Source organism: Flavobacterium sp. GSP27 (assembly GCF_003970395.1).
In the GTDB taxonomy this organism is placed as follows: domain Bacteria; phylum Bacteroidota; class Bacteroidia; order Flavobacteriales; family Flavobacteriaceae; genus Flavobacterium.
The window spans coordinates 1-57,671 of the sequence record NZ_RYDP01000004.1; the positions used below are offsets into that span (position 1 = coordinate 1).

Annotated in this window: 52 protein-coding genes, 2 tRNA genes and 1 pseudogene (1 of these 55 running past the window's edge); 24 read left to right on the top strand and 31 right to left on the bottom strand. The window is 35.7% G+C overall.

Annotated elements, in window-relative coordinates; translation table 11 throughout:
- On the top strand, positions 1–612 hold a 612-nt coding region (locus tag EKM05_RS14355), incomplete at its 5' end, for a hypothetical protein (RefSeq protein ID WP_158614843.1).
- 2 nt (positions 613–614) lie between these two features.
- Positions 615–950: a DUF1493 family protein gene (locus tag EKM05_RS04710; RefSeq protein ID WP_126553834.1), complete on the top strand. Its 336-nt coding sequence runs from the start codon at positions 615–617 to the stop codon at positions 948–950.
- A 41-nt stretch (positions 951–991) separates the two neighbouring features.
- Here the strand turns inward: EKM05_RS04710 and EKM05_RS04715 are convergent, their stop codons facing one another.
- From EKM05_RS04715 to EKM05_RS04725, 3 genes are all read right to left on the bottom strand, one after another.
- Positions 992–1,198: a hypothetical protein gene (locus EKM05_RS04715; protein WP_199736775.1), complete on the bottom strand. Its 207-nt coding sequence runs from the start codon at positions 1,196–1,198 to the stop codon at positions 992–994.
- A 156-nt stretch (positions 1,199–1,354) separates the two neighbouring features.
- Positions 1,355–2,425, bottom strand: coding sequence for a Fic family protein (locus EKM05_RS04720; RefSeq protein ID WP_126553836.1), 1,071 nt, complete (start codon positions 2,423–2,425; stop codon positions 1,355–1,357).
- 464 nt (positions 2,426–2,889) lie between these two features.
- Positions 2,890–2,971 (bottom strand) — tRNA-Leu (locus tag EKM05_RS04725).
- Positions 2,972–3,078: 107 nt separating this feature from the next.
- Between EKM05_RS04725 and EKM05_RS04730 the strand changes: the two genes are divergently transcribed.
- From EKM05_RS04730 to EKM05_RS04745, 4 genes are all read left to right on the top strand, one after another.
- Positions 3,079–4,467, top strand: coding sequence for a dipeptidase (locus EKM05_RS04730; RefSeq protein WP_126553838.1), 1,389 nt, complete (start codon positions 3,079–3,081; stop codon positions 4,465–4,467).
- A 376-nt stretch (positions 4,468–4,843) separates the two neighbouring features.
- Positions 4,844–5,194 (top strand): hypothetical protein, encoded by a 351-nt coding sequence (locus EKM05_RS04735; RefSeq protein WP_233584084.1) that lies wholly within the window; start codon positions 4,844–4,846, stop codon positions 5,192–5,194.
- Position 5,195: 1 nt separating this feature from the next.
- Positions 5,196–5,570 carry a BlaI/MecI/CopY family transcriptional regulator gene (locus tag EKM05_RS04740; RefSeq protein WP_126553842.1) on the top strand — a complete coding sequence of 125 codons (375 nt, stop codon included), beginning with the start codon at positions 5,196–5,198 and terminating at the stop codon, positions 5,568–5,570.
- Positions 5,567–7,027, top strand: a complete 1,461-nt coding sequence (locus EKM05_RS04745; RefSeq protein WP_126553844.1) for a M56 family metallopeptidase — start codon at positions 5,567–5,569, stop codon at positions 7,025–7,027. The genes EKM05_RS04740 and EKM05_RS04745 overlap by 4 nt, the downstream gene beginning before the upstream one ends.
- A gap of 68 nt (positions 7,028–7,095) precedes the next feature.
- Here the strand turns inward: EKM05_RS04745 and EKM05_RS04750 are convergent, their stop codons facing one another.
- Positions 7,096–8,466: a saccharopine dehydrogenase family protein gene (locus EKM05_RS04750; RefSeq protein ID WP_126553846.1), complete on the bottom strand. Its 1,371-nt coding sequence runs from the start codon at positions 8,464–8,466 to the stop codon at positions 7,096–7,098.
- Positions 8,467–8,693: 227 nt separating this feature from the next.
- On the opposite strand from EKM05_RS04750, the gene EKM05_RS04755 reads away from it, so the two are divergent.
- The 3 genes and pseudogenes from EKM05_RS04755 (at position 8,694) to EKM05_RS04765 (ending at position 11,799) form a co-directional block, all read left to right on the top strand.
- On the top strand, positions 8,694–9,086 hold the full coding sequence (locus EKM05_RS04755; RefSeq protein ID WP_126457494.1) for a DUF423 domain-containing protein: 393 nt from the start codon (positions 8,694–8,696) through the stop codon (positions 9,084–9,086).
- A gap of 74 nt (positions 9,087–9,160) precedes the next feature.
- On the top strand, positions 9,161–10,762 hold the full coding sequence (gene pckA, locus EKM05_RS04760) for a phosphoenolpyruvate carboxykinase (ATP) (RefSeq protein WP_126553848.1): 1,602 nt from the start codon (positions 9,161–9,163) through the stop codon (positions 10,760–10,762).
- Between the two features lie 195 nt (positions 10,763–10,957).
- Positions 10,958–11,799: pseudogene (locus EKM05_RS04765) on the top strand (DUF4407 domain-containing protein).
- 75 nt (positions 11,800–11,874) lie between these two features.
- On the opposite strand, the gene EKM05_RS04770 reads toward EKM05_RS04765, so the two are convergent.
- The 6 genes from EKM05_RS04770 to ruvC form a co-directional block, all read right to left on the bottom strand.
- On the bottom strand, positions 11,875–12,585 hold the full coding sequence (locus tag EKM05_RS04770) for a PH domain-containing protein (RefSeq protein WP_126553851.1): 711 nt from the start codon (positions 12,583–12,585) through the stop codon (positions 11,875–11,877).
- A gap of 67 nt (positions 12,586–12,652) precedes the next feature.
- Entirely contained in the window at positions 12,653–13,024 is a 372-nt protein-coding gene (locus EKM05_RS04775) for an MmcQ/YjbR family DNA-binding protein (protein WP_126553853.1), read from the bottom strand.
- 20 nt (positions 13,025–13,044) lie between these two features.
- The gene (locus EKM05_RS04780; RefSeq protein WP_126553855.1) at positions 13,045–13,833 is read right to left on the bottom strand and encodes a cyclase family protein; all 789 of its coding nucleotides are present in this window, start codon (positions 13,831–13,833) and stop codon (positions 13,045–13,047) included.
- A 422-nt stretch (positions 13,834–14,255) separates the two neighbouring features.
- Positions 14,256–15,383: a radical SAM family heme chaperone HemW gene (gene hemW, locus EKM05_RS04785; protein ID WP_126553857.1), complete on the bottom strand. Its 1,128-nt coding sequence runs from the start codon at positions 15,381–15,383 to the stop codon at positions 14,256–14,258.
- A 127-nt stretch (positions 15,384–15,510) separates the two neighbouring features.
- A complete protein-coding gene (locus tag EKM05_RS04790; protein WP_126553859.1) occupies positions 15,511–15,843 on the bottom strand; it encodes a four helix bundle protein in 333 nt (110 codons plus the stop codon).
- 105 nt (positions 15,844–15,948) lie between these two features.
- Positions 15,949–16,503: a crossover junction endodeoxyribonuclease RuvC gene (gene ruvC, locus EKM05_RS04795; protein ID WP_091203117.1), complete on the bottom strand. Its 555-nt coding sequence runs from the start codon at positions 16,501–16,503 to the stop codon at positions 15,949–15,951.
- Between the two features lie 163 nt (positions 16,504–16,666).
- Between ruvC and EKM05_RS04800 the strand changes: the two genes are divergently transcribed.
- The gene (locus tag EKM05_RS04800) at positions 16,667–17,653 is read left to right on the top strand and encodes a lysylphosphatidylglycerol synthase domain-containing protein (protein ID WP_126553862.1); all 987 of its coding nucleotides are present in this window, start codon (positions 16,667–16,669) and stop codon (positions 17,651–17,653) included.
- 7 nt (positions 17,654–17,660) lie between these two features.
- Positions 17,661–18,761 (top strand): glycosyltransferase, encoded by a 1,101-nt coding sequence (locus tag EKM05_RS04805; RefSeq protein WP_126553864.1) that lies wholly within the window; start codon positions 17,661–17,663, stop codon positions 18,759–18,761.
- Positions 18,762–18,845: 84 nt separating this feature from the next.
- Here EKM05_RS04805 and EKM05_RS04810 read toward each other — a convergent pair whose 3' ends face one another.
- Entirely contained in the window at positions 18,846–19,322 is a 477-nt protein-coding gene (locus EKM05_RS04810) for a hypothetical protein (RefSeq protein WP_126457504.1), read from the bottom strand.
- Between the two features lie 320 nt (positions 19,323–19,642).
- Here EKM05_RS04810 and EKM05_RS04815 point away from each other — a divergent pair, with 320 nt between their 5' ends.
- Positions 19,643–20,143: a DUF456 domain-containing protein gene (locus tag EKM05_RS04815; protein ID WP_126553866.1), complete on the top strand. Its 501-nt coding sequence runs from the start codon at positions 19,643–19,645 to the stop codon at positions 20,141–20,143.
- A 218-nt stretch (positions 20,144–20,361) separates the two neighbouring features.
- Here EKM05_RS04815 and EKM05_RS04820 read toward each other — a convergent pair.
- From EKM05_RS04820 to dnaE, 5 genes are all read right to left on the bottom strand, one after another.
- Positions 20,362–20,435: transfer RNA gene (locus EKM05_RS04820), tRNA-Asp, on the bottom strand.
- Positions 20,436–20,521: 86 nt separating this feature from the next.
- A complete protein-coding gene (locus EKM05_RS04825) occupies positions 20,522–21,448 on the bottom strand; it encodes a DUF58 domain-containing protein (RefSeq protein WP_126553868.1) in 927 nt (308 codons plus the stop codon).
- 163 nt (positions 21,449–21,611) lie between these two features.
- Complete coding sequence (gene trxA / locus EKM05_RS04830; protein ID WP_126454285.1) at positions 21,612–21,929, bottom strand: thioredoxin; 318 nt, start codon at positions 21,927–21,929, stop codon at positions 21,612–21,614.
- 352 nt (positions 21,930–22,281) lie between these two features.
- Entirely contained in the window at positions 22,282–23,145 is an 864-nt protein-coding gene (locus EKM05_RS04835) for an outer membrane beta-barrel protein (RefSeq protein ID WP_126553870.1), read from the bottom strand.
- Between the two features lie 177 nt (positions 23,146–23,322).
- Positions 23,323–27,858, bottom strand: a complete 4,536-nt coding sequence (gene dnaE, locus EKM05_RS04840; RefSeq protein WP_126553872.1) for a DNA polymerase III subunit alpha — start codon at positions 27,856–27,858, stop codon at positions 23,323–23,325.
- Between the two features lie 639 nt (positions 27,859–28,497).
- On the opposite strand from dnaE, the gene leuC reads away from it, so the two are divergent.
- The 4 genes from leuC to leuB all read left to right on the top strand — a co-directional run bounded on the left by leuC (position 28,498) and on the right by leuB (position 33,537).
- Positions 28,498–29,892, top strand: coding sequence for a 3-isopropylmalate dehydratase large subunit (gene leuC, locus EKM05_RS04845; protein ID WP_126553873.1), 1,395 nt, complete (start codon positions 28,498–28,500; stop codon positions 29,890–29,892).
- Positions 29,893–30,072: 180 nt separating this feature from the next.
- Positions 30,073–30,669, top strand: a complete 597-nt coding sequence (leuD, locus tag EKM05_RS04850; RefSeq protein ID WP_126516528.1) for a 3-isopropylmalate dehydratase small subunit — start codon at positions 30,073–30,075, stop codon at positions 30,667–30,669.
- 129 nt (positions 30,670–30,798) lie between these two features.
- Entirely contained in the window at positions 30,799–32,379 is a 1,581-nt protein-coding gene (locus EKM05_RS04855; protein ID WP_233590876.1) for an alpha-isopropylmalate synthase regulatory domain-containing protein, read from the top strand.
- 96 nt (positions 32,380–32,475) lie between these two features.
- A complete protein-coding gene (leuB, locus tag EKM05_RS04860; RefSeq protein ID WP_126553875.1) occupies positions 32,476–33,537 on the top strand; it encodes a 3-isopropylmalate dehydrogenase in 1,062 nt (353 codons plus the stop codon).
- A 99-nt stretch (positions 33,538–33,636) separates the two neighbouring features.
- On the opposite strand, the gene EKM05_RS04865 is transcribed toward leuB, so the two are convergent.
- Entirely contained in the window at positions 33,637–33,999 is a 363-nt protein-coding gene (locus EKM05_RS04865; protein ID WP_126454296.1) for an RNA-binding protein, read from the bottom strand.
- Between the two features lie 154 nt (positions 34,000–34,153).
- On the bottom strand, positions 34,154–34,630 hold the full coding sequence (locus EKM05_RS04870; RefSeq protein WP_126457514.1) for a DUF6252 family protein: 477 nt from the start codon (positions 34,628–34,630) through the stop codon (positions 34,154–34,156).
- Positions 34,631–34,830: 200 nt separating this feature from the next.
- Between EKM05_RS04870 and EKM05_RS04875 the strand changes: the two genes are divergently transcribed.
- From EKM05_RS04875 to EKM05_RS04895, 5 genes are all read left to right on the top strand, one after another.
- The gene (locus EKM05_RS04875; RefSeq protein ID WP_126454300.1) at positions 34,831–35,385 is read left to right on the top strand and encodes a 30S ribosomal protein S16; all 555 of its coding nucleotides are present in this window, start codon (positions 34,831–34,833) and stop codon (positions 35,383–35,385) included.
- Between the two features lie 15 nt (positions 35,386–35,400).
- Positions 35,401–35,925, top strand: coding sequence for a ribosome maturation factor RimM (rimM, locus tag EKM05_RS04880; protein WP_126457515.1), 525 nt, complete (start codon positions 35,401–35,403; stop codon positions 35,923–35,925).
- A gap of 77 nt (positions 35,926–36,002) precedes the next feature.
- Positions 36,003–36,710, top strand: a complete 708-nt coding sequence (locus EKM05_RS04885; RefSeq protein ID WP_126454304.1) for a tRNA1(Val) (adenine(37)-N6)-methyltransferase — start codon at positions 36,003–36,005, stop codon at positions 36,708–36,710.
- Between the two features lie 372 nt (positions 36,711–37,082).
- Positions 37,083–38,261 (top strand): acyl-CoA dehydrogenase family protein, encoded by a 1,179-nt coding sequence (locus EKM05_RS04890; protein ID WP_126553877.1) that lies wholly within the window; start codon positions 37,083–37,085, stop codon positions 38,259–38,261.
- Positions 38,262–38,352: 91 nt separating this feature from the next.
- Complete coding sequence (locus tag EKM05_RS04895; RefSeq protein ID WP_126457517.1) at positions 38,353–39,135, top strand: DUF3050 domain-containing protein; 783 nt, start codon at positions 38,353–38,355, stop codon at positions 39,133–39,135.
- Between the two features lie 85 nt (positions 39,136–39,220).
- Here EKM05_RS04895 and EKM05_RS04900 read toward each other — a convergent pair whose 3' ends face one another.
- The 7 genes from EKM05_RS04900 to EKM05_RS04930 all read right to left on the bottom strand — a co-directional run bounded on the left by EKM05_RS04900 (position 39,221) and on the right by EKM05_RS04930 (position 43,975).
- Entirely contained in the window at positions 39,221–39,538 is a 318-nt protein-coding gene (locus EKM05_RS04900; RefSeq protein WP_039110363.1) for a 2Fe-2S iron-sulfur cluster-binding protein, read from the bottom strand.
- Positions 39,539–39,712: 174 nt separating this feature from the next.
- Positions 39,713–39,952 carry a NifU family protein gene (locus EKM05_RS04905; protein ID WP_126454312.1) on the bottom strand — a complete coding sequence of 80 codons (240 nt, stop codon included), beginning with the start codon at positions 39,950–39,952 and terminating at the stop codon, positions 39,713–39,715.
- Between the two features lie 71 nt (positions 39,953–40,023).
- Positions 40,024–41,178 (bottom strand): Mrp/NBP35 family ATP-binding protein, encoded by a 1,155-nt coding sequence (locus tag EKM05_RS04910; RefSeq protein WP_126553879.1) that lies wholly within the window; start codon positions 41,176–41,178, stop codon positions 40,024–40,026.
- Positions 41,179–41,368: 190 nt separating this feature from the next.
- Positions 41,369–41,698 (bottom strand): MGMT family protein, encoded by a 330-nt coding sequence (locus tag EKM05_RS04915; RefSeq protein ID WP_126457518.1) that lies wholly within the window; start codon positions 41,696–41,698, stop codon positions 41,369–41,371.
- A 49-nt stretch (positions 41,699–41,747) separates the two neighbouring features.
- Positions 41,748–42,383 (bottom strand): LysE family transporter, encoded by a 636-nt coding sequence (locus EKM05_RS04920; protein ID WP_126553881.1) that lies wholly within the window; start codon positions 42,381–42,383, stop codon positions 41,748–41,750.
- A 45-nt stretch (positions 42,384–42,428) separates the two neighbouring features.
- Entirely contained in the window at positions 42,429–43,106 is a 678-nt protein-coding gene (gene trmB / locus EKM05_RS04925; protein WP_126459008.1) for a tRNA (guanosine(46)-N7)-methyltransferase TrmB, read from the bottom strand.
- 359 nt (positions 43,107–43,465) lie between these two features.
- Positions 43,466–43,975 carry a nuclear transport factor 2 family protein gene (locus tag EKM05_RS04930; RefSeq protein WP_126553883.1) on the bottom strand — a complete coding sequence of 170 codons (510 nt, stop codon included), beginning with the start codon at positions 43,973–43,975 and terminating at the stop codon, positions 43,466–43,468.
- Between the two features lie 595 nt (positions 43,976–44,570).
- Between EKM05_RS04930 and EKM05_RS04935 the strand changes: the two genes are divergently transcribed.
- A complete protein-coding gene (locus EKM05_RS04935; protein WP_126553885.1) occupies positions 44,571–46,148 on the top strand; it encodes a murein L,D-transpeptidase in 1,578 nt (525 codons plus the stop codon).
- A 192-nt stretch (positions 46,149–46,340) separates the two neighbouring features.
- On the opposite strand, the gene EKM05_RS04940 is transcribed toward EKM05_RS04935, so the two are convergent.
- Together EKM05_RS04940 and EKM05_RS04945 are read right to left on the bottom strand one after the other, a co-directional pair.
- Entirely contained in the window at positions 46,341–47,165 is an 825-nt protein-coding gene (locus EKM05_RS04940) for a Bro-N domain-containing protein (protein WP_126553887.1), read from the bottom strand.
- Between the two features lie 189 nt (positions 47,166–47,354).
- A complete protein-coding gene (locus EKM05_RS04945) occupies positions 47,355–47,672 on the bottom strand; it encodes an HPF/RaiA family ribosome-associated protein (RefSeq protein WP_126454329.1) in 318 nt (105 codons plus the stop codon).
- Positions 47,673–48,193: 521 nt separating this feature from the next.
- Here EKM05_RS04945 and EKM05_RS04950 point away from each other — a divergent pair.
- Positions 48,194–48,586 (top strand): (deoxy)nucleoside triphosphate pyrophosphohydrolase, encoded by a 393-nt coding sequence (locus tag EKM05_RS04950; RefSeq protein WP_126553889.1) that lies wholly within the window; start codon positions 48,194–48,196, stop codon positions 48,584–48,586.
- Position 48,587: 1 nt separating this feature from the next.
- A complete protein-coding gene (locus EKM05_RS04955) occupies positions 48,588–52,055 on the top strand; it encodes a DUF3427 domain-containing protein (RefSeq protein WP_126553891.1) in 3,468 nt (1,155 codons plus the stop codon).
- Between the two features lie 225 nt (positions 52,056–52,280).
- On the opposite strand, the gene EKM05_RS04960 is transcribed toward EKM05_RS04955, so the two are convergent.
- The 4 genes from EKM05_RS04960 to EKM05_RS04975 form a co-directional block, all read right to left on the bottom strand.
- On the bottom strand, positions 52,281–54,386 hold the full coding sequence (locus tag EKM05_RS04960; RefSeq protein ID WP_233590881.1) for a prolyl oligopeptidase family protein: 2,106 nt from the start codon (positions 54,384–54,386) through the stop codon (positions 52,281–52,283).
- Between the two features lie 468 nt (positions 54,387–54,854).
- Positions 54,855–57,062 (bottom strand): TonB-dependent receptor, encoded by a 2,208-nt coding sequence (locus tag EKM05_RS04965; RefSeq protein ID WP_126553895.1) that lies wholly within the window; start codon positions 57,060–57,062, stop codon positions 54,855–54,857.
- 128 nt (positions 57,063–57,190) lie between these two features.
- The gene (locus EKM05_RS04970) at positions 57,191–57,544 is read right to left on the bottom strand and encodes a hypothetical protein (RefSeq protein WP_126553897.1); all 354 of its coding nucleotides are present in this window, start codon (positions 57,542–57,544) and stop codon (positions 57,191–57,193) included.
- 100 nt (positions 57,545–57,644) lie between these two features.
- On the bottom strand, positions 57,645–57,671 hold the end of the coding sequence (locus EKM05_RS04975) for an aspartate-semialdehyde dehydrogenase (protein WP_126457529.1). 963 nt of this gene lie beyond the right edge of the window; 27 of the gene's 990 nt are visible here — the last part of the coding sequence; its start codon lies beyond the right edge, outside the window — the gene reads right to left on this strand; its stop codon occupies positions 57,645–57,647.

The following is a 57,671-nucleotide window of genomic DNA, read 5'->3' on the forward strand; positions in this document are numbered from 1 at the left end:
GCTGGTGCAGCATTAACTGGAGGAAACTTTTGGCAAGGCGCAGTTACGGGTTTAGTGGTTAGTGGACTCAATCATGCAATGCATCAGATGGATAGTCCAGATGACGATGTGCGAATTAACACTAAAAATAAAACGGCAGAAGTTACAAGAACAGGCGATGGTCACGACAGAATTTTTGTTGATGGTGTTGAAGTTATGGCTACTCCTAGAGGCGCATTAGGTCCAGAGTTAAGAGATAATGGATATTCAATATCAATGAAAGGTCCGCAAGGAGTTGGAATGGGATTAACTGATTTAGTACTAGACGCATTCAATTTAATAACTGGAGCAGGTGAATTAAAAATGGGTGTTACGATGCTGTCGAAATCTTCGTTAGGTTTAAAGGTTTTAGGAGGAGCTTCAAAAGGAACTTTAAAATCGTCAGTTTTTTATAAATCAGTTTATGGTAATGCTAAAATCAGCTTATTTGGAGGAGCTGTTACAAGACTTCCTTATGTTTCTCCTTTCGGAGTTGGTATGGTAAGAAATTGGTCTTCGTTTTATGGTAGAAACGCAGCGCTTTTTGGAGGAACAAGAGCAACAGCAGGTGCAGCAGGATTAACAAATAATTAGATATGGAATTTTTGGAGACTAAAGTTTGTGATTTTTTTAATGAATGGTTATTTAGTAAAAAAGAGTATAATCTAAATACAATTATAAATACGATAGATTTAGACAAAGAAGATGCAATAATGATTTTTGAAGAGTTTTTAAATAAGTTTGAGATAGAATCAGGGTATTCTAATTTTGATACAAATAAATATTTTTACAAACTAAATTTTTTAGATGCTTTATTAATTAATATTTTTAGAAAAAAAATTGAAAAAAAATATGTCAAAAAACCATCTATCACCATTGCTCATATGGTAATGGTAGCTAAAAGAAAAGAGTGGTTTGATCCATTATCATAATATTTAAAAAAAAGCCGAGCAAATGCTCGGCTTTCTTCCCTTTATAAAGTCGCTACATTTTTAGCGAAGAAATCTTTAAATTTTTTATTGGTAAGCATTTTATCAATAAGTTTAAAGATGGTTTGTTTGTCATCATCTTCTAGCTGTTGTATGAGTCTCATTTGCTCAACGGCTGTTTTATCTTCCATTACAACTTCGGTTGGAATTTTGCCGTCGTAATTAATAATTTGATCAGTAGTTAAATTCAAAAGTAATGTTACATTTTAGTCGTTTTCCTAACACGACTTTCTAACGTGTTAAATTTTTTCAATTTTTCTAACACGTTTACATAACGTGGTAAGTTTTTAGCATTTTTCTAACACGTTGTTTTTATGCGGTAAATTTTCAATGGTTTTTTACCATATTTAACTATTCATTAAAACGTTTATCAATTCGGTATTCATATAATAGTTAGATTTTCCGACTTTGGTTTTTTCTAAAAATCCTATTTCTGAAATTTTATCTAAATAAATTGAAGCCGTTTGGCGCGTAATATTCAATTCTTTTTCCAAAAACTCAATTTTAGTGTAAGGATTTCTAAACAAAATATTTATCAAATCTTGACTGTATATTTTAGGTAATTCAGTTCGCATTTTACCTTTATAATCTGCCATTAAATCCCGAATTTTAGTAATCAGAACAATAGTTTGCTCTGCAGTTACCTCAACGCCTTTTAACATATACAACACCATCGCTTCCCAGTCGTTAGTTTCTCTAACGCCCTGCAAAACTTTGTAGTAATTGGCTTTGTTTTGGGTAATGTAACGGCTTAAATACAAAATAGGAATATCTAACAATCCCGATAAAACCAAATAGAGAATGTTGATAATACGCCCCGTCCGTCCGTTACCATCATAAAATGGGTGGATACTTTCAAACTGATAATGTATAATTGCCATTTTTATAAGTGGGTCAATATCCGAAAAATCATTGTCGTTTATAAACTTTTCTAGGTTGCCCATTAAGTCCAAAACTTCATTGGCCCTTTGTGGTGGAGTATAGACCGTTTGCCCTAGCGAGTTTACTAATTTTGTTCCCGCTTGCGTTCTAAATCCAGCATTGTTTTGTAACAGCTCCTTTTGAATGGTTAAGATATGTTTGTTTAAAAGTAATTTCTCTTTTCGCACAATTTCAAAACCAAGTTTCAAACCTTGTGCGTAATTAAAAACTTCTTTACTGGCGTGTTTCTTGGTGTCAATCAATACATTTTCTTTGTATAAATCGTCGTGAGTAGTGATGATGTTTTCAATCTCACTACTGTCTTTTGCTTCCTGGAGTGTAAGCGTATTAATCAAAATACTTTCGTTTGGAATAGTCTTTGCCGTGCCTTTGAGTTCAGCTAAATACCGATGCGATTTTGCCAATTGCTTCAATATAGCAATCGATTCTGTAAAGTCTTTAGGCGGTAAGGATTGCAAAGTAAAATTTTCTGTCATTGTATGTGATTGATTCACAAAGTTAGAAAACTTATTTTGATATTGTAGTGATTTCAAAAAATACAATTTCTTGAAAAAAATTAAATTCATACCCCCCACAAGAACCACCAAAAAGAAAAGTTACGGAGGTAAAATATTTTTTTTGAGGTACTCCCCATCTTTTATTTAAGAACGGAAACCACCATAATAAAGTGATTTACACAGAAAACGAAACTAAGACATTTATTTAAGGACAAAAAACCAAACAGCTAAACTTTTATTATTCCAAGTTAAGACTATAGAAACAGATAAACGATGTTATAAAGATACTGTTTAACAGTTTTTAACTTATTGTATCAATCTAATTATATTACATTAAAATAGGTTCATTTTAGTTTCACAACACGAAACGGAGTTGTTATTAGGTCAAGTTTAAAAAACAAAAAACCCAAAACACTAATAATTAGTACTTTGGGTTTTAAAAGTGCGGATAATAGGACTCGAACCTACACGCCTTGCGGCACCAGATCCTAAGTCTGGCATGTCTACCAATTTCACCATATCCGCGAAATTCTGAGTGCAAATATAAGCATTACTTCTTAAGTTCAAAGGAATTTCTTAAAAAATTATTTACTCAGTTTTTTGTACTTTTGAGATTATAAAATTATTAAATAATGGAAAATATTAAAGCATACATTCAAGAACACAAAGACCGCTTTATCAACGAGTTAATCGAATTATTAAAAATGCCCTCCGTGAGCGCAAATCCTGCTTTCTCACTAGATATCATCAATACTGCTGCTGCCGTAAAAGCAAGTTTGGAAAAAGCAGGCTGCGATTTCGTTGAAATCTGTGATACCCCAGGCAACCCAATCGTGTATGGCGAAAAAATAATCGACCCAAATTTACCAACCATTTTAGTGTATGGCCATTATGACGTACAACCCGCAGATCCTATTGAATTATGGACTTCGCCGCCATTTGAACCCGTAATTAAGAAAACCGAAACTCATCCCGACGGCGCTATTTTTGCCCGTGGCGCTTGCGATGACAAAGGCCAAATGTACATGCACGTAAAAGCATTGGAATATATGGTTCAATCGAATACTTTGCCGTGTAATGTGAAGTTTATGATTGAAGGCGAAGAGGAAATTGGCTCCAAAAGCTTGAGTTGGTTCGTAGAACGCAATCAGGAAAAACTAAAAAATGACGTGATTTTAATTTCAGACACCGGAATGATTTCTAATCAACAACCGTCAATTACAACAGGATTACGTGGATTGAGTTACGTAGAAGTCGAAGTAACGGGACCAAACCGTGATTTACATTCCGGATTATACGGTGGAGCGGTTGCCAACCCAATCAATATTTTAGCCAAAATGATTGCTTCGCTTCATGATGAAAACAACCACATTAACATTCCTGGTTTTTATGATAATGTAGCAGAATTATCCTTGGAAGAAAGAGCCGAAATGGCCAAAGCGCCTTTCAACTTAGACAATTACAAAAAAGCATTAGACTTAAATGACATTTACGGCGAAAAAGGCTATAACACAAACGAAAGAAACTCCATTCGCCCTACACTGGACGTCAACGGAATCTGGGGTGGTTACACCGGTGAAGGTGCCAAAACCGTTATTGCAAGCAAGGCTTTCGCTAAAATTTCCATGCGTTTGGTTCCTAATCAGGATTGGGAACAAATTACGGAATTATTCACAAAACATTTCATAAGCATTGCTCCTGCCGGCGTTACCGTAAAAGTAAAACCACATCATGGCGGACAAGGTTATGTAACCCCCACGGACAGCATTGGCTACAAAGCCGCGAATATGGCGTATGCAGAAACCTTTGGCGTTCCCGCAATTCCCGTGCGCTCCGGGGGAAGTATTCCTATCGTGGCGTTGTTCGAAAAAGAGTTGAAAAGCAAAACCATACTGATGGGATTTGGTCTGGACAGTGATGCCATTCACTCGCCAAACGAACATTTCGGAATCTTCAATTACCTGAAAGGGATTGAAACCATTCCGTTGTTTTACAAATATTTTGTAGAACTTTCTAAATAATAGTTGGCGATACCGTCCGTTCGAGTTTTTTTGTAAAGAGAAACGGAACAAAAAAGTATCGAGAACCTACATCCGCTCTAAACAGGGCGGATTTTTTTTGGGCGTTCCCACGCTTCCACTATCGTTCCAGCGTGGTCAGGCTGTCCGTTCTCAATCTTTTTATTTTTTGAAACAAAAAAATAAAAAGGATTTCCACTCCCATCCTTAACGCAAACCGCTGACTACCAAAATATTTTTCATAAAAATTTGTTTATTTCAATTTATATTCTACATTTGTAGAGCTAACTCTATTTTCGTAGAACAAAATTATTTTATGCGACAAACTGTTATTGTAATCGGCTTATTATTTTTCCTCTTTAGTTGCAAAACCAATCAAATGAAAAATAAACTTAGAGAAGGACTTTGGATTGAACAATACTCACAGGATAGTTCCCATTATAAATCAATTGGAAAATACAGAAAAGGTGATCCCGTAAAAAAATGGAGTTATTACTTAAATGGCAAAATTATTAAAAGAGAAAAATACAAAGACAACATCTGCAACACTACTTTTTATCATGAAAACGGAAAAATACAGTCCAAAGGAAAAACAAAAATGGAAACGAGTGATAAGTACGCGCATTGGTTTTATTTTGGTGACTGGAAGTTCTTTAATGAACATGGAAAACTAATAACAATAAAGAAATACAATAACGGAGAATCAGTTTCCGAAATAGAAATTAAATAACATGCAACAACTAACAAACTCAGAAGAACAACTCATGGAACACCTTTGGAAACTCGAGAAAGCCTTCATGAAAGACTTGCTGGAAGCCTATCCAAAACCAAAACCGGCAACCACAACCGTGGCTACTTTATTGAAAAGAATGATCGACAAACAATTTGTAGCGTATACTGAATTTGGGAACTCCCGGGAATATTATCCATTGGTCAAGAAAACGAATTATTTCTCGAAACACGTCAACGGATTGATTAGTAATTTTTTCAATAATTCGGCGTCGCAATTTGCTTCTTTCTTTACCACCGAAACGAATTTGTCTCAAACGGAACTGGAAGAACTCAAGAAAATAATCGACAGTGAAATTCAAAAAAAGAAAAAATGAGCGACTTTCTAATCAAATCGACAATCACTTTATTTGTGCTACTGGCAGTGTATTATTTGTTTTTGGAAAAAGAAAAAACACACGTTTTCAATAGGTTTTACCTGTTGTTCAGCCTTGTTTTCTCAATGGTGATTCCCTTTATTACTATTGAAGTTATTCAGGAAATAGCGCAGTCTGCAGTCAATCCGGGAAATATCCAGATACTGCAAGGAAGCGCTGTACTACTTGAAGAAACTAACTATTTGGCAATAGGATTATGGAGTTTGTATGCTGTAGTAACACTCGTTTTGGCGATACGTTTTCTCAGTAATATCATCAAGATTTCATCTAAAATGAAGTCGAATTCGCCAATTGATTATAAGAATGCCAAATTGATTTTGCTACCCGAAAAAACATTGCCGCATACTTTTCTGAATAGGATTTTCATCAACGAAACGGAGTACAACAACCGTCAAATTGAAGCTGAATTGTACACGCATGAACTCACACATGTAACCCAAAAACACACTTTGGATATTTTATTCATCGAACTATTGAAAACCGTTTTTTGGTTCAACCCAATTTTTATTTTTTACAAAAAAGCAATACAACTCAATCACGAATTTCTTGCTGACGAGAAGGTAGTGACCTCCTACAACAATGTTCCGTTTTACCAATCTTTATTATTATCGAAAGCAAACGAGAACCAAACTTTTTACTTGGCCAGTAATTTGAATTATTTAATAACTAAAAAACGATTACTTATGATGACAAAAACCACATCAAAAACGAAAGCTTTATTAAAAAAAGCAACATTAATTCCGGTAGTAACTGCCTTATTATTTTTATTGTGTACGAAAGTCGTTGCGCAAGAAACCAATGTGAAAAAAGAAACTACTCCTGTAAAACCTGGAAATTTATTTAAAACGTATTACGACAAAACTACTTTTAAAATCAAAGATGAAAAAGGGAAGATTACCAGCGAAAAAAAATACAATGAACTAACTCCTATCGAAAAGAGATCTATACCTTCTATCTTATCAAAACAAAAAAAATTACCTACAAACGAGGAACTTCTGGCGACTTTAAGCAAAGGAGCGCCTGAAGTAATTGAAATAGACACATTCAATTCTGAAAATCAATTTGTCCAAAAAGGGGAAAATGAAGTCTACAATACTGCTGGAATAACCGAAAAACCAGATTTTCCCGGAGGAATATCAGAATTTTACAAATTTGTCGGCAATAATTTTAAAACTCCAACACAACCTAACTTAAAAGGAAAAATATACATCACCTTTATAGTAGAAAAAGACGGCAGTTTAAGCGACATAAAAAACATACGAGATATTGGTTTTGGAACCGGTGAAGAAGCCATACGTGTTTTGAAAATATGCCCGAAATGGATTCCCGGGAAAATGAACGGCGTCCCTGTGAGAGTAATGTATAGCCTCCCAATAACTTTACACTCAAAATCATAATAGTATAAAAAAACAAATCCGCTTCAAAAGGAGCGGATTTATCAAACTAAAAATCTAAAAACAAACTACTAACTAAACTCTTTATCAGGATTGTATCCTAAATATGGCATGGATTGTTCTTTGAAAACAACACCGTATTCCTCTAATTCTTTCAAAATAGGCACATACACTTCCTTACGAATCGGTAATTGAACTCCGGGAGTCGTAATTTTACCATTCAGTATTAATAAGGTTGCCATTGCAACAGGCAAGCCTACAGTTTTTGCCATCGCAGTGTAGGTTTGATCATCCCCAATACAAACCATTTTGGAATCTATTTGTTCTTTTTTGCCATTTAATTCGTATCCAAATTTGTGATACATGACAATCATATCTTTATCATCTTGCTGAAGCGTCCAACTATCAGTCAAGATCTTTTCCAGAATTTGTGCCGGCGTGGCATTCTTCAAGCCTACAATTTTATTGCGATTGAACAAGTCCAATTCCAACAATTTGTCCCACATGATATCATCCTGATCAATCTTAAGAATCAAACGAGTCTTAATTTCCACTGAATCCGTGGGATGATACGGCAAGAAAGAATTCACGTATTCTCTGTAACTCATGTTCTCCGAATCCTCCATGACGTAACTGTCATCCGTCATTCCTAATTGCACAAACATATTCCAAGCTTTAGAAAAACCAACTCTACGGATTGTTCCTCGGTATAAAGTCAGTACATTATCCAAGCCATACACACTTCGGTATTTCAAGGAATCCCGATTAGAATAGGCTTCAAATCGGCCAAACTCTTCCACTTCTAGAAATTCCGTTCTGCGAAACAAATTACAATACGGAATGTATTTATACGTTCCTTCCTGAATAAATTTGGCAGCGCCTCCTTGTCCTGCCAAAACCACATTGCGTGGTGCCCAGGTAAATTTATAATTCCAAAGATTCGTGTCGGATTCCGGCGCTACGAGTCCACCACAAAAAGATTCAAAAAGAAGCATTTCTCCGCCTTTTTCTTTAATTTCATCAATCACTTTCATCGCACTCATGTGGTCAATACCTGGATCAAGTCCAATTTCATTCATGAAAATGAGATTGTTTTCTTTGGCGGCAGCATCTAATTCCTGCATGGCATCGCTCACATAAGAGGCGGTAACCAAATGCTTTTTATATATTACACAATCTTTAGCCACTTCGATATGCAAATGAGCCGGCAACATCGAGATGACAATGTCAGCATTTTCAATTGCTTTTTTTCGTTGCTCATTATCGTAAATATCTAAAGCAATTGCAGTTGCGTTTTTATGATCATTGGTTTTACGCTGAGCTAAAGCCAAAGACAAATCACCAATAATTAGATGCAAGTTTTCTTTTTCGGATTTGTCTAAAAGATAATGTATCAAAGAGGAAGCTGATCTTCCCGCCCCGATGATTAAAATTGTTCTCATTTTTATTTATTTACAACACAAACATACAAAAATGTTGTATTTATAACAAATAACTCAAAATAATTTACTGAGAAAGCTTTTATTCTTTTCGTTCTTTCTTTTACGTTTTAAAAATAAAAAAATTAGTCTGCTTAGTGTACCGTTAAATTAAGTTCATTTGAAAGTATCGTGCCAAATACTTTTAAAGTTAGGAGATATGAAATACTTTTGCATCAAACATCATTATCATGGACAAAAAGATACTTACAACGGGAACTATTCTGGGAATGATTGCAATAATTTTTGGTGCTTTTGGCGCACATGCCCTAAAAAAAGTACTGTCTATTGAGCAATTAAATACTTTTGAAACAGGCGTACGCTACCAAATGTACCATGCACTGTTTTTATTGTTTCTTGGACTCCTGAAAGACCTCTCTCAAAAAACAAAAAAAACGCTCTATAATTTAGTGCTTTTCGGTGTAATTCTATTTTCTGGCTCCATTTATCTATTGGCAACAAACACCCTTACTTCGTTTGATTTTAGCATCATTGGATTTATAACTCCTATTGGCGGACTCCTATTAATACTGGCCTGGGGCGTTTTATTGATAAATATTTTAAATAAAAAGTCACAAATTTAGACGAAACAAATTCTATCTGAAATTTAATATCTACTTTTGCAGTCTATAAAAACAAACTACACAACAAAATATTTATGGACAATAACACACTTTTCACGCAATCGATTTCGTTAAAAGAATTAGGAATTGAAAATGCAAAAATTCATTACCAGTTATCTCCTGATGAATTACACGACATCACCATCAAATCTGGTCAAGGAATCGAAGTTTCAAGTGGATCATTAGCGGTCAACACAGGAGAATACACAGGCAGATCTCCGCTGGATCGTTTTATCGTGAAAGACAGCGTCACTGAAAACGAAGTGTGGTGGGGAAAAGTAAACATCCCTTTCTCGCCAGAAGCTTTTGAAAAATTATACAACAAGGTTACCGCTTATTTATCCGGCAAAGAAATTTTTGTGAGAGATTCTTATGTGTGTTCAGACCAAAATTACAGATTAAATGTCAGAGTAGTGACTGAAACCGCTTGGGCCAACTTATTTTGCTACAACATGTTTTTAAGACCTGAAATGGAGGAATTAGCAGACTTCGACCCTGAATGGACTTTACTTTGCGTGCCTAGCTTTATGGCAGATCCAATTATAGACGGAACACGTCAAAGCAATTTCGCAATTCTTGATTTTACACGAAAAGTAGTTTTAATAGGCGGAACCGGATATACAGGTGAAATAAAAAAGGGAATTTTCTCTGCCTTGAATTTCATTTTGCCAGTTTTCAAAAACACCTTACCAATGCATTGCAGTGCCAACGTTGGTAAAGATGGTGATACAGCTATCTTCTTTGGATTATCAGGAACCGGAAAAACAACTTTATCAGCTGATCCTAACAGAAAATTAATTGGCGACGATGAACATGGTTGGACGAATGAAAATACCGTTTTCAATTTTGAAGGAGGGTGTTATGCAAAAGTCATCAACCTTTCTGAAGAAAATGAACCTGACATTTTTCGCGCTATAAAAAAAGGAGCAATTCTGGAAAATGTAATTATCAATAAAGATACGAATGACGTTGATTTTGAGGATATTTCCATTACACAAAACACGAGAGTAAGTTATCCTATTTTTCATATTGATAATATTCAGCAAGGTTCCATTGGAGAAAATCCTAAAAATATATTCTTTTTGACCGCGGATGCGTATGGTATCCTGCCTCCCATTGCACTACTAACTCCGGGACAAGCAGCGTATTATTTCATCTCAGGATACACAGCAAAAGTTGCCGGAACTGAAGCAGGAATCACAGAACCTCAACCCAATTTCTCGACGTGTTTTGGAGCGCCATTTATGCCATTACACCCAACAAGATATGCTGAAATGTTAACTAAAAAAATGAAAGATGCCAATGTAAAAGTCTGGCTTATCAATACAGGATGGACTGGTGGCCCTTACGGAGTAGGAAGCCGAATGAAATTAAAATACACCCGTGCCATGATTACCGCTGCATTAAACGGAGAATTGGACGATGTGCCGTATGAGAACCACCACGTTTTTGGAATTGCAAAACCGCAAACCTGTCCAAATGTTCCTAGCGAAATTCTAAATCCCAGAAATACATGGGAAGACCCAGAACTTTACGATAAAAAGGCAATAGAATTAGCTCAAAAATTTAAAGCCAACTTCACCAAATTTGAAGAATTTGCCAATGCCGAAATTATGGCAGGAGCACCATTGACATAAGGTACTATTAATTCAAAAACCAATAGAGCCGTTCGTAAAGAGCGGCTCTATTTTATTTAGGACAAACCGTAACAAAAAGCCATAAATAAATACCTATCAAGTATTTATACCACAATCCGTTTTTTGTCGTTAAATTTATATTCATCAATCATCCGAGCCGGAATAGCAATCTGGTGAAGCAATCAAAAATCAATTATGTTAAAACAATTTTTCATTCTGTGTTCCGGCTCAGACAAAGACCTACTCGTAGGCTGTTCCGAAGGCGAACAAACCAAATATGTAGGTATTGGCGCCACTGTTTTCTTTACTGCGGTCATGGCTTTTCTTGCCAGTTCGTATGCATTGTTCACCGTCTTTGACAGTATGTATCTCGCAATCGCATTTGGTACCGTTTGGAGTTTACTCCTATTTAATTTGGATCGTTTTATTGTTTCCAGTATTCGAAAAAGAGATAAATTTGGATGTGAATTTCTGCAGGCAACTCCCCGAATTATTTTGGCGGTAATCATTGCGATCGTCATTTCGAAACCATTAGAAATTAAAATCTTCGAGAAAGAAATCAACACCGTTTTATTGAAAGAGAAAAATGCGATGGCTTTGAATAACAAAAAGGAAGTGGCCAATTATTTCAAATCGGATTAAACAAAAAAGTTACCGAAACCCAACCTATTATTGATGGATTTGACGGTCTAATGGCACGAATCAATGCCTTGGATAAATTACCGTGGCTGCCTTCGTTCTTTATAATGTTGCTGTTTTTAGCCATTGAAACTTCTCCTATTATTGCTAAACTTTTATCTCCAAAAGGGGAATACGACTATAAATTAGAAGATATAGAAACAGCGTTGAAAGCAACAATCGAGCAAGACAAATACCAACGCACTTTGTTGGTAAAAACTAGCGCCACTATGCACGACAAAGTGTACGGAGACATTGCTCAAGACAAACAGCTGTATGATTTACAACGAAAAAACGCTGCCGATTTGCTCGAATTACAATCAAATAATTTTGTAGAAAAGCAGAAAAGAACACTTTAAGTCTAAAGTCGAAAGTCCTAAAGTCAAAAGGAAGTAAATATCTTTTGACTTTATGACTTTCCGCTTTAAAGCTAATTACATAAAACTTAAAATTTCTTTTTTGAAAGCGTCATATTCGCCTTGCAAAATCAATCCGTTATCTAGTAATTTTTTATAATTCTGCAATTTTTCAAAAAGTTCGTCTTGCGATAAATCGCTTAAAGATTTGTCTTTTGATATTACTGTAGACTCTTCAAAATCTTGATTTTCAGCAGTGAAATTAGTTGGTGAAACAGGCATTAGTTCAGCAAAATTAGTCACTTCTTCCGTTTCCATTTCTTCAATAATTTCATCTTCTGCCATTGGTGAAAACGGAATTGCATCTACAAGTGTTGCATTTAATACTGCTCCTGTTTTCAATATATCCAATTGTTCTTTGGCATACGTAAAAATTTTACGCGCTTGGATTTTAGGAATATAATCAATAGAAACTTCCATATTTGTTTTGGTTGTAAATGAAAACTCAGAACCCAAAATATTTTCTTTTACAAAAGTTCCTTCAACCTCATCCCAAGTGTAATCAATAAAATTCATTGAAAGTCCCAGATTTTTAGGCTGACAAATGATAATTCTTTTATTCGTCATCACAATACTATCCGGCAAAACAGTAATCGCTGGTTTTTTTTGAACAGCAATATATCCGATTTCTTCATTTTTCATCAATAAATCACTCAGTTTTGAAGCGATTTTTTCAATGGCTTTTGAGTCTTGTTCTTCGTTTAAAAACTTTTTAAATTGTTCTTTCATGTGATATGCTGAATTTATTCCTTACGCATTTATAATTTTATTCGACTTTTCTTGGCAAAAGTAACACCTAATCTTCTAATTCTTGAATTTCACTCTGCAATTTCTTTGTTAAACTTTTGAAAACCAAATCATAGGAATGATCCACCAACTCTTTGAGTAATGCATCCGCAACTGATTCATTTACAGCAACTGTATTCCAATGGGTTTTACTCATGTGAAAACCCGGTTGAATGTCAACGTATTCAGCCCGCAATTCCTGAGCACGCTCTGGATCACATTTTAAATTAACTGATGGCTGTACTTTCTCCCACTGACTTAAAGAAGACAATGCAAACATTTTTCCACCCACTTTAAACACCAATGTATCTTCGTCAAAAGGAAAGTGTTCCGTTACTCCTTTTTTAGACAAGCAATATTCGTAGTACGTTTCCAGGTTCATCTCTTGAAATTATTTTTCATTCAATCATTTAAAATAGCGTACAAAACCGGCTTACTCGGACTCGCATCATTTTCAAAAGAGGCAATTTGTAAATTCAACAAATAACCGCCATCTTTCACTTCATCAGCCACAAAAATCATCTCCGTAATCGTACAATTCAATCTGGCTTCTGCATTCAGATTGTTGACATCGGTCACATTCCAAAAGGCTTTGTGTGCCAATAATTTCCCTTCATCATGCTCTTTATCCACGCTGGGCAAATCAATTAGCAAGTGCTGAATCCCGCTTTCGCGAATGAATAACGCAGCATCTTCATTTAGATAAGGCGGATTCGTATTCGAATATTTTAAAGATTTTTTTATTTTAAAATTAGGTAGAGTTCTAATAATTAAGGCTTCTTTTGGAATACCTAATTTCAGTGTCACATCGAGCGCAGTCGAGATGTTATCCAGTGTAATCACTAGATCTCCTCCTTGCATTTCCGGGACAACCGAAATCAACTCAGCTAAAAAAATAAACTGTTTCAAAGATTGATTAACACTGTAAAATTCACGTGTAATATGTCCCAAACATTCCGTATGCGTTCCGTGTCCGTGTGGATTGAAGAAAATATTATTGAAATTAGTAGACGACTTTCCTTCCGAAACTTTCCCTATCCAATCCCCAAAAATAACGGGTTCAATGACTGGTTTCTCGATATACCAAGCAATTGGATTCTCGTCTGTATTTGTTAATGGAATCGAAATATCAATGGGTTTTGATAAATCGACTTCAATGGCTTGGTTGTTATGTTGGATTGTTGCTAACATTTACGCTGAATTTATTTCAGCATCTCATCTGGAGATACTTTATAAGTTCAAATATAAATCTTTTAATTCAGGATTTAAAAATTTTGCAACATTCCATTTCCAGTCTTTATGCCAATTTTTAAGTTGTTTTTCTCTTTTAAAGATAGCACTTAAGTAGCAAGAAAGATATATTGTCGCAATTATTAAAATACGACATTAAATTTTAGTCATCACTTAAATCCTCAAAATCTTCCAAATAGATTAAAATTGTAGCATTCTATTTTTTTGTAAAAACTGCCCCCTGTACCATTTCTATGATAATCAATTCTGTTTTTTAAATTTTTTGTGGCACCCACCTACGAAACAGTACTGTTTTTATTCGTCAAAATATATGTAAATCCTTTTTCCATACAAAATCAATTAAAATTCAATAGATCCTGAAACTAGTTCACGATAAATAAATCTGAAGCAATTCCATCTGTCAAAAATTTTCCTTTTTTGGTTGGCTTTAAAATCCCATTTTCAATAAAAAGCAAATCATCATCAAGAAATTTTCGAGATTGATTGTTCAAATATTCCAAATATTCAGTTCCAAATTCGGTTTCAATTCTATCCAAAGAAACACCCCAAATCGTTCGCAAGCCCGTCATAACATATTCATTATATCGGTCCATAACAGAAAGAATTTCGATTTCATTGGGTAATTTACCCTCTTGAATGGATTTTAAATACAGCGCATTATTCGACACATTCCAACTTCTGGAAACACCATCATAACTGTGTGCTGAAGGACCAATTCCAATGTATTTTTTTCCTAACCAATATGCCGAATTGTTTCTGGAAAAATAAGTTGACTTCCCAAAATTAGATAATTCATAATGAATAAAAGCATTGGCTTCGAGCGTTTGTACCAAAATAGCAAAATGTTCTTGTGCCACTTCATCTTTGGGAGCGGCAATTTTTCCTGTTTGTATCAGTTTATTCAACGCTGTTTTAGGCTCTACCGTCAAAGCATAACTCGAAATATGCGGAATCCCAAAACTCAATGCTGTTTCAATGTTTTGTTTCCATTTCTCATCGCTCATTCCCGGAATTCCGTATATTAGGTCGAGAGAAATGTTGTCAAAATACTGAGTAGCAACTTCTAAACATTTTCTGGCTTCCGCCGAATTATGAGCTCGGTTCATCAATTGTAAATCGTCTTCAAAGAACGACTGAATCCCAATACTTAGCCGATTAATTTTGCTTTTAGATAATTCGATTATTCGTTCACTTGACAAATCATCTGGATTGGCTTCCAGTGTAATTTCAGGATTATCTGAAACAGAATAGTATTTGTACACTTCCGCAATCAGGAAATTAATTTCTGCTGAAGTTAAAACACTTGGCGTTCCTCCGCCAAAATAAATGGTTTCGACAATTTCGTTTTTAAATTCGCTTTTACGCATTTGAATTTCTTTGGCAATAGCCAAAACCATTTCTTCTTTCTTCTTCATCGATGTTGAAAAATGAAAATCGCAGTAATGACACGCTTGCTTGCAAAAAGGGATATGGATGTAGATTCCGCTCATTTAGTAGTGGTCAGTTTTAAGAAAGTGGTCAGTGGTCAGATTTTTAGTATTCAGTCTTAAGAAAGTGTTCAGTGAGCAGTTATTTAGTAATCATATATGTACTGAATACTAAAAAACTGAACACTAATCACTCCTTTTTAACTCCAAACTTTTCAGGGTTCAATATCATATAATTAACAAGTTTTCCAATTTCTAAACTTTCAGAGATAAATTCCTGATAAATAGCTTCAGAAATATATTTACAAGACACAGAAAACTCTAACCACACTTGTGTTTCTGAATTTTCTCCATCAGAATCGGTCAACTTACTATAAAAATGTTTAGGGTAAATCCTCTTTCTATAGGCTTCGGCAATAGTTGCAGGAACACTCCTTGAAGAACGCCGAATTTGATCCGTTAATGAATAGGTTTCTTCCTTTGGAAATGATTTTTTATAGGCTAATAAATCTTGGAATCTCATATGATACAATTTAAAAAACGGAATACTCTTACTTAATTAAAACTGCTGAAAACTGACTACTCATCCCAGTCCAACACTACTGAACACTAAAGTACTGAACACTGATCACTTTTTTATTCGTTCTTCGTTTTGTTTCACAAAAGCATCCCAACCGGTATAACTTTTCTCTCCCACCACTTTCCCAGAATTGAAAAAATGACAAACCGCAGCTGCTAATCCATCTGTACTGTCAAGATTTTTAGGCAATTCTTTTAATCCTAAAAGTTGCTGTAGCATTTTGGCAACTTGTTCTTTGCTGGCGTTTCCATTTCCGGTAATCGCCATTTTTATTTTCTTAGGTTCGTACTCCGTAATGGGAATGTCTCTCGAAAGTCCCGCTGCCATAGCCACGCCTTGCGCGCGTCCTAACTTTAGCATCGATTGTACGTTTTTACCAAAGAAAGGCGCTTCAATCGCAATTTCGTCTGGATTGTGGGTATCGATTAACTCAATGGTGCGTTCAAAAATGATTTTGAGTTTTTGATAATGATTGTCGTATTTGGACAATTGCAATTCGTTCAGCTGCAAAAACTCCATTTTTTTATTGACAATTTTTATCAATCCAAAACCCATAATCGTCGTTCCGGGGTCAATTCCTAATATGATGCGCTCGTTTGCCAAAAGTTTTAGTTTTTTATTACACAAAGATACTCAAAGGGAACACAGAGGTACACAAAGATTAATTTTACAATCGACCAAACAAAAAACTTTGCACTGCTTAGTAATTTCTTTGTGAATCTTTGTGAAATAGCTTTTTCAAAATACTTTTTCTTTTCTTTGCGGTATGATTACAATTCCACACAAAACTAAGCAATTCCTCGTACTTCTAATCAAAGTTTTGATTGTGGGCGGTGCGTTTTATTTTATTTACAATCAATTGGCTAATAATGACAAACTGGATTGGCAGAAATTCATCGTTTTATTCCAGAAAAATCAGTCTATTGGCGGAATCGCCTTTATTTTACTACTGAGTGTTTTAAATCGGTTTTTTGAAATTTTGAAATGGCAAAACTTAGTTGAATTCATTCATGAAATCTCAGTAGGAACAGCAACCAAACAAGTTCTTGGCGCATTAACCGCTGGACTTTTTACACCCAATGGAGTTGGAGAATATGCCGGGAAAGCGTTTTTTTTTGATAAATTAAACACTAAAAAAGTCATATTCTTAAATCTGATCTGCAACGGAATCCAAATGATATTGACCGTTATTTTTGGGGTTTTCGGATTGCTATTTTTTAATGCGCAGTACCATGTGATTACCACAAAAACAATAGCGTTACTTTTTGGATTTCTGATACTTCTCTTCATTGTTTTATTTACGGCCAAAAAAATTACTATCAAAGGGTATTCGATCGAAAAACTGATCCATAAGATTAATGAAATTCCAAAACCCATTCATCAAAAAAATATCTTTTTGGGTATTTGTCGCTATCTTGTTTTCTCGCACCAATACTACTTTTTGTTTCTGGCTTTTGATGTTGACTTGCCTTATTTTACCCTAATTGCCACCATTTCCTCTGTTTATTTCTTAGCTTCTTCCTTGCCTACTTTTCAATTTTTAGACTTTGCCGTAAAAGGAAGTGTTGCGGTTTATTTCTTTGGGATTTTAGGTGTAAATGAATGGATTGTTATTTTCATTTCGACTTTAATGTGGTTTTTGAATGTGGTTTTACCCGTAATAATTGGCACTTATTATGTGTTGAACTTTAAAATCCTCTCTCCTCCCGGAGCTTCGGGACTCCCTAAAGGAGAGAGAGATAAAACTTATTAAAATAATTATGATTACAAATATTTTATTTTTGGTGCTTTTGATTTATGCCGTTTTTATTGGACTTTTGATTTATGGTCTCATTAAAGTGAGTACAATTGATTATATTGGCTTACGGCCAAAAACAAAATTCTCAATTATCGTTCCTTTTCGGAATGAAGCTGAAAATTTACCCATTCTATTAGACAGTTTGTCGAAGCTGAATTATCCGATGGAATTGTTCGAAGTGATTTTGGTCGACGATGAATCGGAAGAAGTGTTCCGTGTTTCGTGCTCAGTGTTTCGTGTTCGGATAATAAAGAACATTCGGATTTCAAACTCACCCAAGAAAGATGCAATTGTAAATGCGATGCAAATTGTAAATGCAGACTGGATTATCACCACCGATGCCGATTGTGTAGTTGATAAAAACTGGTTATTGACCTTGGACAATTACATTCAGCTCCATGATGTGGCGATGATTGCCGGGGCAGTAACGTATGATTGTGGCAATTCATTTTTGCATCATTTTCAGCAATTGGATTTGGCGAGTTTACAAGGCGCAACCATTGGGAGTTTTGGTATTAACAAAGGATTTATGTGCAATGGCGCCAACTTTGCGTACACGAAATCCTTTTTCCAAAAACTGAATGGCTTCGAAGGAAATGACAGCATTGCCAGTGGCGACGATGTGTTCCTGTTGCAAAAAGCGATTGCAAAATCCCCTGAAAAGGTGCATTATCTAAAATCTCGAAATACTATTGTCACCACAAGGCCATTGAACAATTGGAAATCATTATTCCATCAGCGCGTTCGCTGGGCCTCTAAAACAAGTTCGTATCAAAGTACTTTCGGGAAAGGATTGGGACTGTTAGTATTTGCGGGGAATTTGTGTTTGGTGATAGGCGCTGGGTGTTGGGTGTTGGGCGTTATTCCGTTTCTAAATATAGTTTTACTGTTCCTTTTAAAATTTCTTGTTGATGCTGTTTTGATATACGAAACCAACTCTTTTTTAACCAAAACCAAAATACGTTATTTGATTTTGAGCAGTTTGTTTTATCCTTTTTTTAGTACAAGCGTGGCTTTGTATTCTGTGTTTGGAAAATACGAATGGAAAGGCAGAAGATTTTAGAATCCTGATCCGAGCCAAAAAGTAAATACTAACGTAATCTGAAATCAAAAATAGCTACTCTTCATTCGAAAATCCTTTTAAGAACTACTCTACTTTGAGAATCACCGGAAGAATAAATTGTATTTTTACGGGAATACCGCGCTTGATAGCTGGGTTAATTTTTGGAAAATCAACTAAACGAACTTTAAGAATACTGTCAATTTTGATTTTGTCATAAGCCACGGAATCTTTGGGAAACTGCGGCTCAAATTGCATCGTTGCATTTGGAAAAACCGTGACCTTAACTTCAATCGTATCCAGTTCCGGATAAAGAATTGCAAGGGTATCCACACTCAATTTCTCCTGAATCAGCTGGGTTAAAACATCAAAAAAACACTGTTGGCGTTGCTTTTTATCTTCTATTTTTTCACAATCTACTACTGATGGGTATTCATCGACTTCTTTCCAGTTGATGGATTTCAGTTCCTTTTGCAACAATTCTTTTTCCGAGGGAATTTGCTTGTCTAAGTATTGACAGGAATTAAAAAATATAAATACTAAAAAAAGGTAATTCTGCTTCAAGGTTTTGTGTTTGAATTGGACTAATATTCTATAAAAATACAATTATTTTTTTTGAGATGCTTTCGAAAGCAAATAATCTTCGTAGTTTTCAGCAAACAATTTCTTTTTGATCGCAGCGGCAATTTCTTTTTGATCGGAATACGAAGCCACCAATCGATCTGGAAGAACAGCAGTTTGGATTGTATATTTATAAAATTCCTCCTAATTCAATACCGAGTTTGGGTCTGATTTTTTATCGAAAAAATCAAAAAAAGCGCATCAAACTCTTTCAAATAAAAATTCAATACTTTTGAGTGTTCAAAATTAGTAAAAATAAATTTATGGATGTACTGCTTTTGGTTCTTGGTTTTATGTGTATGATTTTAGGCGTTTTGGGTAGTTTTTTACCGGTTCTGCCCGGACCTGGCATCAGTTGGGTTGGATTGGCATTACTGTATTTCACAAATGCTGTTCCGGTAAATTATTGGATTTTAGGAATTACTTTATTGATCACCGTGATCCTATCGGTTTTAGATTACGTGATTCCGGCAAAGGGAACTAAGCGATTTGGCGGAAGCTCCTATGGTATTTGGGGCACTAACATCGGATTGATCGTGGGGATTCTTGCTCCTGTCCCTTTTGGATTCATTATCGGCCCTTTTGTTGGTGCGTTGATAGGTGAACTTATTTATGATTTTAAAGACCATAGTCGAGCTTTGAGAGCGGCTACAGGTTCCTTTATAGGGTTTCTGGCATCCAGCTTTATGAAATTTGTGGTTTGCGTGATGTATTTAGGATTGTTTGTGTGGATTGTCTGGAATTATAAATCTGAGTTATTTTAAGGGAAATACGAAATGAAAGGCATGTATGCTAACCCACTGAACTCCCAAACCTGCTACATTTAAATCAAAAAAGCTATCCACAAAGTGGAAAGCTTTTCATTGGTCTAACTACTAAACCCGCTACGAGTTACAAATTCGCAGCAAACAACACAACTAACGTTAAAAACCTTTTAGGGGCAAAAAAGCCTTTCTGTTACGAAAGGCTTTCCCCAATATTGCGGTCTGGACGGGACTCGAACCCGCGACCCCATGCGTGACAGGCATGTATTCTAACCAACTGAACTACCAAACCTCTGCGTTATTGCGGTGGCAAAGATACAATAGATTTCCGTTTACGCAAGTGTTTTTTGAAAAAATAATTGATAAAAAACCGTACTATCACCCAAAGTTTTGTTTTTCAACCAAGTACGTCAGTACTATTTTTTCAAAACTTTCATTCACACTCACCGGAATATACTTTATTCGGTTTTGAGAGCACGTTAAAGCCAACTTATTGAAGTACATTTCTACTTGTTTTTCATATTCCTCCTTCACATTATCGGCAAAAACTGCTACTTCCTCTCCTGTTTCTATATCAATAAACTTTCGTGGAGCGTTATCATAGTCAAAATTAAGCTCTGTTTTATTGTCAACAACATGAAACAAAACCACTTTATGCTTGTTGTGTTTCAAATGTTGTAAGGCATCAAACAGCGCTTTTTCATTACCGGATTGAAACATATCGGTAAATACAATAATCATCGAACGGCGGTGGATTTTCTCGGCTATTTGATGCAAGAAAGTAATTGCATCCGTACTTTTAGTAGTCGCAGATTTCTCTAAAAGTCCTTCAAGCGCATTCAAAATCATTCGATGGTGGCGATCACTGCCTTTTTCAGGCGCGTAGTACTCGTAACTGTCCGAAAACACACTTAGCCCCACAGCATCACGTTGCTTCTTCAAGAGATTCATTAATACTGCTGAAGCCAAAACTGAAAAACCAATCTTATTCTCAAAAAAATTCTGATTCTCTTTCAATTTCGGATAATGCATCGATGAGGAATTATCAATGATAATATGACACCGCAAATTTGTCTCTTCTTCAAATCGCTTGACGTACAAGCGTTCCGTTTTGGCAAACAGCTTCCAATCAATATGTTTGGTACTTTCGCCTGCGTTATACACTTTATGCTCCGCAAATTCAGCCGAAAATCCATGAAACGGACTTTTATGCATTCCAGAAATAAATCCTTCCACCACTTGATGCGCCAGCAATTCCAGATGCTGGAAACTAGAAATTTTCTCTATTTGCGATTCGATCTTCATATCCCAAATATATTAAAAGATTGAACGATTTAAAAATTAAACTATTACAGAAACTCAATTTAGGAACTGAAATAAATTCAGCTTAAACAAAAAAAAGGCTTGACTCTCGCCAAACCTTTTCTCTGAATCCAGTACAGATCCTATATAAATCATAATCTACTGATTACAACAATGCGTCTAAACTATCCGCGTAGGTTTGCTTTGGAGCAACTCCTACTTGCTTTCCTACTACTTCTCCGTTGTGAAAAACCAAAACAGTTGGTATATTTCTTACTCCGTATTTGGCAGCAAATTCTTGATTTGCATCCACATCTACTTTTCCTATAACTACTTTTCCTTCGTATTCCGTACTCAATTCATCAATGATTGGTCCTACCATTCTACACGGTCCACACCAAGCAGCCCAAAAGTCCACCATTACCGGTTTGTCAGATTTCAAAACTAATTCTTCAAAATTCGCGTCTGTTATTGCTAATGCCATACTATTTTATTTAAAGTTTATCGTTTGAATTTTTAAAATTCAAAACTAGAATACAAATTTAGAAATTAAAAACTAATCAAACACTATTCCTGAATTAGTTTTACCTATTAATACATTGCCAATTCTTATTCAACACATTCAGTGTACCTCCATTTATTACTTATTTGGAGCTATTTCCTGCTGTACGCTGTATTCCCAATTAACAAAAACTACGGCTAAAAAAGCCTTGTTTTTCTAAATCGGGAGATGCCGCTCCCATCAGGGCTAGGGGTTTCCTGAAAACCAAAATATTTATTCCTAAAAAAAGACCGTCATTTCAGATAGTCTTTTTAAAAAATCTAACTTTTTGTGTTTATAAACTGTATTTTACTCCAAGTGTTAATCCCAATCCGCTGATTCCAACATAAGAACTCAGCTCATCCGTAGGTCTGGAAGTATCCACGGTATTAAACTGAGCGTTATTAGAGTTACTGTCTAAACGGTCTGAATAATTCGAATGTATCTGAGATATTGTACGCGTATTCAATCGATCTACTCCATTAACCGTAAATTCCGTTGTTTCTTTATCTTTTCCATGAACAGTAAAGTTACGGTATTCCAATTCTGCAAAAGCCGAAAGGTTTTTGGCCAATTTATACGAAGTCCCTAACGCCGCTTGAAAACCTACTGTAGGATTTGGCTTGATGACATCCTTGCTAAATACATTTACACCAGCGCCAGCAACGGCATTTGTTTCAATCGTCAAATCCCCGTGAACAGGCACAATTACCCCAACTTTAGAGTAAGTTTCAAATCCTTTTACTTCTCCCAGAAAAAACACAAGTGCAGGAGCTAAATCAAAAGCTGTAATTTGCCCAACGGATCGCAGTGTTGTAGCGCCATCATCGACTCTTTTGACCATTGTTTTATCCGTACTATTATAATAATTGATTCCCATTTCCAGACCCAAACGATCCGTAAAACGGTATCCAACACTGCCAGATGTGCGAAAACCTTCTCCAAAAGACCCCGTAACACTCTCCTCTGAAACTAAATCGCCTCCTACATAAACTGTACTTAGTGCAGACTGGCCTCCAACAGTAGGGAATTCAGTTGCGGCTGTCTGAAGAAAATAGGATCCTCCTAATTTAAAATACCAACTTTCCTTTTTTTCCGTTTGCCCTATCACAATCATAGAACAAAACATAAATCCAAATAAAAATAAATTCTTTTTCATGATTATTGTTGTTTAATTCACACAAACATAATGTAAATTTACCCAACGATTCCGGGCTTTTTAGGCCGTAAAAAGCGCAAACAACAGTTCTGTCAAACGCCAAGCTAAATTTTTACTGTGCGCGCATAATTTTAACAAAAACAACACTAAAAAAAATTAAATTTAACTGTTAAAAAATCAGTTTAACTTAAAATTAATTTGCATTTTTTCCAGTTCAACCAACAATTCATTTGAAATTTTCACTTTCAATTTTCTGCTTGGCATGGTCAGCTTAGTCACTACTTTTATTTCTTCTACTTCAGTTGCCGTACTAATTTCGGGATTTCCTGATTCTAGAGAATCGGTTTCCTCATTTTCGTCTACAAAAACGGCTTCTTCATTTTCCGGAAGTACTACCACATTTTCTACTAATCGCTTTATTTTTTCCAACTCCATAATTTCAAAAGCTACAGTATTATCGCCTTTGTTTTCTTGAAAAATATGGTTTAACTTATGGATAAATTCCACCTCTAGATCATTAATATTCAATAGTAAAATTAGCTTTTTAGCAAATGTAGTCAGGACATCCTGCAGGTATTGCACCAGCACAAATTGTAATCTTGGATCCCCTTTTTTTCCAGTATCCCGATCCGTCCAGCCTTCCTTGACCATTACTTTCATGAACGTAAAATTATTCTGAATCAGAAAATGGCGAAACTTCAAATACTCCTCCCCAAAAATCCGAAACTCATAACTTTCATCGTACCCTTCTAATGTAAATATGCCCCAGCCTTTTCCGTTTTTGGCAACACGATGTTGTACATTATTGATAATCCCCCCAAAAGTCAAATTTTTACTGACATGCAATTCCATGTTCTTGAGTGCTTCTAACTTGGCATTGCAAAAATATTTCATTTCAAATTTGTAATCGTCCAGCGGATGCCCAGAAATATAAATCCCCACCACTTCCTTTTCTTTGGCTAATTTTTCCATTGTGCTCCAATCCTCACAAGGCGGAACAACAGGTTCTTCAATTTGCACATCACTACTTTCGCCAAACAAACTTACTTGAGCTGAATTTTCATTTTCCTGAAATTTAGCTCCGTACCGAATTGCTTTTTCGTAAAAGGTAATTCCATCGCCATCATCATGAAAATATTGTGCTCTCGTAGTTCCTAAAAACGAATCGAAACCACCCGCCAAAACCAGATTCTCCAATGCTTTTTTATTGGCCGCACGCAAATCAATTCGTTTGGTCAAATCAAAAATAGATTTGTATTTTCCGTCTTTTCTATTTTCCACAATCGTAGCCACAGCGCCAGAACCTACACCTTTTACAGCTCCCATCCCAAACCGAACCGCATAATCATCGTTTACGGTAAATTTATAAAACGATTCATTCACATCCGGTCCTAAAACCTGTAATCCCATGCGTTTGCATTCTTCCATAAAGAAAGAAACTTGCTTGATATCACTCATGTTATTGGACAAAACCGCAGCCATATATTCAGCCGGATAATTCGCCTTCAAAAATGCCGTTTGGTAGGCAATCCAGGCATAACAAGTCGAATGTGATTTATTAAACGCATATTCTGCAAAGGCTTCCCAGTCTTTCCAGATTTTCTCCAGTTTATCTTCAGGATGCCCTTTGGCCGCAGCCTGACTGATAAATTTAGGCTTCATTTTATCCAAAACATCCTTTTGTTTTTTTCCCATCGCTTTACGCAAAACATCCGCATCCCCCTTTGAGAAATCCGCTAGTTTCTGGGACAAAAGCATTACTTGTTCTTGGTAAACGGTAATTCCGTAGGTGTCTTTTAGTAATTCTTCGCAGGCGTCAAGGTCATAAATAATTTCCTCTTCACCGTTTTTTCGCTTGACGAAACTTGGAATATAGGCAATTGGCCCCGGACGATACAAGGCATTCATGGCAATCAAATCGGGAAATACTGTAGGCTTTAATTCCTTCATGTATTTTTGCATTCCCGGACTCTCATATTGAAAAATTCCTACAGTTTCTCCACGCTGGAAAAGCTCGTAGGTTTTCAAATCATCAATAGGAAACTCATCCGGGTTCAGGTCAATTCCAGTTCTGTATTTTACTAATTTAACCGTATCCTTTATCAGAGTAAGGGTTTTCAAACCCAAAAAATCCATCTTTAACAAACCGGCACTTTCCACCACCGAGTTATCAAACTGGGTCACATACAAATCCGAATCTTTGGCGGTTGCTACAGGAACAAAATCAGTAATATCACTTGGCGTAATAATGACACCACAGGCGTGAATTCCTGTATTTCTAAGATTCCCTTCTAAAACTTTGGCTTGCTGAATGGTTTCTCCGCCCAAATCATCTTCATTAGCAAGTCCTATTAATTCCTTTATTTTATCATACTCTTCGGGACGAACGGCCTTCTTAATTACATCGTCCTTTTCATTTAAAAAACGAGCTAAATTCCACTTAGAAGGCATCATTCCCGGAATCAATTTGGCTATTTTATCGGCTTCAAACAAAGGTAAATCCAACACACGAGCAGTATCTCGAATCGCTGATTTGGTAGCCATTTTACCATACGTGATAATTTGCGCCACCTGTTTCGAACCGTATTTACGGATCACATAATCCATTACGCTACTGCGTCCTTCATCATCAAAATCGATATCAATATCGGGCAAAGACACCCGATCCGGATTCAGGAAACGCTCAAAAAGCAGGTTGTACATCAAGGGGTCAATATTGGTAATCTTCAAACAATACGCCACCACCGATCCCGCCGCAGAACCCCTTCCCGGCCCTACAGAAACGCCCATGCTTCTCGCCTCAGCAATTAAATCCTGCACAATCAGGAAATATCCTGGATATCCTGAATTAGATATCGTCAACAATTCAAAATCAAGTCGTTCTTGAATTTCTTCGGTCATTACGGGATATCGTCTTGTTGCTCCTTCAAAAGTAAGGTGCCTCAAATACGCATTTTCTCCTCGTACCCCGCCATCAACAGCATCTTCCGGATTATTAAATTCAATCGGAATTTCAAATTTTGGCAATAAAACTTCCCGTGCCAAATCGAAAATTTCAATTTTATCCACAATCTCCGAAATATTTGAAATTGCTTCGGGCAAATTTGCAAAAAGTTGTTTCATTTCGTCTCCCGACTTGAAATAATATTCCTGATTGGGCAATCCGTACCGATACCCTCGACCACGACCAATAGGCGTGGTTTGCTTTTCGCCATCACGCACACAAAGCAAAATATCGTGCGCATTCGAATTTTCCTTATCTATATAAAAGGTATTGTTTGTCGCTATAATCTTGACCTCATGCTTTCTGGCCAATGAAATCAAAGACGCATTCACCCGATTTTCATCTTCCTGATTATGACGCATCACCTCAATGTAAAAATCTTCCTTGAATTCGTTTTTCCACCAAAGCAAAGCTTCTTCAGCTTGGTTTTCACCAATATTTAAAATCTTATTTGGAATTTCACCATAAAGATTTCCGGATAAAACAATAATATCTTCTTTGAATTCCTGAATGACTTTCCTATCGATTCTTGGCACATAATAAAAACCTTCGGTATACGCAATGGAAGACATTTTAGCCAAATTATGGTACCCTTTTTTGGTCTTCGCCAAAAGTACTATCTGGTAACCATTGTCTTTAATTTTTTTGTTTTTATGGTCCTCACATACAAAAAATTCACAACCTACAATAGGTTTCATCGGAACTTCAGTAGGTTCATCCCCATTTTCAATCGCCTCTTTATTCTTGGCTTCAGCCACTTTATTATGGTATAAAATATCGCGGACAAAATGAAAAGCACCCATCAAATTCGCATGATCGGTCATGGCAACTGCCGGCATTTTTTGTTGTGCCGCCGCTTTTACCAATGCTGCAATACTGATCGTCGATTGCAATACCGAAAACTGCGTATGATTATGCAAATGCACGAAAGGCGCATCTACAAGTACTTTTTTATTCTCTGAAAGTTCTGCTTTCGAAACTGTCGGCGCTTGTTTTTCGCCAAACTGCTGACGAATTTTATCGGACGCTTCCTTTAGATTAATATGTTTTAAACCTATGAGTTTAATCTCACTTGGATTCTTGCTTTGAAAATCTTGAAAATAACTGCCCGGAACGTCGAGTTCCTCTTTTGTAAAAACATCACGACGAATTAACTCTAAGAAACAACGCGTAGTTGCCTCCACATCGGCAGTGGCGTTGTGCGCTTCACCGAAAGGTTTATTAAAAAGATACGAATGCAATTCCGTTAGCGTAGGCAGTTTAAATTTACCGCCACGGCCACCTGGTAATTTTAATAACGAAGCCGTAACTTCTGTACAAGTATCCAGAATTGGCATCGAGCTCATTTGGCTCTCCACTCCCATTCTGTAAAATTCGCACCCCATAATATTGATATCAAAACCTAAATTCTGACCCACTATAAATTTAGCTTTGCCTAATACAGCATTGAATTTTTCTAGCACTTCTGCCAACGAAATCCCATCGGCTTCCGCCAATTCTGTAGAAATACCGTGAATTCGTTCGGCATCAAACGGAATATTAAACCCTTCGGGCTTGATCAAATAATCCTGATGCTCAATCAGTTTACCCATATCGTCGTGCAACTGCCACGCGATTTGAATACATCGTGGCCAGTTATCCGTATCTGAAATGGGTGCGCCCCAACGTTTTGGTAATCCTGTGGTTTCGGTATCGAATATTAAGTACATAGCTGGATTTGAAGAGTTTGTGATTTTAAAAAATCGCGAAAAATGAATTTCAAATTTAGTTTTTTTAGAGTAGAATAGAAGTAAATTATCAACAAAAAACAAAATTATTTTCCAAGGCTATTCTCCTATTAAAACTACGATCACTTTCAACAAATCAGTTTGATTGCATCTTATTAAAAGATAAAAAGACGACATATTGCTTTTTTGGATGTCGTAGTATTTCATCAAAAAAAAACAATGAAATACCGCTAAAAAAAATGTTGTTTACTACGAAAACCATTTTAAAAAACAACTGTCACAAAAGTGAATTAGTGAATTTAAAATTAAAAAAAAGTTACTTTTCATACCATTTAATTAAATATTCGTAAATATAACTGCATTTAAGAAGCCTAATTTAACGATTCAATAAACATCAAAAAACTCAACAAATTGATTTTTTATTAGATCTAAATAAAAAAGTACCGTACAAAAAAAAAGTAAAAAGACAAAAATCAACAAAGAAATATCCGAATGGGATTTTGGGTATCGTATATAATGGAATATTGATACGTAAAGCCTTGATTGTTTTTTTAGCTTTGTCTTTATTGTTATCATCTTAGCCTTTTGGGCTATAAACAAAACACATTAAAACATATTAAAATGAGTACTACATTATTTGACAAAGTATGGGATTCGCACGTGGTGCGCAAAATTAAAGACGGACCAGACGTATTTTTTATTGACCGTCATTTCATCCATGAAGTTACTAGTCCTGTAGCTTTTTTAGGTTTAAAAGAACGAGGCATTTCAGTATTATACCCAGAGCGCACTTTTGCTACTGCAGATCACAACACACCAACTATAAATCAACATTTACCGGTTGAAGACGCATTGTCTGCCAATCAACTCAAAGCATTAGAAGAAAATGCTGCTGAATACGGCATTAGCCATTGGGGTTTAGGAAATCAAAAAAATGGAATTGTTCATGTGGTGGGTCCTGAAAACGGAATTACCTTACCCGGAGCAACCATTGTTTGTGGTGATTCACATACATCAACTCACGGAGCTTTTGGCGCCATCGCTTTCGGAATTGGGACGTCTGAGGTTGAGATGGTACTTTCTACCCAATGCATTATGCAACCTAAACCTAAAAAAATGCGCATTAATGTTGCCGGTAATCTTCAATTTGGGGTTACTCCCAAAGATGTGGCACTTTATATTATATCTAAATTATCGACTTCAGGGGCTACCGGCTATTTTGTGGAATATGCAGGTGAAGTTTTTGAACACATGAGCATGGAAGGCCGTATGACCGTTTGTAATTTAAGTATCGAAATGGGTGCTCGTGGCGGAATGATCGCTCCAGACCAAACTACTTTTGATTATTTAGAAGGACGTTTGTATACTCCAAAAGGGGATGATTGGAATAAAGCAGTAGCCTATTGGAAAACATTGAAAACAGATACTGATGCCAAATTTGATGAAGAAATCAACTTTGAAGCATCGGATATTGAGCCTATGATTACCTACGGAACAAACCCAGGAATGGGACTGGGAATTTCTAAAAGCATTCCAAACTCAAAAGACGTTGCCGAAGGAGAAGAAACATATGCAAAATCTTTAGGATACATGGGATTTCATCAAGGAGAAGCCATGATTGGAAAACAAATTGATTACGTTTTCTTAGGAAGTTGTACCAATGGTCGAATTGAAGATTTCAGAGCTTTTGCCTCCATTGTAAAAGGACGCCAAAAAGCGGATAATGTTACCGCTTGGCTGGTTCCAGGATCACATGTCGTAGAAGCACAAATTAAAGAAGAAGGAATTCTTGAGGTATTAACCCAAGCTGGTTTTGTTTTGCGTCAGCCAGGATGTTCCGCTTGTTTAGCAATGAATGACGACAAAGTTCCTGCCGGAAAATATGCGGTAAGTACTTCCAACAGAAACTTTGAAGGACGTCAAGGACCTGGCTCAAGAACGTTGTTAGCAAGTCCGTTTATGGCTGCTGCTGCCGCTGTAACTGGAGTTTTGACAGATCCTAGAGAACTTCTTTAAAAGAATTCAGATTGAAGATTAACGATTTTTGATTGCAGATTTCGTTAGTGTCAAAATCCAATTTGAATTTTTAAAATCAAGATTAAAATAGTAAAAAAATAAAAACAGTAGCGATTAAACATTTATTTTCAAAACAGGAAATCTAAAATCTAAAATCGTTAATCAAAAATCAAAAATCAAATGGCTTACGATAAATTTAATATTCTTACCAGTAGCGCAGTTCCGCTTTCTATCGAAAATGTAGATACGGATCAAATTATTCCCGCTCGATTTCTAAAAGCAACCGAACGTGTTGGTTTTGGCGACAACCTTTTCCGTGACTGGAGATACAATAATGACGGAACTCCGAAAGCTGATTTTGTACTGAATAATCCAATCTACAGCGGAAAAATTCTTGTTGGAGGCAGAAATTTTGGTTCGGGTTCCTCAAGAGAACACGCTGCTTGGGCGGTTTACGATTATGGTTTTAGATGTGTGGTTTCTAGTTTTTTTGCTGATATTTTTAGAAATAACTGCCTGAATGTTGGTGTCTTACCAGTTCAGGTTAGTGCTGGATTTGCAGAAAAAATATTTAAAACTATCGAAGAAGATCCAAAAACGGAACTAGAAATTAATCTTTCAGAACAAACCATTACCATTAAAGCAACTGGCGAAAAAGAATTTTTTGATATTTCGGGTTATAAAAAAGACAATATGATCAATGGTTTTGACGATATTGATTATTTGCAAAATATAAAATCAGAAGTGGTGGAATTTGCCAATCAACTTCCTTACTAAACATAATCCGAAAAGGTATTGGCTAAAGATTTTCTTTGGGTTCTCCCCGAAGCAACTGTTTTTAGTTTTTGATAAAAACAAGATATCCCGATTTCTGATTCATGAAATCGAAATCGAATCCCATTTATAATGAAAAAAAGAAAAATTGAAATAATGGATACGACGCTCCGTGATGGTGAACAAACCTCCGGAGTCTCCTTTTCTGCTGCAGAAAAATTAACCATTGCACAATTATTACTGGAAGAGCTTCATATTGACCGAATCGAAGTTGCTTCGGCTCGTGTAAGCGAGGGTGAATTTCAAGGAGTAAAAGGAATTATGGCTTGGGCCGAAACAAAAGGATACAGCAGCCGAATTGAAGTTTTAACCTTTGTAGACGGCGGCCTTTCTATTGAATGGATGAAAAATACCGGAGCTAAAGTTCAGAATTTACTAACCAAAGGATCGCTCAACCACTTAACCCACCAGTTAAAAAAAACACCCGAACAACATTTTTCTGAAATTGCGCAAGCCATAGCCTTAGCTCAGGAAAATAATATTGAAACCAATGTATATCTGGAAGACTGGAGTAACGGAATGCGTAATTCCGCTGAATATGTATTTCAATATTTAGACTTTCTAACTAAGCAACCGGTCAAAAGAATCTTATTACCGGACACTTTAGGGGTTTTAATCCCTTCTGAAACTTTTGAATTTATTGCAAAAATTATAGCGAAATACCCTGATACTCATTTTGATTTTCATGCGCACAACGACTACGATTTAAGTATCGCCAATGTAATGGAAGCCGTAAAAGCTGGTATTCAAGGGCTTCACGTAACTGTTAACGGGATGGGAGAACGGGCTGGAAATGCACCCCTTGAAAGCACTGTTGCGGTAATCAATGATTTCTTACCCGAAATAGAAATTGGCGTAAAAGAATCTTCGTTATATTCTGTTAGCAAATTAGTAGAAACGTTTACCGGATACAGAATCCCTGCAAACAAACCTATTGTGGGCGACAATGTATTTACACAAACTGCTGGTATTCATGCCGATGGTGACAATAAAAACAACCTGTATTTTAACGATTTACTACCGGAGCGTTTTGGCAGAAAAAGAAAGTATGCCCTTGGTAAAACCTCTGGAAAAGCCAATATCGAGAAAAATCTTCAAGAATTAGGCCTTCAATTAAACCCTGAGGATTTAAAGTTAGTTACCCAAAGAATCATTGAATTAGGAGATAAAAAAGAAACCGTTACTAAAGAAGACTTACCCTATATTATCTCTGATGTTTTGGACAGCCAAACCTATCAGGAAAAAATTGTTGTTGAGTCCTATATATTATCTCATGCAAAAGGCATGCGTCCATCGACTACTTTATCTTTAAAAATAGATGGTGAAATCATTGAAGAGCACGCACAAGGAGATGGACAATTTGATGCTTTCATGAATGCATTGGCAAAAATATATAAAAGCAAAAACTTAGAATTGCCAAAACTGATTGATTATGCCGTACGAATTCCACCAGGAAGCAGTTCTGACGCCTTATGCGAAACCATAATCACCTGGACAAATAATGAAAAAGAATTCAAAACCAGAGGGCTGGACTCTGACCAAACAGTTGCCGCAATTATAGCAACCCAAAAAATGCTGAACGTAATCCCAGCCCCAGCCCTCCACGAAGGCGAGGGAGCCAAGCCGAAATTGGAGCTTGAAAATTTGAAATAAAATTAAAGAAATACAACACAAACAACAAACCCAATCCTTCAACACCCAGTCTCCCTTTCCTTTGGAGGGAGCTGGGAGGAGGAAAACACAATTAATATGAAATTAAAAATAGCCCTTTTAGCCGGAGACGGAATTGGACCAGAAGTAATCCATGAAGCCGTAAAAGTTTCGGATGCGATCGCTAAAAAATTCAACCATGAAATCATCTGGACTCCTGCACTTACAGGAGCTTGCGCCATTGACGCCGTAGGAGTTCCTTATCCTGATGAGACTCACGAAATTTGTATGGCTGCTGATGCTGTTTTATTTGGAGCCATTGGCCATCCAAAATATGATAATGATCCAAGCGCTCCGGTTCGTCCAGAACAAGGTTTGTTATTAATGCGTAAAAAACTAGGGCTGTTTGCCAATGTTCGCCCAACATTTACATTCCCCTCTTTGATTGACAATTCTCCTTTAAAAAGAGAGCGTATTGAAGGAACTGATTTAATCTTTTTAAGGGAACTTACCGGCGGAATTTATTTTGGAGAAAAAGGAAGAAAAGACGGTGGTGAAACAGCGTTTGACACTTGTACCTATACCAGATCAGAGGTAAAACGTTTAGCTAAAAAAGGTTTTGAACTAGCAATGACTCGTACTAAAAAACTATGTTGTGTAGACAAAGCCAACGTAATGGAAACTTCTCGTTTGTGGAGAGAAACCGTACAAGCAATGGAAAAAGACTATCACGAAGTTACGGTAAGTTATGAATTTGTGGATGCCGTAGCGATGCGTTTAGTACAATGGCCAAATTCATATGATGTCTTGATTACAGAAAATTTATTTGGAGATATTTTGACTGATGAAGCTTCAGTGATATCCGGATCAATGGGATTAATGCCTTCTGCATCCGTTGGAGAACATACTTCATTGTACGAACCCATTCACGGATCCTATCCACAGGCCACAGGCCTAAATATTGCCAATCCATTAGCGACCGTATTATCTGCTGCAATGATGTTTGAAGATGCCTTCGGCTTAAAAAAAGAAGCGGCTGCGATTAGAGCTGTAGTCAACAAATCACTCGAACAAGGAATTGTAACTGAAGATTTAGTTGCTAAAGGGGCTAAGGCATACAAAACTAGCGAAGTAGGTGACTGGTTAGTTGCTAATTTGTAAAATCCAACCCCCTTTCCTCTGGGAAGAGGGCTGGGGTGAGGAAACAAAAAAGGTGTCAATTTACATTGACACCTTTTTTTATAGTTGTAGAGAAAAATATTAATATCCACCTCTGTTTCCACCACCACGGTTTTCTCCACCACGGCTGTTTCCACCACCATAACCACCGCGAGATTCTCCACCACGACTGTTATTGTTAAAACTTCTTCTTTCACCTTCTGGTTTAGGCTCCGATTTGTTTACAACGATTGCACGTCCTTGAACAGTAGCACCATTCAATTCATCAATAGCCTTTTGAGCTTCTTCATCATTTGGCATTTCAACAAAACCAAATCCTTTACTTCTTCCAGTGAATTTATCAGTAATAATTTTAACTGAATCAACTGCTCCATAAGCCTCGAAAGACTCTCTTAAATCTGCTTCCTCAATACTGAATGGAAGACTTCCAACAAAAATATTCATATGTTCTTATTTAAATAATAAAACAAATGTACTGCTATTTTTTTTGCAATCTACTATAGATTAGCTTATTTATGTTTTTATTTTAAATTCAAAAAGAAAATGAAGCTACTAAAATACCCAACTCCTGCAATTTAAGAATCTTAACCGTGTGAATTTAGGGAACCCGCAGACTTACCGGAACCTTATAAAATACGCCTTGTTGAAAATTCAAAACAGTCCCTGCTGATGGGTTGCCATTTGCATTTTCTGCACTAAATTTAAAAGTACCTGTAACCGTAAGACCCTTCTCATCATAATCAGTAATTACTATTTGCCCGCTACCCATGTCAATACCTGTTGCAAATGAAACATCGCTTCCTCCAGTCAATACGTAAACAGCTGTCTTGGAATTACTGGTTCCCAATGGATACACTTGAGGTGATATGGAGGTTGTCTTCAAAGTCAAAACCTCATTTCCAGTAAACCCTTCAATTACTAGTGAACCATCAGAAGCTAAAGTCGCTTTGGAAGCTGTCGCTCTCCAAAACACATTGTCTTTCCTTCCTTGTAAAGAAGGAGTATTAAAACTCACCTCTTCCGCACATGAAATCATTAAAAAAAGTACCCCTAGAAATATCAAATATTTTTTCATAAAACCTTCTTTTACTAACAAAAATAGGGCATTAATGCTAAAAAAAAAACATAACAGGACAAAAAAACACGAATCAAAACCACCTACAGTGCACTGCCACAGATTAAAACCACAATCCAATTAGTATTTATCAATAAAAAAGGTATCTTTGCACCCTTAATTAACAGAGGTCGAGTACCTCAAAATTTAATCACAAGATTATGTCAGTAAAAATTAGATTACAAAGACACGGTAAAAAAGGAAAACCTTTTTACTGGGTTGTAGCTGCAGATGCGCGCTCAAAAAGAGATGGTAAATACCTAGAAAAAATTGGTACTTACAATCCAAACACAAACCCAGCAACTATCGACTTAAACCTTGATAGTGCAGTAAAATGGTTGCACAATGGTGCTCAACCAACAGATACTGCTAAAGCGATTCTTTCTTACAAAGGAGCTTTATTGAAACATCACCTTGACGGTGGTATCCGTAAAGGAGCCTTAACTCAAGAACAAGCTGATGCTAAATTAAATGCTTGGTTAGAGGCAAAAACTGGAAAAGTAGATGCTAAAAAAGACGGCTTAACAAAAGTGCAAGCGGATGCTAAAGCTAAAGCTTTCAAAGCAGAACAAGATGTAAATGCAAAACGTTTAGCTGCAGCTGCTCAAGCAGAAGCTGACGCTATCGCTGCTGCAACTCCAGCTGTTGAAGAAGAAGTTGCTGAAGCTGAAGAAGCTCCTGCCGCAGAAGAAAATAACGAAACAACTGAAGCATAATTTTAGAAGGCGACTATGCGTAAAGAAGATTGTTTCTATTTAGGTAAAATCGCTAAAAAATTTAGTTTCAAAGGGGAAATTCTAGCCTATTTAGACACGGACGAACCTGAGTTATATGAAAACTTGGAATCAGTGTTTGTTGAATGTAACAAACACTTGGTTCCTTTTTTTATTGAAAGTAGTTCGCTGCACAAAAACGATTTACTTAGAATTCGTTTTGAAGACATGACTACCGAAGAAGAGGCAGACGCCATTATAGGCAATGCCATCTACCTTCCTTTGAAGATGTTGCCGAAACTTAGCGGCAATAAATTCTATTTCCACGAAGTAATTGGTTTTGAAGTTGAAGACAAACGTCTTGGTGTTGTTGGAAAGATCGAATCCATTAATGATACTACTGCCCAACCCCTTTTTGAAGTCCTCAACGGTGATGTTGAGATTCTTATCCCCATGATTGATCTTTTCTTGGTTAAAATTGACCGTGAAAACAAAAAAGTTATCATGGATCTACCAGAAGGACTTATTGAAATGTACCTTTAAATTAGTGTTCAGTATTCAGTTTTTAGTGTTCAATTCCTCAAAAATCGTTAATCTACAATCTGAAATCAAAATTCCCTATGTTTAGTTTCAAACAATTCTCAATCCAGCAAGATCGTTGCGCCATGAAAATTGGAACCGATGGCGTTTTACTTGGTGCATGGACTCCTATTGAAAACAATCCTATTAGTATTTTAGATATTGGAGCCGGAACAGGAGTAATCGCACTAATGCTGGCACAAAGAAGTAACGCGGAACAAATTGACGCTTTGGAAATAGACGAAGAAGCGTATGAACAATCCGTAGATAATTTTGAAAACTCCCCTTGGAGTGATCGCTTATTTTGTTTTCATGCCGGTTTAGATGAATTCGTCGAAGAACCGGAAGACGAGTATGATTTAATTGTTTCCAATCCTCCATTTTATACTGATGATTACAAATCTGATAACGAACAACGTGATTTAGCCCGTTTTGCTGACGCGATGCCTTTTGAGGATTTAATCGAGGCTGCTGATTTATTGCTTTCAGAAAACGGAATATTCACAGTTATAATTCCTTTCAAAGAAGAAGAAAATTTCTTGGCTCTTGCCAAAGAATACGAATTGTATCCAATTAAAATTACACACGTAAAAGGAACTCCAACTACCGAAATTAAACGCAGTTTATTGGCCTTTAGCCGAGAAGAAAGCTCGAACTATCCCGTTGACGAATTGATTATCGAAACTGCAAGACACATTTATACTCCCGAATACATTGCATTGACTAAAGAGTTTTATATGAAGATGTAAGTCCAAAATGATTCTAAATAACACCTAAACCATTCCGTAATCTTATTTAAAACACCTTTGATCTCTGCTAAAGTTAATTTTTATTGTAATTTAGAGGACAATACCTTTTTTAATAAAATCCCGTATATAAAAGGACTTATTTGTTAAAAAATAAGCTAAGTAATAACCATGGTATAATGTCGTATTTTAAAATCAGGATAAAATCATGTAAAAATCTGATTTAAAGCTGTTTTACTTAAAGTTAATTCTTTTGATTTTACGACTTTTAAACTTTCGACTTACTTATTTCTATTTCAAATAAAAAAATATAACATTTGTTAATGCTTTTGTTATATTTCTTTCTGTAAATTTGTTCCATAAAAATTAATAACCATGAGACCAGACTTATTTCAAGCGCCAGATTACTACAACCTTGACGATTTACTAACAGAAGAACACAAACTAGTACGTGACTCTGCTCGTGCTTGGGTAAAACGTGAAGTATCACCTATTATAGAAGAATATGCTCAAAAAGCCGAATTCCCAAAACAAATCATTAAAGGTTTGGGCGAAATAGGCGGTTTTGGTCCTTACATCCCAGAAGAATACGGCGGTGCGGGTCTAGACCAAATATCTTATGGTTTGATCATGCAAGAAATAGAACGCGGTGATTCTGGCGTTCGTTCCACTTCATCTGTACAATCTTCTTTGGTAATGTATCCTATTTGGAAGTACGGAAATGAAGAACAACGCATGAAATACTTACCTAAGTTAGCCACTGGAGAATACATGGGCTGTTTTGGTTTAACGGAACCTAACTATGGCTCTGATCCAGGAAGTATGATTACCAACTTCAAAGATATGGGCGACCATTATTTATTGAATGGTGCCAAAATGTGGATTTCAAATGCTCCGTTTGCTGATATTGCCATTGTTTGGGCAAAAAATGAAGAAGGAAGAATTCACGGTTTAATTGTAGAACGCGGAATGGAAGGTTTCTCTACTCCGGAAACGCACAACAAATGGTCGCTTCGTGCCTCATCAACTGGAGAACTGATTTTTGACAATGTCAAAGTGCCAAAAGAAAACTTATTGCCCAATAAATCTGGATTGGGAGCACCGCTTGGTTGTCTGGATTCAGCACGTTACGGAATTGCCTGGGGCGCTATTGGCGCAGCCATGGATTGTTACGATACGGCTTTGCGTTACGCCAAAGAACGAATTCAGTTTGACAAACCAATTGCAGGAACCCAATTACAACAAAAGAAATTAGCCGAAATGATTACTGAAATCACAAAAGCGCAATTATTAACATGGAGATTAGGTGTTTTAAGAAATGAAGGTAAAGCGACAACGGCCCAAATCTCAATGGCCAAAAGAAATAATGTAATGATGGCTGTGGAAATTGCCCGAGAAGCCAGACAAATGCTAGGCGGAATGGGAATTACTGGAGAATATTCGATCATGCGTCACATGATGAACCTGGAATCTGTAATCACCTATGAAGGGACGCACGATATACACTTGTTAATTACCGGTATGGACATCACTGGAATTCCTGCTTTCAAGTAGTGGTAAACAGTTATTAAACTATTAATAAAATTGATAATAAAAGCTTCTTGATACCAAGAAGCTTTTTTATATTTACACAAAAATACTCTTTATGAATATCCAAACCATCAACAATAGTATTCAGCCTCAAAAAGAACTGTTGTTACACCATCCTTTATATAAAAAAGTAAAAACTATTGAGGATTTACAATGTTTTCTAGAAAATCATATTTATGCTGTTTGGGATTTCATGTCTTTGTTAAAAGCACTACAATCCAAATTAACTTGTACAACAACGCCTTGGTTTGCAACGGAAAATCCACAAACCCGATATTTAATAAACGAAATTGTCCTTGCTGAAGAATCTGACTTAACATTAGACGGACGCCGTTTGAGTCATTATGAAATGTATATTGAAGCCATGCAATCCTGTGGAGCAAATACTGAAGGTATTGAACATTTTTTAACTGAAGTAGATTCCCTTCAAAACATATTTGTCGCTATAAAAACCAGCACTTTACACCCCAATATTAAAGCATTCCTGGATTTCACATTCAGGGTTATTGAGGAAGGGAAATCCCATGAAATTGCAGCGGCTTTTACTTTTGGAAGAGAAGATTTGATACCGAGTATGTTTACCGCTATTTTGAAAAACTTTCAGGAGAATTTCCCTGAAACGGATTTGAGCAAACTGATTTATTATTTTGAAAGACACATCGAATTGGATGCGGATGAACATGGGCCAATGGCGATGAAAATGATAACAGAACTTTGCGGTACAGATGCTCAAAAATGGTCTGATGTTGAGGAAGTATCAAAATTAGCTTTAGAGAAACGCATTGGTCTTTGGGACGCCATCGAAGAAACTATCCTAATGAATGTTGAATTGGCATAAAACTAATACTTTCAAATAACGCAACACTTCTTTAGAAAATACCCTTAAAAAAAGCATCTTGTTTTAGTAACAAGATGCTTTTTTATTAATTTTCAGGAGCCAATTCGAGTTCTAATCCCTCGAGGCTTTCGGTAATTGGGATCTGACAGCCCAAACGACTGTTTGCTTTTACATAAAAGGCTTCTGAAAGCATTGCTTCTTCATCATCGCCCATTTCTGGCAAGGCAACATCATTAAGAACATAACATTGACAGGAAGCACACATGGCCATACCGCCGCAGGTTCCTTCTACAGGAAGCTCATAGGCTTTGCATAATTCCATGATATTCATGGCCATATCCGTGGGAGCCTGTAACTCATGCACGACTCCTTCTCGATCTTTTATTTTTATTAATACATCCATATGATTGTGGGTGTTTGGTTTTAGGCAATCGGTGTTGGTTATTAAATACGGACTGCGTGAGGGATAGAAGCTGGCTACCGAAGTAGCGCGGATAGCCCGACCGTTTTAAGAAAAAAGGCCTATACCCGTTAAAACAAGTAGCCTTTTTTCTTAAAAGGGGCACGCCCTGTTAATTTATAGGATATTTACAACAGTTTCTATTTGTGGTGCAAACTTTTTGATGGTTGTTTCTACTCCGGCACGCAATGTCATTTGATTTACGCTGCAACTGGTACAGGCTCCTTCGAGACGCACTTTTACGTGTTTCCCGTCCTCTATGGAAATAAGGGTAATGTCACCACCATCTGAATTCAAAAAAGGTCTTATTTCTTCTAGCGCTTTTTGAACTTCTAGGGTTAATTGTTCTGTTGTCATTGTCTTTGTTTAAAGATTCAAAAGATTAGAAAATTGAACGATTGAAAATTATTTTCATGCGTTCTAATTTTTTATTTTTTTACTGCGGAACAACCTGCCATAGTTGTAATTTTCACAGCTTCGGTAGCAGGTAAATTTTTATTTCTGTTGACGGTTTCCTGCACTACATTTTTTGTGATTTCCTCAAAAACTGTTTCGATAACTGAACCGGTTTGCATGGCTGCAGGACGACCGTAATCACCTGCTTCCCGAATCGATTGTACGATGGGCACTTCACCAAGGAATGGAACATCTAAGTCTTCGGCAAGATTCCTGGCCCCTTCTTTTCCAAAGATATAGTATTTGTTTTCAGGCAATTGCTTCGCCTGTTCGCTTTCGCTCGAGTCTTCCGGTGTAAAATACGCCATGTTTTCTATAATTCCTAAAACTGGTACATTTATAGCTTCTGAGAGGAACATTGAAACTCCTTTTTTGGCATCGGCCAAAGCTACGGCCTGAGGAGTACTTACGATGACAACTCCTGTAATTGGCAAGGATTGCACGATAGAAAGGTGGATATCTCCTGTTCCTGGTGGCAAATCGACTAACATAAAATCTAATTCCCCCCAATCTGCATCAAATATCATTTGGTTCAAGGCTTTAGAAGCCATGGGCCCTCGCCATATTACTGCTTGACTTGGTGCTGTAAAAAATCCTATCGAAAGAATTTTTACCTCATAACTTTCTACGGGCTTCATTTTTGATTTTCCGTCAACCATGACAGAAATGGGCTTTTCACTTTCTACGTCGAACATAATAGGCATGGACGGACCATAAATATCCGCATCTAGAATCCCTACTGAAAATCCCATTTTAGCTAATGATACTGCAAGATTTGCAGTAACGGTAGATTTACCTACACCGCCTTTACCAGAGGCTACTCCGATAATATTTTTTATACCTGGAATTTGTTTCCCTTTGATTTCCGGTTTGTCCGGCACTTCCACTTTACTATTAATTTTGATTTTAGCCTCCGGAGATACTAATTCAAGAATTGTTTTTCTGATGTCGTCTTCCGCACGTTTTTTGATGTGCATTGCTGGGGTATGTAATACTAGATCTACCACTACTTCATCGCCAAAAGTGACTACGTTTGCAATTGCTCCGCTTTCAACCATATTTTTCCCTTCTCCGGCTATAGTAATTGTTTCTAAGGCTTTAAGAATTTCTTTTTTTTCTAATTTCATTTTTAGTTTACTGTTTCTATTGGCTTATACCACCAGAATATTATCTTTATTTAAACTGATTTCAGATTACAAAGATACTATGAAAAGTTCTTATTATAAAGGATTTGCATCGCATTTATTGATGCACAGATTGCTGGTCGTTATTGGGTATTTGTTGAGAATAGAACCCCGGAATCTGAACTATTATAAATCATTCTGTCCTGACTTCCGGTTGCCAAAAATATTTTTCTAAATCTACAATTTGATTGTTGGTCACGATTATTCCCTCGCTTTCCAATAATTGCTGCATCAGATTGGTGCCGTCAAAATGTAATTTCCCCGTGAGCAAACCGTTCCTGTTGACTACACGGTGTGCCGGAACATCCTCCAGACCATGGGAGGCATTCATTGCCCAGCCTACCATTCTGGCAGAGCGTGCCGTTCCTAAGGCCTTTGCAATAGCGCCATACGAAGTAACCTTACCGTAAGGAATTTGCCTGACGATGTCATACACGCGTTCAAAAAAAGTATCGTTTGACATGATTTTAAATCTAGTGAAAAAAGGTTTTATGGGAGACCCGGTGAGCCAATTACCCCATATAATAACGGACAATATTAATCAAAGTAACTAATGATATAAACCCGGTTATGCTACCAATAATTGTATTCATGTTTCGCATAATATAATCCGACTTCTCTTGTATTTTTTGAAAAAAAGTAATGTACAAATAAAACCCCAAAAAAGAGCCCAACACCACTCCTGTCACAAAAACAAAAACATTTGAAAAATCAAACAGAAACAAATTATAAGAAGCCAAAGTAATGCTTGCAAAAACATAATAAGGGATCGGGAAAAAGTTAAGAGAGGAGAGCAAAACTCCTAAGAAAAAACGAGTGGAAGTACTCTTCTTTTTTATTTTGTCTTTTTTAATTTTGGGGGTTTTAGCAACCAACAAAAAAAAAATAGTCAACGCAGTAAAGATGACAAATCCTACTTCTCGCAATAAAACAATCACATCCGGGCGCACTTCGATAAATTGTGCAAATAAAATAGCGAGATAGGCTTGTACAAAAATTACGATTACTGCTCCCAAAACAAACCAAAAAGCGCTTTTCTTCCCTTCTTTCAGATTTACTTTAGCAGCTGTCATATTGAGAAGTCCCGGGGGAGTAATCCCCACAAAGGCAGTAACAAAACCCAAAAACAAGGAAGTGATTAAATTCATAAGCAAACGGTACCAGTATTCAAAAAAACAATCCCAAATATAAAACTATTCTTTAATTTTAAATCGAATATACGTAATTGCTTTATTAACTTCCAAATATTGTTTTTCATAAAATGTCTGAAAAGCAGTTACTTCCTCGGGACTTCCTTCATTTACATACACATTATGATTGGCATATAAAACTTCGTGCCCTTCGCCATGCAGCAAACCTAAGGTATATCCATGCATGAATTCACTGTCTGTTTTAAGATTTACAATACCGTCTTTTTTAAGTACTTTTTTATACAATTGCAAAAACTCGGAATTTGTCATTCTGTGTTTGGTCCGTTTGTATTTTATTTGGGGATCGGGAAAAGTAATCCAGATTTCGTCTACTTCATTTTCATCAAAAATATGATTGATCAATTCGATCTGAGTTCTAATGAAAGCCACATTATGCAATCCGGTATCCACAGCAGTTTTAGCACCACGCCAGAAACGCGCGCCTTTGATATCAATTCCGATAAAGTTTTTATTGGGATACCTTTCTGCCAGACCTACTGAATATTCTCCTTTCCCACAGCCTAGTTCCAGCACCAATGGATTTTCATTTTTGAAAAATTCTGTATTCCATTTCCCTTTCAACGGAAATAAATCACCTACTACTTCTTCCCTCGTTGGTTGAAAAACGTTGTTGAATGTCTCGTTTTCCTTGAATCTTTTTAATTTGTTTTTGCTTCCCACTTTTTTAGTATATTTTGGCAAAATTAAGGAAATATATAAGACGGAGCGAACTAGGGGCCAAAAAATGAAAAACGTTTTAAAAACAACATTTAATGCACCCTTTAAACTATTATTTAATTAAAGATGGCTTTTAAACAACAGTACATTTTATGAAGAAATTTTAAACTAAGTAATGACTCAAATTTAATGTCATATTTTAATAAAGCACTAAATTTCTTTGCCACAGATTAGCACAGATTAATTCGTTATGTAATTTTAAAAATCTTTTTAATCCTTACAATCTGTGGCAAAAACTCTTTTTAATAATTGCGACAATATATCTTTCTTGCTACTTAAGAATAAAACAAAAACTAAAAATTTTATTGCTTTGCTTGTATTTTTTTGATCATGGCATCTTCGATAGGAGTTTTAACTTTAATCACTTCACCTGAATTGCTATTTGGGATTGTCATAGACAAAACGTATTGCTTTATTTTCCATTCTTGCCCTATTTTGACTAACACGCCTGAGCCGCGACAAATTTTCATTTGAGTATTCAGTAATTCATCAAACCAAGCTATTTTACCTGTTTTGTCAAAATGAATATGACGTTCTAAAGCTGTAAAACTCCACGCTTTTCCTTTATCGAAATGTGGTTTTGCATAGGCCTGAAAAGCTGTTTTATTCCAAATCTCTGTTGCATCAGTACCTATAAAAATTGCATCATCTGACATCAAGCCGAAGTATGCGTTATAATTAGCATCTGCAGCAGCTTTATGCCAAGTATTTAATGTAACATTGATTTCGTTTTTTGAATCGCTTTGTTTTACCATCACACTTTTACAACCAGACACGGTTATTACTATCAAAAAAGCTAGTAGTTTTTTCATTTCATTCGGTATTTATTTATGGTTTTTTATTCCATCTTATTTTTATTTTTCGATCAACAGCTACCGGTCTCCTCGAAGTCCTTTCCTGTTTGAATTACAAGGTAGCATAAAAACATCCGATATAGCAATGAATCGCTCGAAACTAATTATTCAAACAACTGAAAATCATTTGAAATCCAAACCACAAAGTCCAAAATACGTAAAGCAATAGCTCTATTTTTTGTAAAGTGGTTGTGTTGATTCATAGAACGCAGCCGAAAGAAATAATTTTAAAAAATAATTTAGACTAAATATCACAAAAATACACCTTTACCCTTTTGAAATAAAACTTAGAATATTTCCTTAATTCCTTTCATAATTTTTGGATTTTGACAATCCTATTTGATTTCAAATTTAGTTTTAGAAACAAAAAAAATACCGTAACCAATTGATTAAAAGATTATTGAATGTAATTTATTTTTAATCTAGACACTTCAATTACAAATCTGATTTCAAACTAAAAAGAACCGCCCAACCCAAGGCGGTATTACACATCGAGTTTTGACGTATTTTTGTATTGTTTAGACAGTAAAATGTAAGATTTAAAGTTAAGATTATGAGAAAGTTAAGCACCTCCATACTACTTATTATTTTTGCACTACTATTTACCCTCGTTTCCTGTAAAAAGAAAGATGTAAATGACACTAAAAAGGAAACGAGTTTAAATACCGTTGCAGTTGCTTTTGACAGTACACAAATCAAAACGTTTTTTGAAAAATATCCTAAACTGCAGCCTTACCAAACAGACGTAGAAAAGTTATACCGCAAGCATCAGTTTCATTACATCTGGTTTGACAAGGATGGCCTAAATGAATTTGCAGGTTTATTATACAACAAAGTGAATAATCTGACGCAGGAAGGAATTGAAACTGCGATTCCGTACAAGGAAAAACTAGATGACATTTATGACAATCCGGAAGACAATCAAAAAGCAAGTATCAATACTGAGTTGTTGAGTTCTGCGTTATACTTCTTTTATGCGGATAAAGTATATGATGGGATCGACACTCAAAAATCGAAGGATTTAGAGTGGTTTTTGCCTCGAAAAAAACAATCGTATGGCGATTATCTGGATTCACTATTGATCAATCCATCGTTAATTCACAAAGACGAAAAAGGCGTATTGAAACAGTATTACCTCCTTAAAGCTGTACTGCAGGAATACCGCAAAATAGAAAAAAAAGGCGGTTGGAAAACCATTGCACTGGATCCAAACATCAAATCATATAAACCTGGCGACAGTGCCACAGCCATTGCGCAAATCAGGACCCGTTTGTTTATCACGGATGATCTTTCCAGAGATTCAAAAAGTGCCGTGTATGATGCCGAATTAGCCACCGGAATTTTAAAATTCAAAAAGAGAAGTGGTAATCTCCTGAACAAAATTATACTGCCGGAACACATCCGCTACATGAATGTATCTGTTGCAGACCGCATCAAAACTGTGATAGTCAATATGGAACGCTGCCGATGGATTTCGAATGATATTACCAAATCCAAGGAATTAATCGTGGTGAATATTCCGGCCTATGAACTGACTTTTTTAAGAGATGGGAAACCAGAATTACGCTCCAAGGTTGTGGTAGGAAAAGCCATGCATAAAACCGTAATTTTTAGTGCGCCAATGCAGTACATTGTATTCAGACCGTATTGGAACGTGCCGGCAAGTATTCTCAAAAAAGAGATTCTTCCTGCCATTGAAAAGAATCCCAATTACTTGGCCGAGCACGACATGGAATGGAAAGACAATTACGTGAGACAAAGACCCGGACCGGAGAACTCCTTGGGATTAGTCAAGTTTTTATTTCCCAATTCGAATGCGATATATTTGCATGATACGCCATCCAAAAGTTTATTTGGGAAGGAAGATCGCGCTTTTAGCCACGGATGTATTCGAGTAGCCAAGCCAAAAGAACTTGCTGCGATGATTATGAAGAACGATAAAAAATGGAATCCTGCAAAGATAGAAACCGCGATGAATGGCGAAGAGGAATACTGGTACACGCTTAAAAACAAAATTCCAGTATATATTGGTTATTTCACCGCTTGGGTTGATGCGGAAGGTGTGGTTCATTTTTATGAGGATGTGTATAAAAGAGACGAAGCTTTAGCAACCTTGTTGTTTGATAAATAAAATTTATTCTATTTTAAATAATCATTAAAACCGCAAATTCGCTAATTAAAAATAGCGAATCCATATCTATAATTTACGAATTTGCGGTCAATATTATTAAAACAGAAACCGAAATACAACAAAAATATCGATTTAAAGTAAATTTGAGACAACTCTAAAGCTAGTTGTTCATCCTGTTTATTGTTTATACTATTATTTTAATTTATTCTTATCTTCTTTTAAAACTTTAGCATTTTGTGAGCTAACAATTTTTTTGCCCGTTTGTGCTTCTATTTGCTTTCGGGTATTTCCAGCAATTTCACCACCTTTTCGGGCTATTTCTTTATTATCTGCAAATGTTTTAGGATTGTTTTCTTTGCTAATTTCTGTTGTGGTTGCTTCCGCCAACATATTTAATACCAATTCTAAATTGGTCATATTATCTCTTAGATTTTCTTTTTTTAAGCCTTTTAAATTCTTGTATTGTTTTACCGTGTTCCCACTCCAAGCTTGGGTAATTATATCGGTAAGTGAAGCAAATTGCTGTCCTTTTTTAACACCTCTATTTTCCCATTCATCGGTGAGTTCTTTTCTAACTTCGATGCTTTTCAGCCGCTGATTAATCCATGCTGTGGAGTATCCTAATTTCAAATAATTTTCCATAGCACGATCAATAGCCTTTTCAGGATCTTGACTTTCTTCTATTCTTTCATAGCCTATTTTGGCTAACCATTGTTTAAAAGGCTCTGCTTTAGGCGAAGGAATGGATTGGATCAAACGGAATAGTTGCTCCGTATCTGCCACATCCGTTTGTCTCATTTTACCATCATCAGCCATCATTTTCAACTGTCCCATATTATGGGACAGTTCACTTCCTTCATTTTTTAGTTTTGTTTTCAGCGCACTCCAATATTTCCTTGGTCTTGGACTATCCGTCAAAACTTGTATAATATCTACAATCGAAAAAAACCATTTCTCTTGTTCGTTATCCCATGAGGAACGGATTTTTTGGCTTTCAAATAATTTTATGTTTTCCATTAATTTATTCTATAAATTTCATTTTCTCGAATCGCTATTCTTAAATGCCTTTCGGTATTAAATTGAAAGTACTAATTTACTGCTAAAATTATTAAAACCACTATCCAAATTCTAAAGAATCTCAACCAAAAAAAAGGACACTATCCTATAGAGACAGTGTCCTTTTTTTGTTTGCCAAATGGCAACTATTTAATGAGTTTTCTTTTTTTCGAAAGTTGTTTCCAACACTTTTTTAATTTTGTCTAAGGCACCATGAAATGCTTTTTCGGTAGTATCGGCATGATTGGTAACCGCTACAGGCTGCATATTTATAGGTCGGGCTTCAATCAAGCATCGTTTGTCGTTGACACCGCTTTTATTATCACTGTTCTCGTCACCAAGGTGTACTTCTAAACGGGTTACTTTATCTTCAAAACGCACCAAAGCCGTTCCCAATTCCTCGGTAATATACGCTTTCAAACGTGCGTGTCCTTCTACATTGTTGTCTGTGTTGATTTGTACTGTCATGTTTTTATTAATTTAATGTTGTCTTTCAAATTTACCCATTGCAGTATGAAAAAACGAACCAATTAATAAAACATTGTGAAAATAAGAGAGAGAAATTGTGGAGTTGAGGATGAGAATGGATTGCTAACTGCTCGTATGTTTTTGGAACGTTGTTATGACATGACTCAATCAATTGCAAAACAATCAAAAGCATTACCCAAGATTAGAGATTTTAGTAGGAATGTTGTTTGTAGAAAGCCCTTTTTCTTTCAATGTGTGGACGATGAAAAGATTTCCACGTTAGCATTATTTAGGTAGATGCTAGCCATTTGGCAATTATTGATTTTTGATCTGGACAACTCTTTTATAGATATAAAAATTATCTTGTCACAAACCTTATTAAGGTCAGCGAATATTAAAAATCAGATTTCTCTAGTTAATGCAATCAAATATTAAAAAAAGAACTAATTTTCAAACTAGTTTAAATAATAGATAAACAATAAGGAAAAACTAGATAAAACTTATCCAAAAAATAAGAATAAATGAAAAATATTGAAGTTGTAGCCGCTATAATTATATATGAAAATAAAATTTTATGTGTTCAGCGAGGTGAAAATAAACTGGATTACATTTCAAAAAAATACGAATTCCCCGGGGGGAAAATCGAATTGGGTGAAACCAGAAAAGAAACAATAAAAAGAGAAGTATTAGAAGAGTTAGAAATTGAAATTGAAATTCAAGAAGAATTCTTAACCGTTACACATGAATATCCCGACTTTATTTTAATAATGCATAGTTTTATCTGCAAATGTGATAATCCAAAACTAACTTTAACAGAGCATATTGATTATAAGTGGTTAAAAAAAGATGAATTAGAATATTTAGATTGGGCTGCCGCTGATATTCCAATTATGAAAAAATTAATGAGTTACTAAGATGAGTCCAATAAACATTAAATTAACTCAAAGCTTACAAACTGGTTTTATTAATCAAAACGTATCTTCTTACAAGGAATACTTACCACAATTATTGGTAAATGATAAAACTGAAGGAAAAAAAATTCTATCTACAATTATTAACGAATTAAATAATTGCGAAGAATTTTGGTTTTCGGTTGCATTTATCACTACTAGTGGAGTTGCTACCTTAATAGAAACATTAATTACCCTTGAAAAAAAAGGAATTAAAGGAAAAATATTAGTTTCTCAGTACTTAAATTTCACTCAACCTGAAGCTCTAAAAAAAATTTTACAATTTAAAAATATTGAACTAAAAATTGCTGTTGATAATGCATTCCATTCAAAAGGTTATTTGTTTAAGAAAAAGGATATTTACAATTTAATAATTGGCAGTAGTAATTTAACCGCTTCAGCACTTTGCACTAATATAGAATGGAATTTAAAAATAACAGCAACACCGATTAGTCATATTATTTTCAATGCTATTAAGGAATTTACTACTGAATATGAAAAAGCATTATCTGTAGATATTGCATTCATTGATAATTATGAAATATTGTACAAAAAACAAATTGACTATACTAAATCACTTAAAAAGAAATTATTTATTTCTAATATAAAAGAAATAACTCCAAATTTAATGCAGGAAGAAGCACTAGCCAACATTGAACAATTACGAATTCAAGGAAAAACTAAAGCTCTTTTAATATCAGCAACAGGCACAGGAAAGACCTATTTATCTGCATTTGATGTAAAAAAAGTTAATCCTAAAAAATTCCTCTTCATTGTACACAGATTAAACATTGCTAAAGCCGCCAAAAAAGGTTACGAAACAATTTTTGGCAATTCAAAATCTATGGGAATATACTCCGGAAATCATAAAGAATTAGATGCCGATTTTATATTTTCAACCATCCAAACAATTTCTAGAGATTCACATTTAAAACAATTTAATCCAAATCATTTTGAATATATCGTAATTGATGAAACACATAGAGCAAGTGCTGAATCCTATCAAAAAATATTAAATTATTTCAATCCTAAGTTTTTATTAGGAATGACGGCAACACCCGAAAGAACCGATGGACTTGATGTTTTTAAGCTTTTTGATTACAACATAGCCTATGAAATACGTTTACACAGAGCATTAGAAGAAAAAATGCTTAGTCCATTTCATTATTATGGAGTTACAGATATAACGGTTGATGGCAAAATATTAGATGAAGATTTTAATTTCAATTTTCTCGTTTCTGAAGAACGAATAGACCGAATAATTGAAAAAGCTAATATTTATGGTTGTGATAATGACAAAGTCCGTGGATTAATTTTTTGTTCCTCGAATAATGAATGTCTAGCTTTATCAATTGGTTTTAATCAACGAGGCTATAAAACTATTGCACTTTCAGGTGATAGTTCCGAAGAACAAAGAGCTCAATCAATAAAAAATCTTGAATCAAATGAGAAAGAAAATCAATTGGATTATATATTCACTGTTGATATTTTCAATGAAGGTATTGATATTCCAAGTGTAAATCAAATAATAATGATTAGACCTACTCAATCTGCTATAGTCTTTATACAACAACTTGGACGTGGGCTAAGAAAGATTGACAATAAAGGATATTTAACAGTAATAGATTTTATTGGGAATTATAAAAATAATTTTTTGATTCCTATTGCATTGTATGGAGATACAACTTATAATAAAGATTCGATAAGAAAACTCATCTCAAGTGGCAGTGATTTAATCCCTGGAACATCTACAATCAATTTCGATCAAATTTCAAAAGAAAGAATATTTGAATCTATAAATTCTGCTAACATGACATTGAAAAGAGACTTGGTAAAGGACTATACTCTTTTGAAGTTTCAGTTGGGACGTATTCCTATGATGATCGACTTCTTAGAACATGGTTCTAGAGATCCGTTCCTTTATGTAAGATATTCAAAGTCATATTTAAATTTCGTGATAGAATTAGAAGATAATTTAGAATTGCATATTGACATCAGGGAAAAGAAACTTCTTGAGCTTTTTTCAAATGAAATCAATAATTCGAAACGCATAGAAGAGAGTCTAATTTTAAAGCACTTAATTCATTCAAAAAAAATAGACATTGAAAATTTTAAATCCCAAATTAAAAAGGAATATGGATATTTAATCTCTGATGAAACTATTGATTCTTCTTTAAATAATTTAAATTTTAAATTTATAACTGAAAACAAAGACAAGAAACTTGTTACAGTCAATAAAATTTATGGGTTTAGTATATTAGAAAAAGTAGGTGATAAAATTATTATTAATGAATCGTTCTCAAAAAATTTAAATAATTCAATCTTTTTTCAATTCTTAGAAGACAATATTGACTACTCGATTAAAACATTTAATAAATTATTTAAGAAGAATAAATTCATTGATGGCTTTGTCTTATATAGGAAATATTCAAGGAAGGATGTTTTTAGAATATTAAATTGGGAAAGTAATCCTTTAGCACAAAATGTTGGTGGATATTTGATTAATTCAGACAAAACAAATTGCCCTATTTTTGTAAATTATCACAAGGAAGAAAGTATTTCTAGCACTACTAAATACGAAGATCGTTTTATAAGTAATTCAGAATTTGAATGGATGTCTAAATCAAAACGCACTTTAAATAGTCCTGATGTTAAATCAATATTAAATCACAAAAGCGAGTTGCGTTTACCTTTATTTATTAAAAAAAACAATGATGAAGGGACAGAATTCTATTTTATGGGAGATATGAAACCTAAAGAAAACGGATTTGTCCAAACTACTATTCCTGATGATAACGGAAAACTAGTATCTGTAGTTAAAATTAACTTTACAATGAATCATCCTGTTGAAGATTCAATCTACGAATATTTGACAAATGGTAAAGATATCGAATTAAATTCACAAGAAATCATTGAACCAATACCTGTTGTTGAAATCCGTTTATCACCTTTTAGAGTCTTACCTTCCGATGAAATTAATCAATATGTAAATTGCATTCCATTATACGATATTAAAGCAGCTGCCGGTAATTTTAGTGACTTGCAAATTAATGAGAAAACTGAATGGATTGAATTAAGCAAACCTTTTAAATATAATTCAGATTATTTTGTTTGCAAAGTAATTGGAGAGTCAATGAGTAAAATAATCCCAAGCAATTCTTGGTGCCTATTTAAAAAAGACACAGGTGGCTCTAGAAATGGAAAAATTGTCTTAGTTCATCAAAGTAACATTCAAGATTCCGATTTCGGAAGAGGTTTCACAGTGAAATCATACGAAAGTAAAAAAAGTATAACGGAAGAAATCTGGTCACATAATTCTATAATATTAAAACCACAATCATATAACCCTACTTTCAAAAGCATCGTATTAGTAGACGATGATGATTTGATTGATTTAAAAGTAATAGGACTTTTTGTAGAGGTCTTAAATTAACAAAATTGTCACAAAAAAACGCTACTCTTTCGAGTAGCGTTTTTTGAACTTCTTATAATTTGTGATGTGATTGCTTTTCCGCGTGCCTCGCAACTCCTCGTAATGACAATCGTTTGGCGAATCGAATGCCCTAGCCCTGATAGCAGTGAAAATCCTTTATTTCCGCCTTTTCGGCGGATATAAAGATTGTAACGAATAGCAGGAAATAGCTCCTAAAGATAAATCTTATTTAGATGATTTTTGCAATTCGGTTACGCCCATATTGTACAAGGTAAAGGCCTGAAGATCTACATTTTCCTGGATGGTTGCTGCTACGGATTTTCCGGCACCGTGTCCTGCATTGATGTCAATACGGATTAGTGTGGGGTTTGTTCCGGTTTGTTTTTCTTGTAATTCGGCAGCAAACTTGAAACTGTGTGCTGGCACTACTCTATCATCGTGATCCCCTGTAGTGACCATGGTTGCTGGATATTGAATCCCTTTTTGTATGTTGTGTACTGGAGAATAGCCTTTGATGTAGCTGAACATTTCCTTACTGTCCTGCGCCGTTCCGTAATCATACGCCCAACCTGCTCCTGCAGTAAAGGTGTGGTAGCGCAACATGTCCATCACGCCCACTGCCGGCAATGCAACTCGCATCAAGTCCGGACGTTGCGTCATGGTAGCTCCCACTAGTAATCCTCCGTTTGACCCACCACGAATGGCAAGATATTGTGAAGATGTATATTTTTGAGCAATCAGATATTCAGCCGCTGCGATGAAATCATCAAATACGTTTTGCTTTTGCATTTTGGTTCCCGCATCATGCCATTTTTTCCCGTACTCGCCACCACCACGTAAATTGGGTACGGCATAAACGCCTCCGTTTTCCATCCAAACGGCATTGGCAATACTGAAACTTGGTGTCAAACTCACGTTAAATCCTCCGTAACCGTAAAGCATTGTTGGATTTGTTCCGTCAAGTTTCAATCCTTTTTTGTGGGTGATAATCATTGGGATTTTGGTTCCGTCTTTGGAAGTGTAAAACACTTGTTTGGACTCGTATTGCTCACTGTTGAAATCTACTTTTGGTTTTTCATACACCGCAGAAGTTCCGGTTGCTGGCTCGAATGAAAAAGTAGAACCCGGAGTAATATAATTCGTGAAGGAATAATACACCGTTTTTTCTTTTTTCTTTCCGCCAAAACCACCTGCAGTTCCTACGCCCGGCAATTTAATTTCACGAACTAGTTTTCCGGAATAGTCATATTGTTTCACCACCGAAACGGCATCTTTCATATAATTAGCAAAGAAATACCCGCCACCTGTTGAAGGAGACAACACATTCTCCGTCTCAGCAATAAAATCTTTCCAGTTTTCCGGTTTCGGGTTTTTTACGTCTACGGTAACAATGCGTTTGTTGGGCGCATTTAAGTCGGTTTCTATGAATAGTTTTCCGCCTTCGTTTTCAATAATGTTGTTGTCGCTCTTGAAATTATCCACTATAGTCACAATAGGACTGTTTGACTTTGTCAAATCTTTAATGTACAATTCGTTTCCGTAGGTAGAATTAGACGCTGTGATTACCAGATAATGGTCATCTTCCGTAACTCCACCACCTACATAACGTCGTTTTTGGTCGGCACCAAAAATCACTTGATCCTGTTTTTGTGCAGTCCCTAATTTATGGAAATACAGTTTATGCTGGTCAGTTTTTGCAGACAATTCGCTTCCTTTTGGTTTGTCATAACTGGAATAGTAAAAACCTTCATTTCCTCTCCAAGACACACCGCTAAATTTTACATCGACTATAGTGTCTTCGATTATTTTTTGGGTAATGGCATCCATGATAATAACTTTTCTCCAGTCGCTTCCGCCCTCTGAAATAGAATAGGCTACTTTAGAACCGTCTTTAGAGAAATCTAATCCGCCCAACGAAGTTGTTCCGTCTTTAGAAAACGTATTGGGATCCAAAAATACGGTTTCAGTTCCTTTGGTGTCTTTTCTGTACAACACTGATTGGTTTTGTAAGCCGTTATTTTTATAGTAATACGTGAAATTTCCTTCTTTGAAAGGCGCTCCTATTTTTTCGTAATTCCACAGTTTTTCCATTCTTGCTTTCAAGACATCGCGAAACGGAATTTGTGCCAAATACCCGTAGGTCACTTCGTTTTGGGCTTTTACCCAGGCACCGGTTTCCGCTGATTTATCATCTTCGAGCCAGCGGTATGGATCCGGAAGTTTGGTGTCGAAATACACATCCACGGTTTCCCCTTTACTTGTAGTGGGATAGGTTAGCGGTTTTGGATTTGGGTTTTGGCCGAAAGTCGCCATTGCAGAAGTTACAGCCATTATTAAAAAAGTGTTTTTCATTAGATTCTGTTTTAGGTTGTTACAAAAATAGGAAAAATAGTTAGTCTTGTAACGGTGTGAAAGTCTTTAATAAAACTAAAAAATAGTGTTTGGAGAAAGGTGATTTTATAAAATATTTCTTTGAAGTTTAAAAATACTAATTAAGTTAAAAAAAATCAACCACATAGAAACATAAGTAAGTCGAAAGTTTAAAAGTCGTAAAGTCAAAAGAATTAACTTTAAGTAAAACAGCTTTAAATCAGATTTTATCCTGATTTTAAAATACGACATTATACCATGGTTATTACTTAGATTTCTGACTAACAGTTAAAGAAAGCATAGAAAATAGTTCTATTCTTCACATAGCTTGGCTACTGAAAGTGAAATGGCTATATTTTCTTTTAAAAACTAAAAAAATCTATGTTCCTTATGTGGTGAAAAAAATTAATTAAATGTAATGGGTCGAGCTTACAAATTAAAATTCACACCCAAAATGATGTTTCTTCCTATGTTTGGAATCCCATCTGTTTTAAGACGGGAAAGATGTGCGATGTATCTTTTATCAAATAAATTATTCCCGTTGATGTTGACATCAAAAGCGGTTTTACCCAGTTTTACAGTTCCGCCAAAACCTAAATTCACTAAGTTATATCCATTTGATTCTGTTTCAAAACCGCTTACATTTTTTTGATTGAACGTACTGGAAACATTTAAGGTTGCAAAACCATCTTCTAACCAGTTTTTGATTTTGAATTCGGTTCTAATGGTGTTGTTCCAATTGTTAGCCGGGATTAACGGCAAATAATCTCCGTTTTGTTTTTCGCCGGTTACCGTTTCATAACTCGTTTCAAAATGCAACCAATCCAATGGATGCGGATGAAAATGCAGTCCGATTTCGCCTCCATACAATTTGGCGTTATTCTGAATATAATCAAAAATAGCATTCTCTGCAATCATTTCTCCTGTTGGCGAAGTGTAGATATAATTGTTGATGTGATTGTAAAATCCGTTTACAAAAAACTCAAAATGATCCGTTTTGTATTCTAAATTTAAATCCGTTTGCACATTTTGCTCAGTTTTTAAATCGCTATTTCCTACTTCATAACGATTCGTCCCTTCATGAACTCCATTAGAAGTTAATTCGGCAAGGTTTGGCGCTCTAAATCCTGAAGCTACATTCAAACGCAACGTCAAATCATCGACCAGATCGGTTTTGTAACCCAACGATGCATTAAAACTGTCGTACGATTTATTAATGGCTTCAAAAGAACCTTGTTCGCCTGTAATTCCTTGTGCATCCGTAATGATATTTCTATTATCGAAACGCAAACCGGCTTGCAACACATTCGTATTCCACTCATAATTAGCCGTCCCAAAAATACCAAAATCATTGGTAACCGCATCCGGAATTAAATATTCTTCCCCTGAATTTATATTGGTTTGGTGCATTCCCTGAATTCCAACAATGGTCTCTATTTTTCCCATTTTTGGTAAATGGTATTTTGCATTGTAATTGAATGTCTTTAGTTTCATGTGTAAAACCGCCACATTGCTGTCTTCAAACTCGCTTCGATCATTGGCAATATACCCTAAGTCGACATCCAACTTTGATTTTTCGAAAAAGAAAACATTGTTTAAACTCAACAAATGATTAAAAATTCCTTGTTTTGGAAATCCAGTTTTCTTGCTAGTCGTTTGGTCCGCAATACCATTTTCCGGAATTCCCAAATCTAATTCATTGTAATTGTAACGCAGTACACTTGAAAACTTGGCATTACTATAACCAATTCCTGTTTTAAAATCGGTTTCATTGTAACGGGTATTCGTTACTCTATCGCCACCTGAAATTTTATAATCAGCATGCGTGTTGTAACTTCCACGAGCCATGAATTTCCAGTTATCGGTGGATGTCTTTAAACCTAAAGAAGAACTGCTTCCAGCAGTATTCGAGAAATATTTTTGACTGAAGTTTGTTTTAAAAGTATTCGCGTCAGCAAATTTTTCGGGATTAAAATACAAAACACCACCCAAGGCATCAGAACCGTACAACAAAGAAGCCGGTCCTTTAATCACCTCAACACTTCCTATTCCAGAATCGTTCAATCCCAAACCGTGTTCGTCACCAAACTGCTGGTTTTCTATTCGAACACCTTGTGAATATACCAAAACACGATTGCCACTCAAACCACGAATTACCGGTTTCCCAATAGACGTACCGGTAGAAACCTGAGAAACTCCGGGAATAGTCGCCAATCCTTCAATTAAAGTGGCAGTTCCTTTTCGTTGTAAATTTTTGATGCTTTCGTGCTCCACTTTCATCACGTTTTGCGATTGTATTTTATTGAAAGCGGTTGAAACGATTACTTCATCCATCTCGAAAATTGCTTCCACAAGTATAATATCTAATATATTTTCTTTTTGAAGACTGCTTATGGTTTTGTTTTGGGTTGCAAATCCTATGAGTGTAAAGCTTATTTTTAAGTTTCTATTTGGCAGATTAGAAAATGTATATTTTCCGTTCTCATCTGTAGTAGTTCCTTTATGCAATTCTGATGCGTATACTGAAACGCCTTTTATGGGTTGGTTTTTTAAATCGGTTACGGTTCCCGATAGCGTATTTTGTGCTTGAAGCATCGCCGAAAACCCTAAAAACAGGGCTATGATAAATTTTTTCATTGAAAATGATTGTATAGTTTTTCCTCTCCCCAGCCCTCTCCAAAGGAGAGAGAGCCGAGACCGGAATTATTTAGTAGATAAAACGTGTAAAACTTGCTGAAATGAATTCAACAGAAGCTGAAATAAATTCAGCTTAAACTATTTACGGGTGGACCTCGGAGGGAATACAAACTGCCGGAAAACGAAATAACTGTTTCCGCTGCAGTAAAAAAATAAGGGATTTCTTCAATACTGGAGTACAATTGATAGGAGAAATCTTTTGGCGTAATGTAACTGCCAAAAGCAAATTCACAAACATAACAATGGTCAACTTTCTGGTGTTGGTGTGTTATCTCTGTACCGGTAACATTGTATTTATGGTGGCACTGCTTTTCGGAAAGCTGTTTAGCCAAATGCTCATAGGTGTGCAGTGACTGAAACAGTATTGAGAACAAGACCGTAACAACCAGAGAAAGACTTACTATGAGTTTATTCTTTTTCATTCGAGCCAAAGGTAACAAAAACAAGAAAAAAGAAAACCATTTATCTCACAAAATATATTTTTGCGAAACAAATGGTTTCATTTTAAAAATAAAAATCGATTTATACCAATTTAGCTGCGATCAAATA

Excerpts from the sequence above, each read along its gene's own strand:
- EKM05_RS04710 (WP_126553834.1), top strand. The coding sequence starts at position 615 with ATGGAATTTTTGGAGACTAAAGTTTGTGATTTTTTTAATGAATGGTTA.
- EKM05_RS04720 (WP_126553836.1), bottom strand. The coding sequence starts at position 2,425 with ATGACAGAAAATTTTACTTTGCAATCCTTACCGCCTAAAGACTTTACA.
- EKM05_RS04730 (WP_126553838.1), top strand. The coding sequence starts at position 3,079 with ATGGAAAATATTAAAGCATACATTCAAGAACACAAAGACCGCTTTATC.
- EKM05_RS04735 (WP_233584084.1), top strand. The coding sequence starts at position 4,844 with ATGAAAAATAAACTTAGAGAAGGACTTTGGATTGAACAATACTCACAG.
- EKM05_RS04740 (WP_126553842.1), top strand. The coding sequence starts at position 5,196 with ATGCAACAACTAACAAACTCAGAAGAACAACTCATGGAACACCTTTGG.
- EKM05_RS04745 (WP_126553844.1), top strand. The coding sequence starts at position 5,567 with ATGAGCGACTTTCTAATCAAATCGACAATCACTTTATTTGTGCTACTG.
- EKM05_RS04750 (WP_126553846.1), bottom strand. The coding sequence starts at position 8,466 with ATGAGAACAATTTTAATCATCGGGGCGGGAAGATCAGCTTCCTCTTTG.
- EKM05_RS04755 (WP_126457494.1), top strand. The coding sequence starts at position 8,694 with ATGGACAAAAAGATACTTACAACGGGAACTATTCTGGGAATGATTGCA.
- pckA (WP_126553848.1), top strand. The coding sequence starts at position 9,161 with ATGGACAATAACACACTTTTCACGCAATCGATTTCGTTAAAAGAATTA.
- EKM05_RS04770 (WP_126553851.1), bottom strand. The coding sequence starts at position 12,585 with ATGAAAGAACAATTTAAAAAGTTTTTAAACGAAGAACAAGACTCAAAA.
- EKM05_RS04775 (WP_126553853.1), bottom strand. The coding sequence starts at position 13,024 with ATGAACCTGGAAACGTACTACGAATATTGCTTGTCTAAAAAAGGAGTA.
- EKM05_RS04780 (WP_126553855.1), bottom strand. The coding sequence starts at position 13,833 with ATGTTAGCAACAATCCAACATAACAACCAAGCCATTGAAGTCGATTTA.
- hemW (WP_126553857.1), bottom strand. The coding sequence starts at position 15,383 with ATGAGCGGAATCTACATCCATATCCCTTTTTGCAAGCAAGCGTGTCAT.
- EKM05_RS04790 (WP_126553859.1), bottom strand. The coding sequence starts at position 15,843 with ATGAGATTCCAAGATTTATTAGCCTATAAAAAATCATTTCCAAAGGAA.
- EKM05_RS04800 (WP_126553862.1), top strand. The coding sequence starts at position 16,667 with ATGATTACAATTCCACACAAAACTAAGCAATTCCTCGTACTTCTAATC.
- EKM05_RS04805 (WP_126553864.1), top strand. The coding sequence starts at position 17,661 with ATGATTACAAATATTTTATTTTTGGTGCTTTTGATTTATGCCGTTTTT.
- EKM05_RS04815 (WP_126553866.1), top strand. The coding sequence starts at position 19,643 with ATGGATGTACTGCTTTTGGTTCTTGGTTTTATGTGTATGATTTTAGGC.
- EKM05_RS04825 (WP_126553868.1), bottom strand. The coding sequence starts at position 21,448 with ATGAAGATCGAATCGCAAATAGAGAAAATTTCTAGTTTCCAGCATCTG.
- trxA (WP_126454285.1), bottom strand. The coding sequence starts at position 21,929 with ATGGCATTAGCAATAACAGACGCGAATTTTGAAGAATTAGTTTTGAAA.
- EKM05_RS04835 (WP_126553870.1), bottom strand. The coding sequence starts at position 23,145 with ATGAAAAAGAATTTATTTTTATTTGGATTTATGTTTTGTTCTATGATT.
- dnaE (WP_126553872.1), bottom strand. The coding sequence starts at position 27,858 with ATGTACTTAATATTCGATACCGAAACCACAGGATTACCAAAACGTTGG.
- leuC (WP_126553873.1), top strand. The coding sequence starts at position 28,498 with ATGAGTACTACATTATTTGACAAAGTATGGGATTCGCACGTGGTGCGC.
- leuD (WP_126516528.1), top strand. The coding sequence starts at position 30,073 with ATGGCTTACGATAAATTTAATATTCTTACCAGTAGCGCAGTTCCGCTT.
- EKM05_RS04855 (WP_233590876.1), top strand. The coding sequence starts at position 30,799 with ATGAAAAAAAGAAAAATTGAAATAATGGATACGACGCTCCGTGATGGT.
- leuB (WP_126553875.1), top strand. The coding sequence starts at position 32,476 with ATGAAATTAAAAATAGCCCTTTTAGCCGGAGACGGAATTGGACCAGAA.
- EKM05_RS04865 (WP_126454296.1), bottom strand. The coding sequence starts at position 33,999 with ATGAATATTTTTGTTGGAAGTCTTCCATTCAGTATTGAGGAAGCAGAT.
- EKM05_RS04870 (WP_126457514.1), bottom strand. The coding sequence starts at position 34,630 with ATGAAAAAATATTTGATATTTCTAGGGGTACTTTTTTTAATGATTTCA.
- EKM05_RS04875 (WP_126454300.1), top strand. The coding sequence starts at position 34,831 with ATGTCAGTAAAAATTAGATTACAAAGACACGGTAAAAAAGGAAAACCT.
- rimM (WP_126457515.1), top strand. The coding sequence starts at position 35,401 with ATGCGTAAAGAAGATTGTTTCTATTTAGGTAAAATCGCTAAAAAATTT.
- EKM05_RS04885 (WP_126454304.1), top strand. The coding sequence starts at position 36,003 with ATGTTTAGTTTCAAACAATTCTCAATCCAGCAAGATCGTTGCGCCATG.
- EKM05_RS04890 (WP_126553877.1), top strand. The coding sequence starts at position 37,083 with ATGAGACCAGACTTATTTCAAGCGCCAGATTACTACAACCTTGACGAT.
- EKM05_RS04895 (WP_126457517.1), top strand. The coding sequence starts at position 38,353 with ATGAATATCCAAACCATCAACAATAGTATTCAGCCTCAAAAAGAACTG.
- EKM05_RS04900 (WP_039110363.1), bottom strand. The coding sequence starts at position 39,538 with ATGGATGTATTAATAAAAATAAAAGATCGAGAAGGAGTCGTGCATGAG.
- EKM05_RS04905 (WP_126454312.1), bottom strand. The coding sequence starts at position 39,952 with ATGACAACAGAACAATTAACCCTAGAAGTTCAAAAAGCGCTAGAAGAA.
- EKM05_RS04910 (WP_126553879.1), bottom strand. The coding sequence starts at position 41,178 with ATGAAATTAGAAAAAAAAGAAATTCTTAAAGCCTTAGAAACAATTACT.
- EKM05_RS04915 (WP_126457518.1), bottom strand. The coding sequence starts at position 41,698 with ATGTCAAACGATACTTTTTTTGAACGCGTGTATGACATCGTCAGGCAA.
- EKM05_RS04920 (WP_126553881.1), bottom strand. The coding sequence starts at position 42,383 with ATGAATTTAATCACTTCCTTGTTTTTGGGTTTTGTTACTGCCTTTGTG.
- EKM05_RS04930 (WP_126553883.1), bottom strand. The coding sequence starts at position 43,975 with ATGAAAAAACTACTAGCTTTTTTGATAGTAATAACCGTGTCTGGTTGT.
- EKM05_RS04935 (WP_126553885.1), top strand. The coding sequence starts at position 44,571 with ATGAGAAAGTTAAGCACCTCCATACTACTTATTATTTTTGCACTACTA.
- EKM05_RS04940 (WP_126553887.1), bottom strand. The coding sequence starts at position 47,165 with ATGGAAAACATAAAATTATTTGAAAGCCAAAAAATCCGTTCCTCATGG.
- EKM05_RS04945 (WP_126454329.1), bottom strand. The coding sequence starts at position 47,672 with ATGACAGTACAAATCAACACAGACAACAATGTAGAAGGACACGCACGT.
- EKM05_RS04950 (WP_126553889.1), top strand. The coding sequence starts at position 48,194 with ATGAAAAATATTGAAGTTGTAGCCGCTATAATTATATATGAAAATAAA.
- EKM05_RS04955 (WP_126553891.1), top strand. The coding sequence starts at position 48,588 with ATGAGTCCAATAAACATTAAATTAACTCAAAGCTTACAAACTGGTTTT.
- EKM05_RS04960 (WP_233590881.1), bottom strand. The coding sequence starts at position 54,386 with ATGGCTGTAACTTCTGCAATGGCGACTTTCGGCCAAAACCCAAATCCA.
- EKM05_RS04965 (WP_126553895.1), bottom strand. The coding sequence starts at position 57,062 with ATGAAAAAATTTATCATAGCCCTGTTTTTAGGGTTTTCGGCGATGCTT.
- EKM05_RS04970 (WP_126553897.1), bottom strand. The coding sequence starts at position 57,544 with ATGAAAAAGAATAAACTCATAGTAAGTCTTTCTCTGGTTGTTACGGTC.